Source organism: Bradyrhizobium pachyrhizi (assembly GCF_001189245.1).
GTDB classification, from domain to species: domain Bacteria; phylum Pseudomonadota; class Alphaproteobacteria; order Rhizobiales; family Xanthobacteraceae; genus Bradyrhizobium; species Bradyrhizobium pachyrhizi.
Window position 1 is genome coordinate 273,912 of sequence record NZ_LFIQ01000119.1, and the last position, 48,653, is coordinate 322,564.

Below are 48,653 nucleotides of genomic sequence, written 5' to 3' on the forward strand. Positions count from 1 at the left end.
GATCGACTCGATCCTCTCGGATATCGGCGTCGAGGGCGGCAGTCTCGCCAAGATGCCCGGCCTGATCCGCGAGGCCCGCGACATGCAGGGCATCAAGGATTCCGCACGCAAGAGCGGCAGCGATGCCAAGCCGACGGCGCCCGAGGGCGGCGGCGAGCCGGCGCGACCTGAGCGCACGCCGCGCAAGAAGGACTGAGCTTACGCCATGGCACGGGTTTACGTTTCCACCGTCGTCAACGCCCGCAATGACCGGGTCTGGGCCCGCGTCCGCGATTTCAACGGGCTGCCGAACTGGCATCCCGCGATCGCCGAAAGCCGGATCGAGGGCGGCGAGCCCTCCGACAAGATCGGCTGCGTCAGGGATTTCCGGCTGCGCAACGGCGATCGCATCCGCGAGAAACTGCTCGGGCTGTCCGACTACGACATGTTCTGCACCTATTCGATCCTGGAATCGCCGATGGGCGTCGAGAACTACGTCGCGACCTTGCGGCTCACGCCGGTCACCGACGGCGACCAGACCTTCCTGGAATGGACCGCCGAATTCGACTGCGCGCCGGAACGCGAGGCGGAGCTCGTCAACAATATCGGCGGCGGCGTGTTCCAGGGTGGCTTCGACGCGCTGAAGCGGGCGTTCGGGGGATAGCTGAATGCATAGATCAGATATCTCCGAGCAGACGGTCCACCTCTCCCCTTGTGGGAGAGGTCGGATCGCATCGCAAGATGCGATCCGGGTGAGGGGTTGCGGACCCTCGTGGGACCTGCGCTCCCTCACCCGGCGCAACGCGCCGACCTCTCCCCGCTGGGGAGAGGTGAGGCACGCGGCTCGAGACATCAAAACCGCAGATATTGGATTTTGACCGTGCCGCATATCGTCAAAAGCACGATCCTGGATGCGCCGACCGATGCGGTGTGGGCCGTGCTGCGCGATTTCAACGGCCATGACCGCTGGCATCCGGCGGTCGCAACCAGCGGCATCGAGCGCGCGCAGCCGTCCGACAAGATCGGCTGCGTCAGGCGCTTCAAGCTGAAGGACGGCGCCGAGCTGCGCGAGCAATTGCTGGCGCTGTCCGATCTTGAGCAATCGTTCAGCTACTGCCTGCTCGATACGCCGATCCCGATGTTCAACTACGTGGCGCATGTCCGCCTGCTGCCGGTCACCGACGGCGACCGCACCTTCTGGCACTGGGAGTCGCGCTTCACGACGCGGACCGAAGACAGCGAGCGTATCACGCAGATGGTTTCGGAAGACATCTACCAGGCCGGCTTCGACGCCATCCGCCGGCATCTGAAGGAGGCCGCGTAAGCGGAGAGCACCATCATGCCAGTCACGGTGAAAACCTTCACCAGCACCCATGACGCCGCGGCAGCGCTGTCGTCGGATCGCAGCGCCCGCTATCTCGGCGGCGGCACGCTGGTGATGCGGGCGCTGAACGAGGGCGACATCTCGATCTCGACCATCGTGCGCGCCAGCGACCATGCGATGACACGGATCGACGCGTCAGGCTCGCGCATCACGCTGGGCGCCGGCGTCACCTTCGCGCGCATCCTGACTGAACGCGACCTCGCCTTCCTGCACGCCCCGGCGCGCTCGATCGGCGGACCGGCGGTGCGCAACGTGGGCACCGTCGGCGGCAATCTGTTCGCGCCGGTGCCGTATGGCGACTTCACGGTCGCGATGCTCGCGCTTGATGCCACCGTGTCCGTCCAGGGCGGCCTCGGCGGCCGCGAGATCCCGATCGAAGAGTTCCTGCAATCGCGCGATCGGCAGGCCGGATCGCTAGTGCTGGCGATCTCCTTTGCCAGGCCCGGCAGCACTGAGGCCTTCCGCTACCGCAAGATCGCGCGGATCAAACCCAAGGGCGGCGCGGTGATCACCCTCGCGGCACATCTGACGGTCAACGGCAGCCGGATTGTCGGCGCCCGCGTCGCGCTCGGCTCGATGGCGCCGACGCCGATCCGCGCCCGTGCCGCCGAGCGCGCGCTGGAAGGTCGCACGCTCGACGCCTCCACCATCAACGCGGCCGCCGCGGCGGCCGTCGAAGGAACGTCGCCCGGCGACAATGCGCTCGCCAGCGCCTGGTATCGCCGCGAGATCGTCGGCGTGCATCTCCGCCGCCTGTTGTCCGGTCCGGAATAAACGTGATGGCCAAGACTGCCCTTCAATTCCAGCATAACGGCCGCGACGTCGCGATCTTCGTCGACGGCGGCACCAACCTCCTGGTCGCGCTGCGCGAGCTGATCGGCGACATGACGCCGAAATTCGGCTGCGGCCAGGGCGGCTGCGGCGCCTGCAGCGTGCTGATCGACGGCGAGCTGCATCTCTCCTGCCTGACGCTCGCCGAGACGGTTGCCGGCCGCTCGGTCGAGACGCTCGACGGCATCAAGGACGGCCCCAATTTGCACCCGCTGCAGCGCGCCTTCGCCGACAATTTCGCCGCGCAGTGCGGCTACTGCACGCCGGGCATGCTGATGGCCGCGAAGGCGCTGCTCGACCGCAATCCGCAGCCAAGCCGCGCCGAAGTGGTCGAGGCGATCTCCGGCAATATCTGCCGCTGCACCGGCTACGAGCCGATCATCAACGCCGTGCTATCAGCCGCGTCCGGCGGCCGGGCGCGTGCGTAAGGGAACAGTGCCATGCTGGAACTGCGCAAGGACATCTTCGCCGACGAGCGCGACGACAATCTGAACGAGATCGGCAAAGGCACGCAGCGCCAGGACATGCTCGGCCATGTCACCGGCACCTCGCCCTATTTCGATGACCACAAGCTGCAGGGCATGCTGCATCTGAAGGTGGTCCGCAGCGCCCATGCGCATGCACGGGTGCGCCGCATCGACACCTCGGAGGCCGAGCGGTCGCAGGGCGTGCGACGCGTGATCCGCGCCTCCGACGTGCCGCGCAACCTGAACACGCTGCTCAGCCTGATCAATTTCGGCAAGGATGACGAGCCTTCGCTCGCGGTCGACAAGGTGCGCTACAAGGGCGAGCCCGTCGTCGCTGTTGTCGCCGACAGCCCGCGCGAGGCCTATGAGGCCATCGCAAAGGTCAAGATCGACTATGAGCCGCTGCCGGCGGTGTTCGACGTCGAGGACGCGCTGAAGCCGGGCGCGCCCGTGGTCAACGAGGTCTATCCCAAGAACACCTTCACCTATCACGAGACCTATGATCACCAGCAGCTGCGCTTCGGCGATGCCGACCGCGCGCTCGCCACGGCCGACCATGTGCTGGAACAGCGCTACCAAATGTCGCCGATCGAGCACGCGCCGACCGAAACCAACGGCTCGATCGCAGCTCCCGACACCAACGGCCGTTACATCGTCTACACCTCGACGCAGGCGCTGTTCTTCTCGGTGGACACCTGCGCGAAGATCCTCGACGTGCCTTCCAACACCTTCCACTTCATCGGCGGCACCGTGGGCGGCGGGTTCGGCGGCAAGGTCGATACGCTGACAGAGCCGCTCTGCATCCTCGGCGCGATGCTGACCGGTCGCCCGGTGCGCTATGTGTTCGGGCGCGAGGAGGAGATGCAGTACGGCCCGCCGCGCGGCGCCGAGCGCATCTACATCAAGGACGGCGTGATGCGCGACGGCCGCATCGTCGCCCGCAAGGTGCGCGCCTACTTCGACAGCGGCGCCTATACGCGGCTGTCGAGCTATGCGGCGGTGAAATGCGCCGCCCATCTGCCCGGCCCCTACACGATCCCGAACGTCCATGGCGACGTCTACTGCGTCTTCACCAACCGGACGCCGGCGACCGCGATGCGCGGCTTCGGCGTCACGGCGATGGATTTCGCCATTGAATGCCAGATGGACAAGCTCGCCCATCTCGTCGGCATGGACCCGATGGAGTTCCGGATCCTCAATGCGTATCGCGATGGCGACATGAAGGCGCACCGCCGCGAGGCCAAGAACACCGCGCTGATCGAATGCGTGCAGGTCGCCGCGGAGAAGGCCAAGTGGCCGCTCCGCGAGGACTTCAAGCGGATGTCGTCGCGCAAGGATGGCGGCGGCGCGCGCGCCGCGGTGACGCCGACCCCGCGCGAGACACATGCGCCGCCGGCCGCGCCGTCCCAGCAGCGCACGACGTATGACCGCGCGCCGGCCGCGACCCGCGAGCCGCCGCCACCGCCGCCCTCTTCACCGCCACCGTCACCTCCGCCGCCGCGGCCGAGCGCGCCGTCGCATGGCGCCACCCGCTTCTCTTCCGTCTTCGGCACCAGGAGGCGCTGACCATGACCCGGCATCGCGGACGCGGCATCGCGTCGGTCAACTATCCCATCGGCATGAATCTCGGCGGCGATCCGAGCCAGGCGCTGGTGCATTCCAACCCCAGCGGCAAGTTCACCGTGGCGCTGTCGTCGATCGACCTCGGCCAGGGCATGAAGTCGGTGACGCGGCAGATCTGCGCCGAGACGCTGGGCGTGCCGGTCGAGGACGTCTATGTCGACACCGCGGACTCCGACACCGGCCCGCACTGCATGGGCTCGTTCGCCTCGCGCGGCACGCATCGCGTCGGCAACGCCGTGATGGCGGCGGCGCGCGAGGCGCGCGGTGTGATGATGGAGGCGGCCGCCGAGGAGCTGGAGGTGAATGCCGCCGACCTCGAGACCGACGGCCGCGGCAATATCCACGTCAAGGGTGCTCCGCATCGCTCGATCTCGACCAAGGACGTCGCCATCGCTGCGCAGTTCAAGCAGGGCAAGACCATCTCCGGCCGCGGCATCTTCCTGGTGCCGCTGTCCGACGTCGACCCCGAGACCGGCGAGATGTCGCCTGCGACATGCTACGCGCATGCCTGCCTCGTCGCCGAGGTCGAGGTCGACGACGAGACCGGCGAGGTCGACATGGTCCGGATGGACTCCGCCTATGAGCTCGGCCGCGCGCTCAATCCGCGACTGGTCGAGCAGCAGCTGGTCGGTGGCGCCTGGATGGGCGTCAGCCACGCGCTCTACGAGACGCCGGAGCCCTATTATCCGGAGCCTGTGCACGGCCCGCGCGATTTCGTCGAATATCTGATGCCGGGTCCGGGCGACATCTGCCCGCACGACATCGCGGTACTGGAACGCCCGGCGCCCGACGGTCCGTTCGGCGCCAAGGGACCAGGAGAAATGTGCGCCAATCCGGTGTTGCCTGCGGTCGCCAACGCAATCTTCAACGCGGTCGGGGTGCGGATCGACGATCTGCCGATCACGCCGGAAAAGGTGTTGCGCGCCATCAAGGCGCAAGGCGGCGCGCGGCCGCAGCCACGGCGCTGAGGTTTCTCTATGCCGGTCCGCAGCAACATCGTCGGCATCGACAGCCCCGAGGCGCTGGAGAAGGCGCTGCGCGCGGCCTATTACCTTGCCGACGACAGCATCGCGACCGCCTCCTATCTCTCGCTTGCGCTGGGTAAGCCACTGCTGCTCGAGGGCGCGCCGGGTGTCGGCAAGACCGAGGCCGCCAAAGCGATCGCCGCCGTGCTCGGCCGCAGGCTGATCCGCCTGCAATGCTATGAAGGCATCGACGCCGCCGCGGCTCTCTACGAATGGAACTACCCGCGCCAGATGCTGGCGATCCGGCAGGCCGGTGAGGAGAGCATCGACATCTATGGCGACGCCTTCCTGATCGAGCGGCCGATGCTGGCAGCGCTGCGCGCGCCCGACGCGACGGTGCTGCTGATCGACGAAATCGACCGCGCCGATCAGGAGTTCGAGGCCTTCCTGCTCGAATTCCTCTCCGACTTCCAGATCTCGATCCCCGAGCGCGGCACAGTGCGCGCTGCCGAGCATCCCGTCGTGGTGCTGACGTCGAACCGGACGCGCGATCTGCACGAGGCGCTGCGGCGGCGCTGCGTCTATCACTGGATCGATTATCCGAATGCCGAGCGCGAGGCGCGTATCGTGATGATGCGGGCATCCAGCGTCGCCGAGGCGACCGCCCGCGCCGTGGTTGCCGCCGTCGGCCGGCTGCGCCGCGAGCCGCTGAGCAAGGCGCCCGGGATCGCCGAGGCGGTCGACTGGGCGGAGGCCGCGACCCTGCTCAACAAGGGTGGCGCGCGCTGGCCGGACGCGTTCAAGCGCTCGATCGGCGTCGCGCTGAAGGACGAGGAGGATCTGCATTTCATTTCACCGCGGCTCGATGCGATCATCGCGGAGGCGGCCGCGTGAACGACGACCTGCAGCTGCCGCGCGCCGCGCGAATATTTGTCTCGTTCGTCGCGCTGCTGCGCGCCAACGGCTTTTCGGTTGCGCCGGAGCAGACGACAAGCTTCCTCGCGGCAATCGAGCTGCTCGGTCCGCGCAGCCTCGAGCACATCCGCCAGGCCGGGCTCGCGACGCTGGCGCCGCCGCCCGAGCGCCGCGCGACCTATGACCGGCTGTTCGACATCCACTTCTGCGGCGCTGATGCCATCGAGCAGGCCGATGGCGAGGATGAGGAGACCGTTCGCCTGCAGGAGGAAGGCCGCGGCGAGGACGAGCCACCGCTCGCCGACGAGGCCAATGAGTCCGGCCTCGCCGCGGCGCGGGCCGAGGCACTGGTCGAGCGCCGCTTTGCACAGGCCGCGACCAGCGATCCGCTGCGAAAACTGTCGCGCGAGGCGGCAAGGCGACTGCCGCGACGGCGCGGCCACCGGCGACGCCGCGCGCGCAGCGGCCCGTTCGCCGATCTGCGCCGCACGCTGCGCGACAGCGTCCGCAATGACGGCGAGGTGCTGCGGCTCGGGCGGATGCGCCGCCGCCAGCGCCCGCGCAAGATCCTGTTCCTGATCGACGTCTCCGGCTCGATGAAGGCGCGCACCGAGGAGAACATGAAGCTCGCGCATGTGCTGGTGCAGGCGGCGGGCAATGTCGAGGTCTTCACCTTCGGCACAAGACTGACCCGCGTCACGACGGCGCTGCGGCTGAAGCGCCGCGAGCAGGCGCTGAGCGCGGCGTCCTTCCTGGTCAGCGACTGGGACGGTGGCACAAGGATCGGCGATGCGCTGCAGGCGTTCCTCGCCGTGCCGCGGTTCGGCGGATATGCCCGCGGCGCCGCGGTCGTGATCGTCTCCGATGGCCTCGAGCGCGGCGACCCGGCGGCATTGCGCGATGCGGTGGCAAAGCTGTCGCGGCGGGCCTGGCGCGTCAGCTGGCTGACGCCGCTCGCAACCTCGCCCGGCTTCACGCCGCAAACCGAGGCGCTGATTGCGATCCGGCGCTTCGTCGACGATCTCGTGGACGGCGGATCGAGCGCGGCTGTGGTCGCGCATCTGCTGTCGCTTGGAACAAGGAGAGCTGCGTGACTGGCATTGTCGACGGACATCATCACATCTGGCGGCAGGCCGATCTCGCCTGGCTGTCCGGCCCGATGCAGCCGCGCATCTTCGGCCCCTACGAGCCGATCCGCCGCGACTATCCGATCGAGGAATATCTCGACGACCTCAAGGGCACCGGCGTTACCCGTTCGGTCTATGTCCAGACCAACTGGCCAAACGGCCAGTTCGAAGACGAGGCGGCCTGGGTGCAGCAGACCGCGGACCAGCACGGCTGGCCGCACGCCCTGGTCGCCTATGCCGATTTTTCCGTCGCCGACGTCCGCCCGCAACTCGATCGATTGAGGCGCTATCCGCTGGTGCGCGGCGTGCGCATGCAGCTGCACTGGCACGAGAACCCGCTGTACCGCTTCGCCGCCCGTGCCGATCTCTGCACCGATCCCGTAATCCGGCGCAATGTCGGCCACCTCGCCGACTACCGCTGGAGTTTTGACCTGCAGGTGTTCGCGCCGCAGATGGCCGATGCGGCCGGCCTTGCGGAGGCCTGCCCTGACGTGACGTTCATCCTGCAGCATGCTGGCATGCTGGAGGATCTGTCGCCGCGGGGCCGCGCCGCCTGGCGCAGCGGGATGACGCGACTCGCGCAATATCCCAACGTGGTATCGAAACTGTCGGGGCTCGGCACCTTCATCCATCGCAACGATGCCGCGCATATCGCCGGCATCGTGACCGACAGCGTTGCGATCTTCGGCGCCGACCGCTGCCTGTTCGGCTCCAACTTTCCGATCGAGAAGCTGTGGACCAGCTACCGCGAACTCATCACCGCTTTCAAGACGGCAGCCGAACGGCTCAGCCCCGAGCAGCGCGAAGCGATCTTCAGCACAACGGCGGCGCGGGTCTATCGGCTGGGGCCGTAGGCGCACCGCGGGCTCGAACATAACAACGAACACGAATTGGGAGGGAGACAGATGCCGCTAGAGATCAAGATTCTGGACTATGGCGATATCGAGCTGGAATCGAGCTTCCTCGTGCTCGGGCACAATTGCGGCCGCACCCGCCGCGTGCTGACGCTCGGCTTCCTGATCCTCGGCGGCCCCTACCCCGTGCTGGTCGACACCGGCTATCGCTCCAACCAGATCATGGAGACGCTCGGCATGCGCGGGCTCCAGTTCCACGAGAACATGATCGAGAACCAGCTCGCCCGGCACGGCGTGCGGATGGGCGACGTCCGCTTCGTCTGCCACACCCATCTGCACATCGACCATGCCGGCAAGGACGATCTGTTCCCGATGAACACGACCGTCGTGCTGAACCGCAAGGAGCTGGAATACTCCGTCTCCGGCCTGATGCATCCGCAGTATCCGGCGCCCGACATCAAGCACCTGATTGATCGCCTGCACACCAAGAGCGCGCTGCGCTTTCTCGACCTCGAAATCACCGGCCCGGTCGAGCTGATGCCGGGCGTGTATTGCGACGCCGCCAACGCCCACACCGAAGGCTCGATAAACATCCATGTCCACACCGCCGACGGGATTGCGACGATCTGCGGTGATGTGATCTACGATTTCAACGACCAGATCGTGAATCCCTTTAACGAGATCCACGACGCCGAGCCGCGCACCACGGGCAACCACGGCACCAGCAAGCGCGCCGAGAAGGCCGCGATCAAGAAGCTGCTCTCGAGCTCCCGCTATCTGCTTCCGGTGCATGATCGCCCGGCCAAGATCGAGGGCGGCATGGTGGTCGGCCGCCTGCATGACCAGGTACCCGGGCCTGTCGTGCAGAGCCTGCCGCAGCGCAACTGGTTCCCGGCGTAGAGGATCGAGGCGATGACGCATGTCACGCTGCGCAGCGAGTTCGAAGACCTGATCGATCCCTACGCGCCGGTCGGCCAGGTCGGGACCGGCTTCGATTTCACGGAGGGACCGATCTGGCATCCGGTCGATCACTTCCTGCTGTTCTCCGACATGCCGGGCGATGTGCGCCGGCGCTGGGATGCGCGGCGCGGCGTCGTCGAGGTCAAGCGGCCGTCGAACAAATGCAACGGCATGACCTATGACGCGGACCTCAACCTGATCGTCTGCGAGCACGCAACATCCTCGCTGATCCGCGAGCGACCCGACGGGCGGCGCGAGGTGCTGGCTTCGCATTACGAGAACCAGGAGCTCAACAGTCCGAACGACGTCTGTGTGCATTCCTCCGGCGCGATCTATTTCTCCGATCCCTGGTACGGCCGCATGCCGGTCTATGGCGTCGAACGGCCGCGTCAGCTCGGCTTCCAGGGCATCTATCGCGTGCCGCCCGGCGGCGGCGCGCCGAAATTGCTGGTCGACCGCTATCTGTTCGAGCAGCCGAACGGGCTGTGCTTCTCGCCCGACGAGCGCATCCTCTATGTCAATGACACCGTGCAAGCGCTGATCCGCGCCTTCGACGTCACGGCGGACGGCTCGCTCGGTAATCCGCGCGTGTTCGCCTCCGGCATCCGCTCCGAGCTCGAGCCCGGCGTCCCCGACGGCATGAAGTGCGACCAGCGCGGCAATGTCTGGGTCACCGCGCCTGGCGGCGTCTGGGTCTATTCACCCGCCGGCGGCCTGCTCGGCAAGGTCCGCCTGCCCGAGCTCGTCGCCAACCTCGCATGGGGCGGCGCCGACTTCCGCACACTCTATCTGACCGCGACCCATTCGGTCTATGCGATCCCGACCAAGGTCGGCCCGCGCCACGAGCCCTATGTGAGCGGCAAGCGCGGCGGCGCGGGTGCCGCTTCGTCCACGCCTGCGCCGAATCTCGCCGCCGGCGAGATGCAGCTCGATCCGCAACGCTGCGCGATGATCATCCAGGACATGCAGAACGACGTCATCATGGACGGCGGCGCGTTCGCCGAGTCCGGTGCGCCCGCACACGCCCGCCAGCAGCATGTCGTCGAGAACGTTCGCCGCGTCGCGGAGGCTGCGCGGGCGCGCGGCGTCGCCATCATCCATGTCTGGTTCGTCGTCGAGCCGGGCGCGCCCGGCGTCACCTTGAACGCGCCGCTATTCGAGGGATTGGTCGACAGCAAGGCGATGGTGCGCGGCAGCTGGGGCGCAGCACCAGTCTCGGGACTTGAGCCGCGCCCGGGCGACTTCGTGGTCGAGAAGATGCGGATGAGCGCCTGGGAGGGCACCCGGCTCGAGACCATCCTGAAGGCAACCGGCCGCGACATGATCATCAATACCGGAGCCTGGACCAACATGTCGGTCGAGCACACCGCGCGCACCGGCGCCGACAAGGGCTATTTCATGATCGTGCCGGAGGATTGCTGCTCGACCATGAATGCCGACTGGCACAACGCCGCGATCAATTTCGCGCTCCAGAACGTCTCCGTCGTGACCAACGCCGACGCCGTGATCAAGGCACTCGGCTAGGGAGGCGCGGTGCCGAAGCTGCTGCACCTTAACTGCTCACCGCGCCCCGATTCGGAATCGGCGGCCGGCGCGCGTGCTTTTCTCGATCGCTTCCGTCAGGCGCGGCCGGACTGGGAGATCGACGCGATGAACCTCTGGCGCGAGCCGCTGCCGGAATTCGAGGGATATCTGCTCGAGGCCAAATACGCCCGGATCGACGGCAAGAGCTTCACCAATTCGCAGCACGACGCCTTCGCAATCGCCGAGCGCCTCGCGCTGCGGCTGTCGCTGGCCGATCGCGTGCTGATCTCGACGCCGATGTGGAATTTCGGCATTCCCTACAAGCTCAAGCAATGGCTCGACGTCATCATCCAGCCCGGGCTGGCCTTCCGCTTCGATCCAGCCCAGGGCTATCTGCCGCTGCTCAAGGACCGCCCGACGATCGTGATCCTCGCAAGCGGCAGCGACTTCGTCACCGGCATGAACCGCGGCCGCATCGACATGGCAACGCCCTATCTGCGCGAGGCGCTGCGCTTCATCGGCATCAGCGACGTGAGCTTCGTGCCGATCGGCCCGACCACCGGGCCCGCCGAGCCGATCCGCGCCGCCCGCGAGGCGGCGCACCGGCGGCTGGCGGAGATGGCAAGACGGTTTTGAAAGAGACTCCACTCCGTCGTCGTCCCTGCGAAAGCAGGGACCCATAACCACAGGATTGCGTTGTTAAAGTGAACTGTGGCCCCAGCGGCCCAAGCCAATCAGTAGCGGTGGCTATGGGTCCCTGCTTTCGCAGAGACGACATCGAATGTATGGCTTGGCCGGCGGGCCATTCGCTTTCATTCTCGCGAAACGATTTTGTGGGCCACTCCGCGCTAGCCCTACGTTTCCGCGGCGGGAAAGACCAACCTGCACAACAATCCCGGCGCATTGTCGCGCAACTCGATCCGCGCGCCGTGCAGACTCGCCACGGCCGCAACCAGGCTGAGGCCGAGGCCGTTGCCGGGCGTGTAGCGGCTCTGTTCCAGCCGGTAGAAGCGCTTGAAGACGTGGTCGTGCTGCTCGGCGGGTATGCCGGGGCCGTCATCGGCGATCGAAATCACCGCGCCTCGCTCATCGTTGTCGCAGGTCACCGTCACCCGCCCACCCGGGCGACCATGCTTGATAGCGTTGTCGACGAGATTGGCAATCGCATCGAACAGCAGGTCGCGGTCGCCGGTGACCAGCACCGCCTGATCGCCGGCAAGATCGAGGCGGGTGGTAACCTCCTCAGCCGCGGCATCGTAGAGTTCGACCACCTCGGCGGCGATCTCGACGAGATTGACGGTGCGAAACGCACCCTTGCGGGCTCGCGTCTCGATCTCGGAAATCCGCGTGATCGACGCGAACATCCCGAGCACCGCGTCGAGATCTGCGATGGTGTCGCCGATCAGCGCAGCATCCCCCTCGCCGCTCCGCGGGGCGTGATAGGCCTTCTCGAGCCGGCCGCGCATCCGGGTCAGCGGCGTGCGCAGGTCGTGGGCGATATTTTCGCTGACCTGCTTGACGTCCCCCATCAGGGTCTGGATCCGGTCCAGCATCAGATTGAGATTCTCGGCGACGCGATCCCATTCGTCATGGCTGCCGCGGAGCGGGATGCGCTGGTCGAGGCCGGAGAGCATGATGGCGCGACTGGTCGCATTGATCGACTCGATCCGGCCGACGGTTCGCCGCGTGACGCCGATGCTGGCAGCAGCCGCAAGCCCGATGATCAGCACGACGACGGCAATGCCGGCGGCCCTGATCTGCGCCATGAAGCCGTCAAGATCGCTGATGTCATGGCCGACCAGCAGCCGATCGCCGTTTGACAGGGTTTCCGTCACGCCTCGCAGCAGGGAGGAGCCCGAGGCAAGCTGTGGCAGGGAGGCACGAAATTCAGCCCATCCCTTCTCGGCAGCGCCCGCCGGCCACTGCCTGAGATTTCCCGCCAGCACGGTCGATCCGGGACCGACCAACAAATACACATGATCGGCAAAGCCCTTGTCCGCGACGCGTTGCGCGATCAACGCGGTCAGTCCATCGCGGCCGGACCGCGCGTAGGCATCATCGAGGCTCGCCTGCTCGGTCATGATCGCGCGGTCGGATCTGTCGCGCACATAGGACAACGTCGACCAGTAAACATAGGCGAAGATCGCGGAGACGATCAGGCCAAAGACACCGATGGCGATCAACGCCAGGCGGAACGTCGACGACTTGAGGGTCTTAGCCAGGAGCACGGAGGCAGTACCCGATGCCGCGGATCGTGTGGATCAGCGGATAGGCTTGCTGGTCGTCGACCTTGCGGCGCAAACGCCCGACATAGACGTCGATGATGTTCGTCGAGGGATCGAAGTGCAGATCCCACACGTGCCGCAGCAGCATGGCGCGCGACACCACGCGGCCTTCGTTGCGCGCCAGATATTCGAGCAGCTGGAATTCTTTCGGTAGCAGCGGAATTCTGCGGCCGCGGCGGCTCGCCGTCCGCGAAATCAGATCGATCGCAAGATCGCCGACCCGCAAGATGGTCTCCTTTGCAACGGTCTCGCTGCGGCGGCCAAGCGCCTCCAGCCGCGCCAGCAGTTCGACAAAGGAGAACGGCTTGACAAGATAGTCGTCGCCGCCGGCGCGCAAGCCACGCACCCGGTCATCGATTTCGCCAAGCGCGCTGATGATCAGGAACGGCACTGCAATGCCGCCGTCGCGCATCTGACGCATCACCGTGATGCCGTCGATGTCGGGCAGCATACGATCGATGGTGATCACGGCATAGTCGCGCGCCGCACCCTGGCTCAGCGCCTCGCGGCCGTTCGCCGCCAGATCCACATCATAACCGCTGGTGGTGAGCTCCTCGACGAGCTGATCCGCGGTTTCCGGATCGTCCTCGACGACGAGAATGCGGCGGTGGGCACCGGTCATATTCATGAACTCTCCGAGCTGTCTTGAACTCTCCGAGTTCGCAAACTCTCCGAGCGGCCGCCCCGCGACAATCGCCGCCAGACTATCCCATTCCGGGGCTGGATGGAACGTCTGGCGACGACCGCGACAACGGTGCGGTTGGTTGGGCGATCACCAATAGTCCCCGCACACATTGACCCATTGCAGACCGTAGGCCGTCCATACCCTGCGATAGCAGCCATAGTCATAGCCGGCGTAGAGATAGGGCGCGCCGAAGAATGCGAAGCGATGGAAGCGGTGGTGGCGGAAGCCGCCATGATGGAAGAAGCGCGAACCGCGGAATCCGGCGCCGGCAAACCGCGGGCCGATCGCCGGTGCACCGACGAAGCGGGGACCACCAACGTGCCCGCCGGCGAAATGTCCGCCACCGCCCATGGCGGCGAACGCCGCTCCACCACCACGCATCCCGCCGCCGAAACCACCGCCATGCATGCCGCCGCCAAAGCCGCCACCATGCATGCCGCCACCCATGGCACCCATGGCACCACCAACGCCACCGCCGTGGCCGCCACCGAAGCCACCGCCGCCGCCATGTCCGCCGCCACCACCGCCACCTCTGGCGAGGGCAGCGGGTGCAAGCGCAACGCTGACGGCGAGCGTCGCTGCCGTGAGACACTTAAGAAGCCTGTTCTTCATGAAACCCTCCCTGATTGAGACCGCGGCGAATTCGTATCGCCGCACGCGAGCATGATCAGAAGACGCAAGCCGATGCCCGACTTCAACTGACAAATGCGCCAGATTCTGACACCCGATTTAGAATTGGCGTGCCGGCATGCCGAGCGGCGGATGCCTGGATCCGCCGCCACGATTGCGTTGGCCGGGATCGACGGACATTTGGCTGGAATCAGCGGATAGCGCTCGTTGAATCGATCGGCCGCGGTTCTTAATCCTGCAGCTGTTGGAGAACAACGACGGCGTCGAGGGATCGCAGACCCGCTTCACAATTTGTCGATCACCGGACTTTTCCCCCTCCCCGCCGGCCGTCATCCAACCCGCGATGCAATCGCCTTTCGCCTGGCCTCCCTGCGGGGCGCTGGGACGGCGAGGTGCTGACCTTCAGCAAGGAGCTTTCGATGAGCGACGAGACCAAAAGACCGTTTCTGACCCACGCCTCCGGCGCCCCCGTTGCCGATAATGTGAACATCCTGACGGCGGGGCCGCGCGGACCCGCATTGCTGCAGGATGTCTGGCTGATCGAGAAGCTGGCGCATTTTCACCGCGAGGTGATCCCGGAGCGGCGCATGCATGCCAAGGGCGCCGGCGCGCACGGCACCTTCACCGTCACCCACGACATCACGCGCTACACCAAGGCCAGCATCTTCTCGGAGATCGGTAAGCAGACGCCGATGTTCGCGCGGTTCTCGACGGTCGCCGGCGAGCGCGGCGCAGCCGACGCCGAGCGCGACATCCGCGGTTTCGCGCTGAAATTCTACACCGATGAAGGCAATTGGGACGTGGTCGGCAATAACACGCCGGTGTTCTTCTTCCGCGACCCCTTGCGCTTCATCGACCTCAACCACGCCATCAAGCGGCATCCGCGCACGGGGGTGCGCGACCCCGACATGAACTGGGATTTCTGGACGCTGCTGCCGGAAGCGCTGCACCAGGTCACCATCGTCATGAGCGAGCGCGGCATCCCGAGAAGCTTCCGTCACCAGCACGGTTTCGGCAGCCACACCTACAGCATGATCAATGCCGACAATGAGCGCGTCTGGGTGAAATTTCATTTCCGCACCCGGCAGGGCGTCCAGAACCTGACCGATGCCGATGCCGAGGCGCTGGTCGGCAAGGACCGCGAGAGCCACCAGCGTGACCTGTTCCAGAGCATCGAGCGCGGCGACTTCCCGCGCTGGACGCTGTTCATCCAGGTGATGACGGATGCACAGGCCAAGGCATTCCCGTTCAATCCGTTCGATCTGACCAAGGTGTGGCCGAAGGCGGATAATCCCTTGATCGAGGTCGGGTATTTCGAGCTCAACCGCAATCCGGAGAACTTCTTCGCCGAGGTCGAACAGGCGGCGTTCACGCCGGCGAATGTCGTGCCCGGCATCGGCTATTCACCTGACAAGATGCTGCAGGCCCGCCTGTTCTCCTATGGCGACGCGCAGCGCTACCGGCTCGGTGTCAACCACCACCAGATCCCGGTCAACGCGCCGAAATGCCCATTCCACAGCTATCACCGCGACGGCGCGATGCGCACCGACGGCAATCTGGGCGCCACGCTGACATACTGGCCGAACAGCCATGGCGAGTGGACGGATCAGCCGCAGCTGAACGAGCCGCCACTCGAATTGTCAGGCGCGGCCGCGCATTGGGATCATCGCGTGGATGACGACCACTGGCAGCAGCCGGGCGACCTGTTCCGCAAGATGAATGCCGCGCAAAAGCAGGCTCTGTTCGACAACACCGCCCGTCAGGTCGGCAATGCGTCGAAGCACATCCAGGAACGGCACGTCGCGAATTGCAGCAAGGCCGACCCGGCCTACGGCAAGGGCGTCGCGGATGCGCTGGCGAGGTTTGCGGCGGGCAATTTGTAGCGAACGCCGGAGCGAATTAAGTACCGCATCCCGTCATCCCCGCGCAATGGCGCAGCCATTGTCGCTGGAGGTGCGCGCGCAGCGCGCCTCGAAGGATGAACGGCCACAGCCGGACCGTCGTGCTTCGGGACGGCCGCTCCGCGGCCTCCTCAGCATGACGGGAACGGAATTGTGCCCGCGCGGACTAGGTCGGCTTGCCGCGTCCGTTCTTCTCGGCCGCGCGGCGCAGTGCGTCGGCGAGCGCGCCGCCGCCGGACTGCTCCTGCGGCCGGCGCGGAGCCGACGACGTCATCTTGCCGGAGCCGCGCGAGAAATCGCGCGACAGCGCCGCATTGTCCTTCTTCGGCCCGATCTCGTCGTCAAGCCGCAGCGTCAGCGCGATGCGCTTGCGCGCGACCTCGACGTCCAGCACCTTGACCTTGACGATGTCGCCGGGCTTCACCACCTCGCGCGGGTCCTTGATGAAATTCCGCGACATCGCCGAGATGTGCACCAGCCCATCCTGGTGCACGCCGATATCGACGAAAGCGCCGAATGCAGCGACGTTGGTCACGGTGCCCTCGAGGATCATGCCCTTCTTGAGGTCCTTGACCTCCTCGACGCCTTCCTTGAACACCGCCGCCTTGAACGCCGGACGCGGATCGCGGCCGGGCTTTTCCAGTTCGCGCAGAATGTCGGTGACGGTCGGCAATCCGAACGTATCGTCGACGAAGGATTGCGGCTTGAGACCCCGCACCACGTCGGCATTGCCGATCAGCGCCTTGATGTCGCTCTTGGTCGCCTCGAGGATGCGGCGCACCACCGGGTAGGCTTCCGGATGCACGCCGGATGAATCGAGCGGATCCTCGCCATTGCTGATACGCAGGAAGCCGGCACACTGCTCGAAGGCCTTCGGGCCGAGCCGCGGCACCTCCTTCAGCGCCTTGCGCGACTTGAACGGACCGTTGGCATCGCGGTGCTGCACAATGCTTTGCGCCAGTCCCTGGCCGATGCCCGACACCCGCGCGAGCAGCGGCACCGAGGCGGTATTGGCGTCGACGCCGACCGCGTTCACGCAGTCTTCCACCACGGCATCGAGCGAGCGGGCGAGCTTGGCCTCGCCGAGATCGTGCTGGTATTGGCCGACGCCGATCGCCTTCGGATCGATTTTGACCAGCTCGGCCAGAGGATCCTGCAGGCGCCGTGCGATCGAGACCGCGCCGCGAATGGTGACATCGAGGTCGGGCAGTTCGTTCGAGGCGAAGGCCGAGGCGGAATAGACCGATGCGCCGGCTTCGGAGACCACGATCTTGGTCATCTTGCGCTCGGGCAGCCGCTTCACGAGCTCGGCGGCGAGCTTGTCGGTTTCGCGCGAGGCGGTGCCGTTGCCGATCGCGATCAGCTCGACGCCATGCTCGATCGCGAGCTTGCCGAGAATGGCCAGCGCCTCATCCCAGCGCCGCTGCGGCTCGTGCGGGAAGATCGCCGTATGCGCCACCACCTTGCCGGTCGCATCGATCACTGCGACCTTGACGCCGGTGCGATAGCCGGGATCGAGCCCCATGGTGGCGCGCGCGCCGGCCGGCGCCGCGAGCAAGAGGTCGCGCAGATTCGAGGCGAACACGCGCACCGCCTCGGTCTCGGCCGCGGTCCACAGCCGCAGCCGCAAATCGATGTTGAGGTGGATCTGGATCTTGGTGCGCCAGGCCCAGCGCACCGTCTCGGTCAGCCATTTGTCGCCCTTGCGGCCCTGGTTGGAGATCGCAAAGCGGTTCATGATCTTAAGCTCGTAGAGGCCGGGCTGGCCGACGACCGGCTCCTGCGCCTCCGGCTTGATCGCGAGGTCGAGGATCTCTTCCTTCTCGCCGCGGAACAGCGCCAGGATGCGGTGCGACGGCAGCTTCGGCAGCGGCTCGGAGAAATCGAAATAGTCCTTGAATTTCTCGCCTTCGGTCTTCTTCCCGGTGCGGACGGTCGAGGCCATGATGCCGTTCGACCACATCTCCTCGCGCAGCGCGCCGATCAGGTCGGCATCTTCGGCGAAGCGCTCGACCAGGACCGCGCGCGCGCCGTCGAGCGCCGCGGCGACGTCGGCGACCTGCTTCTCGGCATTGACGAAGGGCGTCGCGGCCTCGTTCGGATCGCTCTCGGGCTGCGTCAGAAGTTGATCGGCGAGCGGCTCGAGGCCGGCCTCCTTGGCGATCTCGGCCTTGGTGCGACGCTTCGGCTTGTAGGGCAGATAGATGTCCTCGAGCCGGCCCTTGCTGTCGGCGGCCATGATCTGGGCCTCGAGCGCGGCGTCGAGCTTGCCCTGCTCACGGATCGAATTGAGCACCGCGGTGCGGCGCTCCTCGAGCTCGCGCAAATACGTCAGCCGCTCCTCCAGCGTGCGCAGCTGGGCGTCATCAAGCGCGCCGGTGAGCTCCTTGCGGTATCGCGCGATGAACGGCACCGTGGCGCCACCGTCGAGCAGCGTCACCGCCGCCTCGACCTGTTCGTCGCGAACCCCCAGCTCCTGCGCAATCTGATGATGAATCTTTGCCACGCCTGTCTCTCTGAAATTCCGTTGCGCCGCCGGATCACTGATGGCGCGGAGGCCGCTTATGAACCATCCCGGATTGATTCATCAAGGCGCGCTGTGGATCAAATTGGGCGCGGGCTGCAATCTATTTCCGGGATGTTGACCGTCCGCGGCTTGACAAATAGATGCGCGCCGCATTGCCGCCGAAAAATCGCGGCCCTCGCGTCACTTGACAAATCAGCCAGCAAGGTCTCCGCCGCCGCGAGCCAGTGCCCATAGCCGCCCGCGAGATTGACGACGGGCCAGTCGCTGCCCCACAGCATCCGCTGCGGCCCGAAACATGCCAGTGCATGATCCACAGCCTCGCTGAGATCGGCGACCTGCCAGTTCGGTGCCGCCTCAGTCGCAAGGCCCGAGAGTTTGCAGACGACGTTGGATCGTGTGGCGAGGCTTGCGATGTCGTCCTTCCAGGCCGCGATGTCGCCGGTCGCAAGGTGCGGCTTGCCGAAATGGTCGAGCACGAATTGCAGGTCCGGATGGCGATCGACCACCTGAATGAGCCGCGGCAAATGGCGCGGCAGCACCAGCGCGTCGAAGACGAGGTCACGCCGCGCCATGGCCTCGAACGGCGCCGCCAGTTCGGCGCGCAGCAGCCAGTCGTCATCGGCGATGTCCTGCATCATCGGCCGCAGCCCGACGAGGAGCTCGCGCCCGGCGATCGCATCGATCCGCGCCGCGGCATCGGCGGCGTCGAAGTCGACCCAGCCGACCACGCCGCGCACCTGCTCGGCGCCTTTTGCGATATCAAGCAAAAATGCGGTCTCCGCTTCGGTCGGCGCGGCCTGCACCAGGATGGTGCCTTCGATCCCGGCCGCGGCGAGATGCGGCGCGAGATCGGCCAGGCCGAAGTCGCGGTAGATCGGCCCGCGCTCGGGCGTCAGCCAGCCGTAATCCGCGCGCGCCAGGGTCCAGACATGGTGATGGGCGTCGATCCGCATCATGCCGGCACCGGCGCATGCTGGTCGAGCAGCCCCTCATTCTTCAGGTCGCGCCACAGCGCGGCAGGCACGGGCGACGACACCGCGGCGACGTTGCGCTCGACCTCCTGCGGCGTCTGCGCGCCGAGCACGAGGCTTGCCACCGCCGGATGGCCGAGCGCGAAATGCAGCGCCGCGGTCGGCAGCGCCACGTTGTGGGCGCGGCAGACCCGATCGATCGCCGCCACCTTCCGCATCACGTCCGGCGGCGCGTCCTTGTAATTGTACTTGGCACCGGCAACCGCGCCGGTCGCCAGGATGCCGGAGTTGAAGACGCCACCGAGCATCATGCCGATGTCCCTTGCTTGCGCCAGCGGCAGGAATTCGGCGAGCGCGGGTTGCTCGAGCAGCGAGTAGCGGCCGGCGAGCAGCATGGTGTCGAACGTTCCGGCCTTGGCGAAGCGCCCGCACATCTCGGCCTCGTTGACGCCGATCCCGATCCCCTTGACCACGCGCTCGGAACGCAGCTTGTCGAGCGCAACATAGGCGCCCTCCATCGCCTCGCGAAACCGCGCCTCGATCGCGTCAGCTCCGTGGGTCCAGACGTCGACGTCGTGGATCAGTAGCAGGTCGATGCGATCGGTGCCGAGCCGCAGCAGCGACTGCTCCACCGAGCGCATGGTGCCGTCATAGGAATAGTCGAACACCGCGCGATGCGGCGCGCCGCCGGCGAAGTTGGAGCCGTCGCCGCGGCCATGGAACGGGTCCATCCAGCGCCCGACCTTGGTGCAGACGACGACGTCGTCGCGCGCCACGCGGCGCAGCGCGGTGCCGCTGCGGTGTTCGGCGAGGCCATGGCCGTAGAGCGGCGAGGAATCCAGCAGGTTGACCCCCAGCGCGAATGCCCGCTCCACCGTCGCAATCGCAGCAGTGTCGTCGAGCCGTGCGAACAGGTCGCCGAGCGGCGCCGTGCCGAAGCCGAGAATGGAGACATCGAGCCCGGTCCGGCCGAGCCTGCGGCGTGGCAGTGCCGGGGAGCCCGGATCGGAGGATTGTTGTTGGGTCATTATGGCCTCCCGCCTGCGTTTCTTGTTAGCCCCTCATCAGACTAGCGTCGTTGACCGGGATCGTGAAGAGACCTTGGCGGCCGACGCCGCGGTGAGGTCTCTCATCGCGCACGCACCACATCGCTAAAATGCAATGCACAGCTTCACGTTGCCTATCGGCGGGAAATAGGCTATGGGAGCTCCGCAACTTCAACGCAGGAGGCGACGATGTTCAGGTCTGCGCGCCTCCCGGGTTCGCCGCGCGATATTTGACGCGCGTCCCGGGATCGTATCCCGGGTGAAATCGCAACACCCACACGCAATCGAATCTGCTGCGAGCCTTCGGCTCCGCGCTTGCGGAACTTTTGTCATGACCTCGACGCTTCCGGTGGCCTCTCGTCGCGAGGCCACACGCTCCGCGCTGCTCGAACGTCAGCTGCAGAGGTATCATCCGAACGTTCAGGGAAAGGTCCGCGCGCTGGCCATGCGGCACACGCGTCTTGCGGACCTTGCCGCGAGCTTTCCTGCGCTGCTGTTCGCGCTGGCGGTCCCGCGAGCCGGGATCGCTTCGGCGCGCGCACGCGCATGCGTCGTCGACGGCCGCTCCCTCGCGGACGCCGCGGCCGCGGCGGGCATTCCGCTGTGGCTGCGCAGATTGCCGCCGGAGGCATTCACCGCTCCGATCACGGGACTGCCCGATGACGAGCTGTTTCGCCGACAGATCGCGAACCACCTGCCGTTATCACCGAAGCTCGCGCCGATCTGGCTGAGATCCGTCGCGGCGGTTGCCGAGCTCGCACATGGACCGGCGGCGGTCTGGATCGCGCGCGAGCTGGTCCGAGCGCCGCCGCGCACCGATCCTGTGCGATTGCGGCTCGTCGGCCTGTGGGCGTGGTTCTCCACGCAGCCGGCGACGCTGGGACATACGCTGATCGACCGGAGGTGGACGCCGAGCATGCAGATCGGCTCGGCGCTCGCGGCCGCCGATGCATGGAGCACGATGATCGCGCTGCATGTCAGCCTCGGCTCGGAGAAGATCGCGGATATGTGGCTGCAGCCGGGCCGCGTTGACGGTTACGACTTCATCCCGCTGAACTCGACCACGGATATCTCGGAGGAGGCGGAAGCGATGCAGAATTGCCTGCGCACCTACGGTCCCAACCTCGCCCACAATCGCTCGCGGCTGTGGAGCATCAGGCGGAATGGGCAACGCGTCGCCACCCTGAGAGTCGCGGCGCGTTTTGAGGGCCCGTTGCCAGGCATCGCCGAGCTCACCGGTATCCGGAACGCCGAGATGCCGCGCGAGGTCTGGTGGGCGGCGCGCCAATGGCTGCATAGCTACGGCCTGTTGCGGATGGAGGTCGAGCAACGCAGATGGGGCACCGCGCCTCTCGACCGCCGACCTGGCGCGCGATCTGGCGGCCGTACTGGCTCGCCAGGCGGCAGATTCCGGAATGGCTGCCGCTCGCTCCGTCGCGCAAGGCGCTCAATGCGCTGTGATGCGCATCCGCCACCGCCGTGTCGTTGCTAATCGTCGGCAACAATCTGCTGGGCAAGGTTGTCGACCACCACAGGACTCTCGAAATAGGTGACGATCGGATCGGCGCCATATTTCTCCCGTGCGCGGGCGCGCCACGCATCGGTGTACAGCGCCTCCGCCTCCACTCTCGAGTTCCAGAAATAGATGCCGCCGGCCGTCATCCCGTCCTCGGACAGCACATAGGTCTTTCGGGACAGCCCCAGAATGCCGCGATAGATCGGCGCGGTACTCAGGAAGATGCTGCGAGCTTCCTCGCGCGTGATCGGCTTCGGCAGCTTGAACGTCGTGACAGCGGTAATCATCCGGATCTCCTGCAGCATCATTCTTGACACGATCGTCAATATTGACATTAATGTCAAGAATGAATCGATGGAGCGAGCCGCATGGTGGGCGTGCGTCAGTTTGACGAAGACGAGATGATCGCAACCGCGCTCGACGTGTTCTGGCGCAAGGGCCTGCACGATGCGACCATGCAGGACCTCGCGGCCGCAACCGGCGTCCAGCGCGGCAGCCTCTACAACGCCTATGGCGACAAGGAAGCGATCTTCCTGCGCGCCTTCGATCAGTATGCCGCGCAATTCCTGGACGCGGCCAGCAGCGCGCTGGCGCAGGGCGATACCTCAGCGAGACTGAGGGACTTCTTTGACATGATCATCGTCAACATGACCGACGGCACGCCGCAGCGGGGCTGCCTGACCACGCGCACCGCGCTCGACGCGGCCATTTCGAGCCCGGATGTACGCCAGCGCGTGCAGGACGTGCTCACCCGGCTCGAGCAGCTGGTCGGCAAGGCCATCAGCGCGACGCCGAACAGGCGCAGCACGGCCGATGCAAACCGGCTGGCGCGCGTCATCGTGACGTTCACGCGCGGGCTCGCCGTGATGGAGCGCGCCGGATACAGCCGCAAGCAGTTGAGGGAATCCGCCACCACATTCATCGATGCCGTGATTGGCGACGCCTGAGGCGGCGTCCCTGTCCCGGCGACGGCGTCATCGTAAGGGAGAAACCAGCATGCAGGAACGGAACGGCGGCTGCCTGTGCGGCGCGGTGCGTTACACGTCAAGAGCGAACCGCGGAGCATCGCGATATGTCATTGCACACATTGCCAGCGGCAAAGCGGCAGCCTGTTTTCGTTCAACCTCGTGATCCGCGAAGCCGACTACCAGCAGTCGGGCGAGACGGTGGTGTTCGTCGACAAGGGCGACAGCGGCCATCCGGTCCATCGTCATTTCTGCGGGCGCTGCGGGTCCCCTCTGCTTGCGAAGACTGCATTGATGCCCGGCAAGGTCGTGGTGAAAGCCGGCACGCTCGACAGCATGGAGGGATTGCAGCCGCAAGCCGAGATCTATACCGATCGCGCCGTCGCATGGCTCGCGCCGATCCCCGGCGCTGCGCGCTTTGCCCGGAACGTGTGACCGGATGCGCCGGTCACGGACGCAGCGGGAAACGATTCAGCCTGGCCAGGGTTGCCTCCGTTCCGATTGCATCGGAACGGAGCTCTCGACTTTGCTTTGACGCGTTTTCTTCACGCGAACCGGTACTTCGCTCGAAAACGCTCCGGCGATCATTGACCGGCCGGCAATTCGGCGTAGTTGCCGTCCTTGTCACGGCGGTACACGACGTAGTCGATCAGGGTGATGTCACCCTTCGGCGTGTAGCTGATCTTGCCGAGCACGGTATCCCAGCTTCCGGCCTTGATGGCCGCCGCGACCTTCTTGGCGTCGGTGGTCTGGGCACGGGCCGCCGCCTGGCTCCAGATCTGGAACGCGGCATAGCTGTAGAGCGTGTAGCCGTCGGGATCGATGCCCTTGTCCTTGAACTTCTTCAAGGTCGCGGCCGCGGTCGCCTTCTTGCGCGGGTCGGGCGAGAAGGTGAACAGCGAGCCTTCGGCAAGCGGACCTGCGATCGCGGCGAACTGCTTGTCGACCAGGGCGTCGCCGCCCATCAGTACAGCATTGACGCCCTGCTCGCGCATCTGGCGCAGGATCAACGCAGCCTCGGCATAATAGCCGCCGACATAGACGAAATCGATCGACTCCTTCTTGAAGCGGGATACCAGAGCAGCAAAATCCTTGTCGCCCTTGGTATAGGCCTCATAAAGCTTTTCCTTCACCCCCGCGGCGTTGATGGCCTTCTTCGTTTCGTCGGCAAGGCCTTTGCCGTAGGTCGTCTTGTCGTGGATGATCGCGACGTTCTTGGTCTTGTAGTTCTTGATAATGTAGGCGGCCGCAACCGTACCCTGCTGGTCATCCCGGCCGCAGACACGGAACGTGTTCCACAGCCCGCGCTCGGTGAATTGCGGATTGGTCGAGCCCGGCGTGATCTGCAGCACATTGCCCTCGGCATAGGCGTCCGACGCAGGGATCGAGGTCGATGAGCAGAAATGCCCAACGACGAACGGAATCCTCGCGCCTGCCATCTTCTCGGCAACCGACACCGCCTGCTTCGGATCGCAGGCATCGTCGCCGACCTCCAGCTTCAGCTTCTTGCCAAGCACGCCGCCCGCCGCATTGATGTCGGCAATCGCGAGATCAGCACCGTTCTTGAACTGCTGGCCAAAGCTCGCCTCGGAGCCGGTCATCGGTCCGACCACGGCAACACTGATATCCTGCGCCATGGCGGCGCCGGACAAGGCTAGGCTCGCGCCGAGCGCAAGAAAATATCCTCGAAGTGCAAACTTCATCACATTCTCCTCGATGGTCTCAAGTCGCCTCAATGCATCGCAGTCGACGAATCCGCCGATTGCGACGATCACCGGGGGGCTGCCTTTTAAGCGCGAGACGATTGGCAGGCTCGGACTGGGGCGACGGGGATTGGACATATGCGACATCGGGCAACAATGTGAAACACGTTGTCGTGCATTGGCGTCTGGAATCGCCCGCAGCGGACGTGATTGGGCGGCGATGTTGTGTGCGCGACAGCACACAGGCTGGCGGAGAACGCTGTTTGCGACGTCGCCCCGAGATCGACCAAATGCCGGACGACGGCGCCGCGCAGCTCGGGCGTCGCGAGCTGGTAGCTGTCGTCAAGCTCCCTGATGTAGAGCGCCAGCAGACGCATCGCCTCGGTGTTCGAAGGCAACGGCCGGATCAGCATGTCCTCGGGATCGCGGACCAGCACCAGCGCCTTGCGCGGCAGCCTGAGACCGACGAAACGGCTCGGCGAGACCGGGACCACCATATTGCCGGCCTCCGTGCTCGACCGCAGCATGGCCTGCCCCGGGCCGAGCTCGACGTCGCGGCCGCGCGATCTTGAGGTTGCTGCACGCCCAGGATCCGATCCCGAGCCCAGGCAACTCGCGCACATTGGCTTCGGCATAGAACGCGCCGACGCTCAGCGGCTCCCGGATCGAGCTTCACGATCATCGGCCCGATCTGCTCGCGAAAGATCGGCAAGCGGTCGCGCTCGCCGAAATCCGCGGTCGAGAACCGAAACCCGGCGATATCCGGCGACTGCATCGTCATCGGCTGGTCCTCATCGCGGCGCTGATATGCGGCCGATTTGTGGCAGCATGACACCGCTCGAGCGCACGGGACCGTGCTTACACGTCGGCACTTTTGTTGCAGACAGGCGATGCTCGCCGGATCATCCTGACGTTCTTGCCGGGTCTGAAATCGCAACCAAGACCGAAATCGTGCTCGCTCGATATTGCCCGGCGTCGTCATCCAAGCCGTTACGCGGATTATAACGGTCAATAGTAATCCAAGCGCAGGTCACGTAACCTTCGGCCGCCAGAAGCCGCAATGGGAGGTCATCATGGTCAGCGATTTGGTGTTGACCGATATCCGCGCCGGATATCGCGTCGTGACGCTCAACGCCTTTCTCGAAAAGCGCGCGACGCGCTTTGTCGGACGAGCCAAAGCTTGAACGTTCGGATTGAACGTTCCACCGTCAAGGCGAGACGCATCATTGATCACAAGTCAGAAGGTCCAATTGCGATGACACAGCCTCAATCCAGTGGTGCACGGACGGCGGGCAACGTCATGAAGCTCGACAGCTTCGTGCGCGGAAAATGGTCCGGCCCGGGCGAACCGGCAGCCGAGATTCACAGTGCCGTCACCGGCGATGTGGTGGCGGTCACGACCAGGAGCGATCTCGACATGCGCGAGATCCTCGCCTATGGCCGCGCAATCGGCGGCAAACATCTCAGAAAACTGACGTTCCACCAGCGCGCGGGCCTACTGAAGGCGCTGGCCGACTATCTGACCCAGCACAAGGACCGGCTCTACAAACTGTCATTCCATGCAGGCGCAACCCGAACCGATGCAATGATCGACGTCGACGGCGGCATCGGCACGTTGTTCAACTATGCCGGCAAGGGCCGCCGTGAGCTTCCGAACAGCAAATTCCTGCTCGACGGCAATGTCGAGGGGCTCTCCAAGGGTGGCGCATTCGCCGGTCAGCATATCGTGACGCCGCTGCACGGTGTCGCCGTGCACATCAACGCATTCAACTTCCCGTGCTGGGGCATGCTGGAGAAGCTGGCGCCGGCGCTGCTGGCCGGCGTGCCCGTCGTGACCAAGCCCGCGACGGTCACCTCCTATGTCGCCCACGAGCTGGTCCGGATCATCACCGAATCCGGCGCGCTGCCCGAAGGCGTGCTGCAATTCATCATCGGATCGACCGGCGACTTGTTCGACCATCTGACCTGCCAGGACGTGGTGTCCTTCACAGGCTCGGCCGACACGTCGCAAAAACTGCAGCGGCATCCGGTCATCGCGCGCGAAGCGGTCAGGTTCATCGCCGAACGGGATTCGCTGAACGCCGCAATCCTCGCTCCGGACGCCGTACCGGGCAGTCCGGAGTTCAACCTCTTCGTCAAGGAAGTGGCGAAGGAGATGACGGTCAAGGCGGGGCAGAAATGCACCGCGATTCGCCGCGCGCTGGTGCCGTCAGCGCAGCTCGACGCCGTGATCACGGCGCTGCGCGACCGCCTGGCCAAGGTCACGATCGGCAATCCCGAAAACGACAAGGTCAGGATGGGGCCGCTGGTCGGGCTCGGCCAGCGGAGCGATGTGCTTGCCCATGTCGCGAAGCTTCGCACCGAAGCCGAACTGGTGGCCGGCGATCCCGGCGACTTCGCGCTGCTCGATGCCGACGCGACGCGCGGCGCTTTCATTCCGCCGCTGCTGCTGCATTGCGCCAAGCCGCTCGCCGCATCCGCGGTCCACGAGATCGAGGCGTTCGGGCCTGTCAGCACCGTGATGGGTTACGACGACCTGGAGCAGGCGATCGCGCTGACCAATCGCGGCGGCGGCAGCCTCGTCGCATCCATCTACACGCACGACATCCCGGCCGCGACCGAACTGGCATTTGGCATCGGCAGTTTTCACGGCCGTGTCGCGATCATCGACCGCGACTGCGCGAGCGAGCACACCGGACACGGTTCGCCGATGCCGCAGATGGTTCACGGCGGCCCCGGCCGGGCCGGCGGCGGCGAGGAACTGGGCGGCGTCCGCAGCCTCCAGCACTACATGCAGCGCACCGCCTTGCAGGGCTCGCCGACGATGCTGAGCGGCGTCACCGGCCGCTGGTTCAAGGGCAGCCCGATGCTCGAAGGCGACCTGCACCCGTTCCGCTATCACTATGACGATCTCGAGATCGGCCGCACGCTGGTCTCGAAGGCACGGCAGATCACGCTCGACGACATCGAGCACTTCGCGCATTTCACGGGCGACACCTTCTACGCCCATATGGACGAGGAAGCGACCAAGGGGCATCCGTTCTTCCCGGGCCGCGTCGCGCATGGCTACCTGCTGCTGTCGTTTGCGGCCGGCCTGTTCGTCGATCCCGACTATGGGCCGGTGCTGGCGAATTACGGCCTCGACTCGCTGCGCTTCGTCAAACCCGTCCAGCCTGGCGAACAGATCCAGGTGCGGCTGACCGCGAAGGAGAAGATGCCGCGCAACAAGCAATATGGCGAGGTACGCTGGGACGTCGAGATCACGACCGGCACCGGCGAAACCGCGGCGACCTACGAGCTGCTGACCATGAACGCGATGCGGGGTTAAGAGGCGCGTCAAAGCAACTCGGCCTGCCGGCTGCGGCCGGCCGATTTCGCCTTGCCGCGCGGCCGGGTGGCGGCGGCCGCGGCATCGTCGGCGCCGGCCAGCACGAGCTGCGCGACGAAACCGGCATATTCGGCGCGGGTCATCGGCCCGCCCTCGCGGAACCACATGTAATGCCAGTTCAGCATGCCGAAGACGCTCATCGTCAGCGGCTTGAGCACGCGCTTCTGCTTCGCCGCCGGCACGGCGGCAGCGAGTGCATCCGACATGATCCCGACCAGGATCCGCTCGCTTGCGAGCAGCGGCTGCTGCTTATCCTTCGGCAACAGCTTGAGACTTGAGATCTGGACCTGATGTTCGGCGTCGGCATGCCGGTAGAGCTCGAGTAGGGTCGCAACGATCGTCCTGAAGCGTGCGGCCGGATCGCCGGCCTGTGCGCTCGCCTTGCGGAGTGCCGCCACCAGTTTCGCGAGATGCGACGACAGGATATCGAACAGGATCGCTTCCTTGTCGGGATAATAATGATAGAGCAGAGCCTTCGAAACACCGCAGGCATCGGCGATGGTGTTCATCGACGTGCCGACATATCCCGATGCGGCAAACAGCTCGGCCGAGCGATGCAGCATCGAGAGGCGCTTGTCGTCATAGTCCTTGGCGCGCGATCGGGCCATGTCTTGTCCGTTCCACCAGGCGGCCGTTCGGCCATCGTCCAGAGATGTCAGTCAATAGTCGCAAGGTTCCGGGACCACAGCCCCGGCGCCTCCGAACTGCTATTTATTGACCATCCGGTCGGACAATTCCATAAGCCCGGCGATCGGGCAACATTGCCCGGAATGAATTTTCCTGGCGCAGCGTCGCGAGAGCATCTCTCTGCTGCAAATCGCCTCGTCATGCGCGTCTGATTGCAAAGTTCGCGGCGCCGCCGAGTTTCGCGCGCGTCCCGAACAGGAGCGTGTTATCGTTCATCGAACGGCTCGGAATGCGAAGGAGGCTCTGGGTGCGGACATCCTCTTGGCTCCACGTCCTTCGTCGCGCGGCCCGTCGGCTGAAGAGATGGCAGCGGCGATTAGCGCGCGCTGCCAACCCCGACGGCAAGGACATGCACGAACTCTTTCTGTTTGGTCCTCACGGCTGATCGCTCGTTGCCGCGACGCATGCCCAATCGAGACCGCGGCAGATGTGATCCATCGCCACGCTGACGTCAGTCTGCCTACGCCGCACATGTCGAGCGGCAGGATCACGCACAGAGCGATAGCATGACAGCTCCTCGAGCGCGTCACGTCATCATCGTCGGCGGCGGCGCGAGCGGCGTCCTGCTGGCACATCAGTTGCTGCGTCAATCGGCGGACGATGTCCGGGTCAGCCTGATCGAGCAGGGCCCCGATATCGGGCGCGGCATCGCCTATCATACCGGCAATCCGGATCATCTGCTCAATGTACGGGTCGCCAATATGAGCGCGCTGCCCGATCAGCCGGATCATTTCTGGCACTGGCTGATCTCGCGCGGGGCGGACGCGACGCTCTGCCCTGATCCCTATTGCTTCGTGCCGCGGCGCATCTTTGGCGACTACATTGCCAGTCTGCTCGAGCAATAGGCGTCCGATCAGGCCGACATCCAACGCCTGTCGATCGCGCACGCCAGATGCATCGCGATCCGCGAACGGCGGGGCAACGTCGCCACCAGCCTCGACGACGGCCGGCAGCTGATCGGCGACATCGTCGTTCTCGCAACCGGGCACGATCCACGCGCGAACAGTCCGGGACATGCCGGTCCCTGGGCGGTACCGTCTGTCGCTGCGATCGCCGACGACGCGACCGTCCTGATCCTCGGCACGGGGCCGACGATGGTCGATTACGTGCTGTCGTTGCTCCGCGACGGGCATCGCGGGCCGATCGTTGCGATGTCGCGCCGGGGCCTTCTCGCGAAACCGCACCGCCGGGTCGACGCCGTGCGCATCGAGGAGGCGGAGGTCCCCTTCGGCTCCGGAATCGGCAGCCTGCTTCGCTGGCTTCGCGGCCGCATCGACCGGCACATCGCTGCGGGCGGCGACTGGCGCAGCGTGATCGAGGGCTTCGCCCCCCACACCCAGCGGCTGTGGCGTGAGCTCCCGCTTTCGTCCAAGCGCCGGTTCCTCGAACACGCACGTGCCTGGTGGGACGTACCGGCACCGGATGGCGCCGCAAGTGGAGGTCCGGATCACTGAAGCAATCTATGGAGGCCGGCTCACCCCCGATAGCCGCAAAGCTGATCTCGGCCGAGCCCGACCGGACAGGCGCGATCGTCAGTTACCGGCGGCGCGGCGAGAGCAGGCTCCGTCGCATGCACGTCGGCGCCATCGTCGACTGCACCGGCATCGTCAAGGATCCACGCGCAACCGCCAATCCCGCGGTGCGCAGCCTGCTCGAGCGTGGCCTGGCGCGCGTCGATCCGCTCCGCATCGGCATCGAAACCGATCGCAATTGCGCGATCATCGGTCACGACGGCGTGCCGTCACGCCGCCTGTATGCCGTCGGCCCGCTCACGCGCGCCGCGTTCTGGGAGATCAGCGCAATTCCCGTCATCCGCAACCAATGCGCCGAGCTCGCCACTCTGCTGGTCCGCTCCGACGAAGAGCGGCGGCTCGCATCCCTCGCGCGCGTCTAGAAGCTTCGGCTCTGATCAATCAGAACCGAAACTGCAGCCTCTTGTTTTGACGCGCTTTCTTCACGCGAACCGGTGTCGACTTCAACGCCCTAGCTGCCGAAGCCGGCCGGAATGAACGCCGGCAGCTTCTCCTCGATGAAGTGCTTGACCTCGGGCGAGTTGAAGACCTGGATGAAGGCCTTCAGGCGCGGATCGTCCTTCTTGTCCGGCCGCGCGGTAAAGCGCAGCACGAGACCATCATCGACCGTGCGGTCGATCACCAGCGCCGATTTCGGATCACCGCCGGCCGGTATCAGATAGGTGATATTAACGAGCGCAAGCGAGACGTCGTCGAGCGACCGGTAGGTCTGCGCCGGATCGAGCTCGACGATCTTCAGGTTCTTGGGATTTTCGATGATATCAAACCGGCTCACCGAAAAACCCTTGCCCGGCGCCAGCTTGATCAGTCCGGCGCGTTCGAGCAGGATCAAGCCACGCGCGCCGTTGAGCGGCTCGTTCGGGATCGCAACGCTGTCGCCGGACTTGATCTCGTCGAGCGACTTGATCTTCTTCGAGAACAGCCCGACGGGCGCGATCACGCCGACCTTGTCGACCTGGATCAGGTTGAAACCGCGCTGCTTGTTCTGGATCGCGAGATAGGTGGCGTGCTGGAACAGGTTAGCGTCGACATCGCCGCTATTTACCACCTCGTTCAACGCGACCCAGTCCGACAGCTCGACGATCTTGACGTCCTGCCCCTTGTCCTTGGCGAGCTTGGCGGCAAAGGCAGCCAGCTGACCGACCGGGCCGGCGCTGGTCGCGATCTTGAGAGGTTCGTCCGCAACGGCGGCCGCAGTCATGGCAAGCAGCACGCCAGCTGCCTGCGCCAGGCGCAACAATGTCTTCATGGTCTCGGTTTCAACTCCGTCTTCAGGGATCGATCAGGCCGCCTTGCGGCCGCGGCTTCCCGCTTCAGCCTCGGCCAATGCCTGGGTGAGGTCGGCGAGGATGTCGTCCGGATGCTCGATGCCGACCGAAAGCCTGATGTAGCCGGGCGTCACGCCTGCCGCGAGTTGCTCCGCGGCGCTCAGCTGCTGATGGGTGGTCGACGCCGGATGGATCGCCAGCGAGCGCGCATCGCCGATATTGGCGACGTGATAGAACAGTTTCAGCGCATCGATGAAACGACGGCCGACCTCGACGCCCCCTTTCAGCTCGAAGCCGACCAGCCCGCCATAGCCGCCCTTCAGATAGAGATCGGCGCGGCGCCGGTCCTCCCCGCTCTGCAGTCCGGGAAAGATCACATGCGAAACGGCGGGATGCCGTGCCAGGAAATTCGCGACCTTGATCGCGTTCTCGTTGTGCTGACGCAGCCGCAACGGCAAGGTCTCGAGTCCCTGGATGAACTGAAATGCGTTCTGGGGAGCGACCGAGGCGCCGAGATCGCGCAGCAGCTTCACGCGTGCGCGCAGGATGTAGGCGATCGGGCCAAGCGGCTTGGCTGCCTCGGTCCAGATCGCGCCGTGATAGGCATCGTCCGGCTGCGTCAGCAACGGGAAGCGCTCGGCGTGCGCCGCCCAGTCGAAATTGCCGCCGTCGATGATCGCTCCGCCGATCGATGTGCCGTGGCCGCCGATATACTTTGTCGCGGAATAAACGACGATCGCCGCGCCGTGCTCGAACGGGCGCGCAATGAGCGGGACGGCGGTGTTGTCGAGAATCAGCGGCACGCCGAGCGAACGGCCGATATCCGCGACTTCCCTGATCGGGAACACGTTGAGCTTGGGGTTCGGCAGCGTCTCGGCGAAGTAGGCCCGGGTCTTCGCATCGGTCGCCCGGCGGAAGTTTTCCGGATCGGCCGGATCGACGAAGCGAACCTCGATGCCGAACTGCTTCAGCGTCTGCGACAGCAGCGTCAACGTGCCGCCGTACAGATCGGTCGATGAGACGATATTGTCGCCGGCTTGCGCGATGTTGAAGATCGCGTAAGCCGTCGCCGACTGGCCCGACGCTACGGCCAGAGCGCCAACGCCGCCTTCCAGCGCGGCCAGGCGCTCCTCGAACACGTCAGCCGTCGGGTTCTTGATCCTGGTGTAGATCTGTCCGATCGCCTCCAGGGCGAACAGCCGCGATGCGTGATCGGTATTCTCGAATTGAAAGGACGTCGTTTGGTAGATCGGAACAGCCACGGCGCCGGTCGCCGGGTCGGATCGGTACGATCCGCCATGCAAGGCGAGCGTCTCGACATTCTTGGTTTCGATCGGCATTTCGAAATCTCCTGAAATCCATGGACCCAGCATCAAAAGGCAGAGAATGATGCGCAGCAGCGTCCGCGACTGTCGAGACGTCGGCGAAAATAGCGATGAGCGTGCTGACCGCACGTCTGATGGCGTCGCTAATTTTTCAGCCGCTGCTCCCATCGCGTAACATTTGTTTCACTGCGCCGCCGTGTTGAACGGATCAGCGGAGTTGATGAGCCATCAGCTGATCGAGCCTGCAAATCAATGCGCCATGTCGCGCATGCCGTCATTTCGAACAGCACCACGACGTTGAACAAACGAATCTCTGCTGCGCCGGATCGAAGATGGAGCACGATTTTGATCCTGTCTTTGCGAATAGAAAATAAAGCCGCGCAGCGGTCGTGATAAATCACCTCTCAGTCCTCAATTGGCGGAATCGCGCGATGACCAGACCGAAGGAACTTCGTTTCAACGCGTTCAACATGATGGCGCCGAGCCACAACTGGGCCGGCCTCTGGTCGCATCCGCGCGACACTTCACTTAACTACAACTCGCTGGACTATTGGGTTGACTACGCCAGAACAGCCGAACGCGGCCTGCTCGACGGCATCTTCCTCGCCGACGTCTTTGGCATCTATGACGTCTACGGCGGCAGTCCTGAGACGGCGCTGCGTCACGCCGTTCAATTGCCGAACGCCGAGCCGACCCTGCTCGTCTCCGCCATGGCTTATGCAACGAAGCATCTCGGCTTTGGCATCACGTCCAACCTCACCTACGAGCATCCCTACCAGTTCGCCCGCCGCTTCTCGACGCTCGACCACCTCACCGGCGGGCGGATCGGCTGGAACATCGTCACCGGCTATCTCGACAGCGGCGCCCGCGGAATGGGTCTTGAGGCCAACCGCGCGCATGATGAACGCTACGAGGCGGCCGAGGAATTCCTCACCGCGGCCTACAAGTTGTGGGAAGGCAGCTGGGAGGACAGCGCGGTCCGCCGTGACCGGACAGCGCGCGTGTTCACTGATCCGGCAAGGATCCACAATGTGCGGCACCAGGGACTTCATTACCGGGTCGACGGCATCCACCTCGCCGAACCCTCGCCACAGCGCACGCCCCTGCTCTATCAGGCGGGCACCTCGAAGCGCGGCCGCGCCTTCGCGGCGAGGCACGCGGAGGCGATCTTCCTCAACGGCCAGACCAAGCCCATTCTAGCCCGCGCCGTACGCGAGATCAGGGAGGCGGCCAAGGCGTTCGGACGCGATCCCTATGATATCCGCCTGTTCGCCGGCGCGACCGTGATCGTTGCCCCGACGCGCGCGGAGGCCAACGATCTGCTCGAGGAGTACGCAGGGTATGTCGATCAAGCCGGCCAGCTGGCTCTGCTCTCGGGCTGGACCGGCATCGATTTCTCGAACTATCGCCCCGACCAGGCGGTGCAATATGTCGAGAGCAACGCGATCCAGTCGATGGTCGAGAATTTCACGTTGCGGAGCGACCGGCCGGTCAAGGTCGGCGATCTCGCGACGCTGAGCCGGGTCGGCGCACGCTCGCCATTCGTGGTCGGCTCACCCCAGGACGTGGCGGACGAGCTGATCGCCTGGGTCGACGAAACCGACGTCGACGGCTTCAACCTGTTCCGCCTCGTCGCGCCGGAATCGCTGACGTCATTCGTCGACCTCGTCGTGCCGGAATTGCAGTCACGCGGGGTCTACAAGACAGCCTATCGCGAAGGCACGCTTCGCGAGAAGCTGTTCCCCGGACGCGGACCCTATCTTGACGCCACGCATCCCGGCGCCGGCTTCCGCCGCGCCTCGCCGGCAGCGCGCACCGAGGCCGCCGAATAGATCAGCCTGGAAACCTCCTGGCGATGGGCGATGAACGCCCGTCACCAGGTTGCGATGTAGGTGCCCTTGAAGCGCTTCTCGAGGAACGCCTTGACCTCTTCGGAATGGTAGGCGTCGATCAACTGCTTGACCCAGGGCTTGTCCTTGTCCGCTTCGCGCACGGCAACGATGTTGACCCACGGGCCATCGGCCGCCTCGCGAGCAATGGCATCGGTGGCGGGATTGAGCCCGGCCTGAACCGCATAATTGTTGTTGATCGAGACCAGGTCGACATCTTGCAGTGAACGCGGCAGTTGCGCGGCATCAAGCTCGACGAAGCGCAGATGCTTCGGATTGTCGGTGATGTCGGCAATAGTCGACGCGACGTTGTTGGGATCCTTGAGCTTGATCACGCCGTGCAGCGCAAGGATGATCAGGCCGCGCGCGCCATTGGAAGGATCGTTGGCGATCGCCACCCGTCCGCCATCCGGAAGATCGGCCAGCTTCTTGTATTTCAGCGAGTAGACACCCTGTGGCGACGCAATCGTGTTGGCGACCTTGACGATTTTCCAACCGGTCTTCGATATCTGGTTCTTCAAATAGGGCTCGTGCTGGAATGAATTGGCCTCGAGATCCCCGAGCGCGAGCGCCTGGTTCGGGATCACGTAGTCCGTGAATTCGACCACCTTGATGTCGAACCCATGGCCCGCAGCCACCTTCCTGACGACCTCCAGGATCTCGGCATGTGGTCCGGCCGTGACGCCGACCCGGATCGTCTCGGCCCTCGCGGTGCCGACCAAGAGTGCTACCGCGGCAACCCCCATCATCAGGATACGCATCATCTTCCCTCGACAATTGGATCGGTAACTACCAGCTCGGTAGCACCGCGCCCTTGAACTTGGTCTGGACGAATTCCTTGATCTCGGGCGTGTGGTAGCTATCGACCAGGATCTTGACCCACGGCTTGTCCTTGTCAGCGGCGCGAACCGCAATCAAATTGACGTATGGCCCCTTCGGATCCTCGCGCAGGATCGGATCCTTGACCGGATCGAGACCGGCCTGCGTCGCATAGTTGGTGTTGATGACTGCCGCATCGACATCGTCGAGCGCGCGGGGCGCCTGAGCTGCGTCGACCTCGACGAATTTCAGCTTCCTGGGATTATCGGTGATGTCGATGACGGTCGGCTTGAAACCGACGTCGCTCTTCAGCTTGATCGTGCCCTTGTCGCGCAGCAGCAGCAGGGCCCGGCCGCCATTGGTCGGATCATTGGGAATTGAGACCTTGGCTCCGTCAGGAACGTCGGCCCAGCTCTTGTGCTTGCGCGAATAGACGCCGATCGGAAAATTGACCGTCAGTCCCACCTGCTCGATCTTGTAGCCGCGATCGGCTTTCTGGTTGTCCAGATAAGGCTGGTTCTGAAACGAGTTGGCCTGGATGTCGCCGGCGTCGAGCGCGGCGTTCGGAACGACATAGTCGGAGAACTCGATGAGCTGAAGCTCGAGCCCGCTCTTCGCTGCGATCGGTTTCACGGCCTCGAGGATTTGTGCATGCGGCCCGGGCGTCACGCCGATCTTGATCGTTTCTGCCGCGGCGGCGGTCGACCAGATCGCAACAACGCCTGCAAGAGCGAAAATCGATCGAAGCAACATCTTGGTCTCCATGGAACTGAACTCGCTATGAAGCTCATCGCCCGCGCCGGGGACGAAATCAATGAAATGAGAATCCAAATTTTTCCCCATGACGAGTCGCCGCTGCTGTGGGCGCGATGAAAAGAGAATGGAGCCGGCCGGGCATCTTGGCGCAGCGAGCGACTTATCTGCTGATGCCGGCTGCAACGCGCAGGCCAAAAATACTTTTCTCGCGGACTTCGCTTGCAGAGAAAATTGCACTCGTTCGGACGACTTCTCCGCGATTGCCTCCGGCGCACCGATTGCACACAAATGGCAAAAGATCGAACCGGCTCAGGACAACTTGCCATGCCCATCTTTGCCCGCCCCATCCCGCAAGCGCAGGCCGCATCATCGGCGACTGCGATGTCGCGCCGTCTTGCTGTCGCCGCCATCGGGCTGCTTGCGATGACCTCGCTGGTTCGGCCTGCGGCCGCCGAGGAAATCCGGATCGGCTACCAGAAATCGTCGACGCTGACCGCGATCCTGAAGACCAACGGCGCGCTGGAGAAGGCGTTGGCGCAGCTCGGCATCACCGTGTCGTGGCACGAGTTCACCAGCGGCCTGCCGCTGCTCGAGGCCATCAATGTCGGCAGCATCGATTTCGGAGCCGACGTCGCCGACACCGTGCCGATCTTCGCCCAGGCCGCCGGCGCCAAGCTCGCTTACGTCGCCGAGGAAACCGCTTCTCCATCGGCGCAGGCGATCCTGGTGCCGAAGGATTCCGCGATCAAAGCGCTGGCCGATCTCAAGGGCAAGAAGGTCGCGGTGACAAAGGGCGCGGGCAGCCACTTCCTGCTGCTGGCGGTGCTCGCCAAGGCCGGACTGTCCTTCAAGGACATCACGCCGGCCTATCTGACGCCGGCCGATGGCCGCGCGGCATTCGTCAGCGGCAATGTCGACGCCTGGGTCGCCTGGGATCCGTTCCTCAGCAGCGCGCAACGCCGGTCCGGCGCGCGCATCCTGACCGACGGCAGCGGCGGGCTCGCAAGCTACAAGCGCTACTATCTCGCGTCGGCCGCGTTCGCCGAAAAGCGGACCGATGCACTGAATGTGATCTTTGCCAGGCTGGTCGAAACCGGCACCTGGGTCAAAGCCAATCCGAACGTGGCCGCGGCGCTGCTCGCCGGCCTGTGGGGCATCGACGCCGCCACGGTGGAGGAGGCCAACAGCCATCGCTCCTACAAGGTCGGCGTGGTCACCGCGGCCGGCCTTTCCGAGCAGCAGAAGATCGCCGATACCTTCACAGCGGAAGGTCTACTGCCACGCAAGGTCGATACCGGCGACGTCAAGATCTGGGCACCGAAGGGATCGTGACGCCGCCGAACCTTTAGCGATGGCGCAGGCGGCGGTTGACCCGGCGCGCCAGATAGTCGCCGGCGGTCTGCACGGTCTGAACCAGCGCGATCAAAACGACGACGACCGCCAGCATCATTTCGGGCATGAAGCGCTGATAGCCATAGCGAATGCCGAGGTCGCCGAGGCCGCCGCCTCCGACGGCCCCAACCATTGCGGAGTAGCCGAGCAGGCTGACCACCGCGAGTGTCAAGGCCAGCACCAGGCCCGGCAAGGCCTCCGGGATCAGGACCTTGAACACGATCTGCAGCGGGCTCGCGCCAAACGAGGATGCTGTCTCGATCAGACCAGCATCGACCTCGCGGATCGCCGCCTCGACCAGACGGGCAATGAACGGCGTCGCCGCGATGGTGAGCGGCACGATTGCCGCGCCCGATCCGATCGAGGTGCCGGCAATCAGCCGCGTGAAAGGAATGATCGCAACCACCAGGATGATGAACGGCGTCGAGCGGGCCGCATTGACGATCACGCCGAGCAGGCCATTGGCTGACGGCGCGGCGAACAGCTCGCCTTTCCGGCTGGTCGCCAGGAAGACACCAAGCGGAAGGCCCAGCGCGGTCGCAACCAGCGCGGCCACCGAGACCATGAAAAGGCTCTCGCCCGTGGCCTGAACGATCAGGTTGATGAGTTCACGCGACATGGCCGAGACGCTCCACCAGAATGTCATGCTGAGAAAGATAGGCTAGGGCCTGCCTGGCCGCGGCTTCACCGCCGGGAATGCTGAGGATCAGCGAGCCCACGTGCTGGCCGCCGATCTCATCGATGCGGGCCGACAGCAGCGCCACGTCATGGGAAAGTTCGCGCGAAAGCCGCGCCACCACGGTGTCGCCGGCCTCGGTGCCGCGCACCTGCACGCGAAGGACCGCCTGCCCGCCGGCAACCGGCTGTGGCGAAAGGCGGCTCGCCAGCGAGACCGGAACACTGTCCCCGATCACCTCGGAAAGGAACGCCTGCGTGACCGGATGCCGGGGATGCGTGAAGATTTCCGCGACATGGCCGCGTTCGACGACCTGGCCGCCGTCGATCACCGCGACTTCCTTGGCGAGCTGGCGGACCACCGACATCTCGTGGGTGATCAGCACGATCGTGACCCCGAGCTCGCGATTGATGTTGGCCAGCAGGTCCAGAATCGCGCGCGTGGTCTGCGGATCGAGCGCCGACGTCGCCTCGTCGGACAACAGCACATTCGGCCGCGTCGCAAGAGCGCGCGCGATGCCGATGCGCTGCTTCTGGCCGCCGGACAATTCCGAGGGATAGCGATCGTACTTGTCGGCAATGCCGACGAGCTCGAGCAGTTCGGCCACACGGACGGCGATGTCTGCCCTGGACCAGCCCGCGATCTCGAGCGGCAAGGCGATATTGTCCGCCGCCGTCCGCGACGACAGCAGGTTGAAGTGCTGGAAGATCATGCCGATCGAGCGCTGCGCCAGGCGCAGCTCGCGGCCGGCAAGCGCCGAGATCTCGCTGTTATCGATGACGACGCGGCCGCTCGACGGCTTCTCAAGCCCGTTGATGAGGCGGACGAGGCTCGATTTGCCGGCGCCGGAGCGGCCGATCACGCCGGTGATCGAGCCGCGCGGGATCGCGAAGTCGATCGCCTGCAGGGCATGCACGCTCGGCTTGTCGCGATAGGCCGGATAGACCTTCGAGACGGCCTCGAAACGGATCATGGCATCGCTCGCGCCTGATGCGAGCGGGATGGGCGGCAGCGGCGCAACAGCCTGCGCCGTCGTCAGGGATTGATGTACATTCATTCAGTCGGTCCAATTAGGAAATGGCTTCGGTCGCCGGGAGCAGCCGGGCTCAATGACCAAAGAGCAGATAGCTGCGATCGATGCCGCGGAGATCGCGCGTCTCGTCGGTCCAGCCGACCGCGCGGCGGTAGCTGCCCAACGCGGCAGTCTGCCGCAACGCGACCACGTCGGTCGGGCGAGGCTCCTCCGCATAAGGCGACACGTAAAGCGCGTCCTCGGGACAATACAATTCGCAGAGGAAACAGGTCTGGCAATCGCCCTGACGGGCGATCACCGGGATCCCCTCCGTCTTGTCGAAGACATTGGTGGGGCAGACGTTCACGCAAATGTCGCAGGACGTGCAGCGCTCGGCGTCGATCACCTCGATCATTCCGCGGCCTCTGAGTAGCTGGCATCGGCATGCGGCCGCACCGTGGTCCAGACCTCGTCCAAGCCGCCGCTCGTCACGTAATGGCGTTGGCGGTCGTCTTGATAGGGATAGTCGTCGCGGCGATGCATGCCGCGGCTTTCGTTCCGCGCCAGCGCGCTGCGGTACATCCAGCGCGACGTCGCCAGCATGGCCGCGCTCTCGCGGGCACGCAGCAGATCGTCCTTGCTCGCCGCATCGGCCGATGATGCATCGACCCACGCCGCATCCAGCCGCTCGAGGGCGCTTTCGAGACGCGAGGCGTGCCGGAAGTAGTTCAGCTCATACGGGTAGACCTCGTCCTGGACCGCTTTTGTCAGCGTGGCGGGCTCAAACGCGCGACCCGCCTTGCTTCGGAACGCGACGGTGCCGGCGGACGCCAGTCGTCGCTGACGTGCTGGGCCCAGCTGCCTTGCATAGCCGGCAGCGCCCCATCCGGCCCAGGTCCCCGATGACATCGCCCAGGCGGCGTTGTGGCTGCCGCCGCCGGTGAAGCCGCCGCAGATCAATTCGCGCGTCGCTGCGTCACCGGCGGCATAGAGTCCCGGCACGCTGGTGGCGCAGCTGTCGTCGACAATGCGAAGGCCGCCGGTGCCGCGCACGGTGCCTTCGAGCCGCAAGGTGACGGAAAAACGCTCCCTGAAGGGGTCGATGCCGGTGCGATCGAACGGCAGGAAGAAATTCGGCTGCGACGCGCGCATGTGACGCTGCACGTCGTCGTCGGCCTTGTCGAGCCGCGCATAGACCGGCCCCTGAAGCAACGCGCGCGCAATCGCCGATCGCCCGCCCTTGGATGCCGCACCGGGAACGACGCTGCCGTCCTCGTAGCTGAAGGTCGCCCAGCCATAAAACAGCGTCTTGGTCACGGAGCCGAACGCCGGCGAGATCGCATAAGGATTCGAGAATTCCATGCTGCTGAACTCGGCCCCGACCTCCGCGGCCATCAGATAGCCGTCTCCGGTCAGCACATTCGATCCCAGCGTCTTGCTCAGGAACGCGCAGCCACCGGTCGCGATGACGACGGCCTTGGCGCGCACGATCCAGCGATCGTGCTTCTGGCGGCGCACGCCGCTGGCTCCCGCAACCGAGCCGTCGTCATCCACCAGCAGTTCGAGCGCCGGACTGTGATCAAGAATGGTGACGCCGGCCTGCTTGGTGCGCTTGCGCATCAAGCGCATGTATTCCGGCCCCTGCAGCGAGTTGCGCTGCGACGTGCCGGTGTCGTCGACCGGGTAAGGGTAACCCCAGGCGGCCAGACGATTGCTGTCCTCGTAGGTCTGGTCGAGCACGCGCGCCATCCAGCGGCGATCCTGCAGGTGCCCGCCCATCTTTTCGCGATTGGCCATCGCGGCCTCGCGCAGCGCCGGCTTGGGATCGACATACCAGACGCCGGTGCCGGCAGCCGCGGTGGCACCCGACGTGCCGCAAAATCCCTTGTCGGCGAGCACGACGCGAGCGCCGCGCTCGGCGGCGCTCACCGCGGCCCACGTGCCCGCCGGTCCGCCGCCGATCACCAGCACATCAGCGTCGAATTCGACCGAGCCGCCTGGCGCGGTTCGCTGTTCGGCGCGTCGCTCGTGGACTGTCATGGTTCAGTGCTCCGGGCGGCACCGATTGCTTGCAACGCGCCGCAACAGCATCGTTACGCGCGCAGGCCGCTCTGGCAATTTCAGATATTTGCGCAGACTTGGACGAAGCTTCCCCTGCCGCGGCACGTGGCAGAATATTCATGCGGCGGCGGAGAGGACGTTCCGTTCATTGCAGAAGATCGACACCGGATTTGTCCGCAGATCACGCAGCGGAGACGGATATTTCTTTTTGCATGCACGCGCCGGTCGTTCGTTTTCATGTGGCCTGACAGGCGATACTTCGTGAGTTGTCTCACCTCACTGCGTGGCAGCCATGTCCGATCGTCAGCTTCACCTCAATGTCAACCTGCTGCACTCCGGCGTCTATGCGTCGGCGTGGCGGCTGCCCGAAAGCGATCCTCGCGCCTGCTTCGACGTCGGCCATTATGTGCGCGTGGCTGAGATCGCCGAACGCGGCAAGCTCGATGCGATCTTCCTTGCCGACACACCGGCGATCACCGACCGCATCGACTACCGCTCCTTCATGTCGATGGAACCGACGATCGTGCTAGCGTCGGTGGCCGCGGCGACCAGCCATGTCGGGCTGATCGCGACCGCCTCGACCACCTACAACGAGCCCTACAACATCGCGCGCCGCTTCGCGACCCTGGATCTCGCGAGCGGCGGCCGCGCCGGCTGGAATGCGGTGACCACTGCCGACACGTCGGCCAGCCGAAATTTCGGCCTCAGCAACGTGCTGGAGCACAAGGCCCGCTACGAGCGCGCCAAGGAGTTCGCCGAGGTCGTCCATGCACTGTGGGACAGTTGGGAGGACGACGCCTTTGTCGGCGACAAGTCCTCGGCGCGATTTGTCGATACGTCGAAGGTTCATCCGATCGCGCATCGCGGCGCCCATTACGCCGTGGCCGGTCCACTCAACGTGCCACGTTCGCCCCAGGGCCGTCCGGTGACCGTGCAGGCCGGCGGCTCGAGCGACGGGCGTGACCTCGCTGCCGCGCAGGCCGAAGCCGTGTTCACGCTGGCGCAGACGATCGAGGAAGGCGTCGCCTATGCGCGCGATCTGCGCGCCCGCGCCGCGACCTACGGCCGCGCCGGCGACTCCATCGTCATCCTGCCGGGCCTTGCCACAGTGATCGGCAGCACCGAAGCCGAGGCGAAACGGCGGCAGGATGAGCTGTGGGAGCTGGTTCCGATCGAGTACAGCCTGGCGCGTCTCGCGGGCACATTGCAGGTCGATCCTGCGATCCTTGAGCTCGACAAGCCGCTACCCGATCCGCTGCCGCTGCCGGCCAACGCCAACCACACCATGTTCCAGGGCACGGTGAACCTTGCCCGCCGCGGCAACCTCACCGTCCGGCAGTTGTTGCGCGCGCTCGGCGGCGGGGTCGGACACCGCATCATCGTCGGTACGCCCGAGCAGATCGCCGACGACATCGAGGCCTGGTTCAAGGCTGGCGCGGCCGACGGATTCAATCTGATGCCGGACGTGCTGCCGACGGGACTCGAGGTCTTCGTCGACAGCGTGGTGCCTATCCTGCAGCGCCGCGGTCTATTCCGAACCGATTATGCCGGCACCACCTTGCGTGAGCATTTTGGCTTGCCTCGGCCGATCAGCCGCTTTGCACGTCGGACGGAAGCCGCCGCAACCGCGTGACGCAGTTACCGCGAGCTCGCCAGCAGTGCTGGGGTGTCATTCGCAACAGATGACGCTTCGCGGACGCGCGGGATGATCTCCTTCGCAAAGCGCTCCATCTCGGCCTCGAAAGGCTGGAATTGCAGCATGAATAACTCGATGCCTGCGGCATGGAACGCCCCGATCCTGGCGGCCACGTCATCATAGCTGCCGACCAGACCGGCAGCGGTGCCGCCGTTGCTGCCGACCCGCTCCGACTTCTGCATGGTCTGCATCATCACGACCTTCGGGTCGGTGTTCTGTCGCTGGATCGCCTTCATCGAGGCGTCCTTCCGCGACAGCTCAAGCAGCCGCTCATAGGCGGCCTGGGCCTCGGCCTGCGTCTGGCGCGCGATGACGAAGGCGGACAGCCCGAAGCGAAGCGGCGCCGACGTCCGCGGCCGCGCCGCCACGTCGGCAATGAGGCCCGCAACATCCTCGAGCGGCTGACCGTTGATGAACCAGACGTCGCCGCGGTCGGCGACCAAAGCGCGCGCCGGCTCGGACTCGCCGCCGACATAGATCAATGGTCGCGGTCGGTAGAGGCTCGACGGCCGCAACAGATAATCGCGGACATCGAAATGCTCGCCCTTGTAGGTCAACCGCTCGCCCTGCATCAGGCGCGAGACAATCGTGATCCACTCGCGGCCATAGGCGTAACGGGCATCATGCTCGGCAAAGCCGATACCGGCCTTGTCGAGTTCGGGCCGGTTCCAGGCATTGACCAGGTTGATCGCGAAGCGTCCGCGGCTGATGTTCTCGATCCCGAGCGCGAGCTTGGCGAGAACCACCGGATGATAGAGATAGGGCTTGATGGCCGCGATGATCTCGATCCGGCTGGTCAATGCCGCAACGGCCGCCGCCGCGCTCCAGGCCTCGAGCTGATCGAAATCCTCCTGATGCGGATTGATGGTGTGCTGCGCGATCAGCGTGGAATCGTAGCCCAATGCCTCGGCGGCAAGCACGAGGTCGCGATTGCGCTCCCACGATGCGTCATACGGCTCTTCTGGATCCTGATAGGCCGCGCGCGAACCATGGACCAGCGCCCAGATGCCAAAGCGAAGCGGTCGTGTCGACATGCCGTCTCTCCGATTTCCCTGACGTTACGTCGGTGTGTTTTCAAAGAAGCACGGCGACAGATCAAGCAGCGGCGCATCAAAAGATTTTCCTTGCCGCGCCGCGCGCGCCGATAAACCAGAAAACTCCGGACGTAGCGACAATTGGAATACGGCTCTATTTCTGTTCGAGAAAATTCGTGGGACAGTTTGCGTCGCATGAGCCGCGCGCGCTTTCGAACGGACGAACCGTCGATCGAGAGAATGGCGGACCATGCCGCGCGCGATCAATGATGCTCGCGCGCAATGTTAGACGAGGACAGAACAGACTTGAGCAACCTCGAACAGGCTGCGTCATCGATCGCGTTTGAGTCAACGCCGCGCAGCGATCAAACGGCATCGCCGTCCCGGAAGGCACGAGTAGAGATCGACCGGCGCGGCATGCTGCTGCTGTCGTGGCTCGCCCCGGTCGTGCTTCTGATCGTCTGGGAGTTGCTGGCGCAAGCCGGCTGGCTCTCGCCGCAGGTGCTGCCGGCACCGAGCAAGGTCGTCCGGACGGCATTCAAGCTGGCGACGTCCGGAAGCCTGCTGAACGATCTCGGCGCCAGCCTGCTGCGCGCAACGGCCGGTTTTGCGATCGGCGGCAGCGTCGGATTCGCGCTCGGCATCCTCGTGGGCTTCTCGCGAATCGCGGAGGCTGCGATCGACCGCAGCATCCAGATGATCCGCGCGATCCCGTTTCTCGCCGCGCTGCCGCTGGTGATCGTCTGGCTCGGCGTCGGCGAAGCCCAGAAGATCTTCCTGGTCGCGCTCGGCGTCGCCTTCCCGATCTACATCAACACCACGCTGGGCATCCGGCAGGTCGACCCGAAGCTGCTCGAGCTCGGACGCGTCCAGGGCCTCGGGACACTCGAGCTGATCCGGCGCGTCATCCTGCCCGGCGCCCTGCCCTCGATCCTGACCGGTGTGCGCTATGCGCTGGCGACCGCGTGGCTGGCGCTGGTGGTCGCGGAGACCATCGGCGCCCAGTCCGGCATCGGCTTTCTCGCCATGGATGCGCGCGAGTTCCTGCGCACCGACGTGATCGTGCTGACGATCGCGATCTATGCGCTGATCGGCGTCGCCGCCGACGGCATCGCGCGCACCCTGGAGCGACGGCTATTGGCCTGGCATCCGAATTATGGAAGCGCGCGATGACACTGCACGCCGTGCCCTCACCGGCCGCGATTGCGCCGGCCGTCGCGGTGACGGGACTGCATCGCGCCTATGGCAGTCGCGTGGTGATCGAGAACCTCAACCTGCGCATCGAGCGCGGCGAGTTCGTCGTCCTGCTCGGCGAAAGCGGCTGCGGCAAGACCACGCTGCTGCGGGCGCTGGCCGGCCTCGATGCGATCGACGGCGGGCGCATCACGGCACCACGGCGCCCCGCCGTCGTTTTCCAGGAGCACCGGCTGCTGCCCTGGGACAGTCTGTGGCGCAACGTCTCGCTCGGCCTCAATGCGACCGACGCCCGCCAGCGCGCCGCCACCGCGCTCACCGAGGTCGGACTCGGCGGCCGTCTCGATGACTGGCCGCGCAACCTCTCGGGCGGACAGGCGCAGCGCGTGGCGCTGGCGCGCGCGCTGGTGCAGGAGCCCGAGCTGCTCTTGCTCGACGAGCCGTTCGCAGCGCTCGATGCGCTGACCCGCATTCGGATGCACGATCTGGTGCGCGAGCTGGTCGCCGTCCATCGACCCGGCGTCCTCCTGGTCACTCACGACGTCGACGAGGCGATCGCGCTCGCCGACCGCATCCTGGTGATGCGCGAGGGCCGGATCGCGTTCGAGCATCGCATGAAACGTAACGGCGCAGCGCCTATCGCCCGCACCGACCTGCTGGCGGAGCTCGGCGTCGGCACCTCTCACCCCATTCCTGCCTGAGGACCACTCAATGTCTATCCCCCGGTTCACCAACCCCACCCGTCGCAGCTTCCTTGGCGGCGCCGCCTTCGGCATCGGCGCGCTTGCCGGCTTTGACCTGTCCGAGCCGGCGCATGCGGCGACCGGCCGCGTCACCGACACGGTGCGTCTGACCTGGGGTTTGAGCGGCCTCAATCTGATCGCCAAGGAGCGCGGCGAGTTCGAGAAGCTGCTGGCCAGGGACGGCATCAAGGTCGAGTGGCTCGGGCCGTTCCCCAATCATGCACCGACGCTGCAGGCTGTGACCGGCGGCAGTGCCGATTTCAGCTTCGGCGGCAGCACGACGCCGGCACTCGCCGCGATTATCGCCGGCTCGCCGCTGGTGTTCACCCAATTCGTGGTCTACGAGCCGCGCACCACGGCGATCATCGCGCGGGATGACTCTGGCATAAACAAGGTCGAGGATCTCGTCGGCAAGTCGGTGGCGGTGAACCGCTCGGGTCTCGGCGAATTCCTGCTGGTTGCGGCGCTCGAGAAGCACAAGGTCGACCGCTCTAAGGTGACGTTCGTCTATCTCAACCCGCCGGACGCAGCGCCGGCGCTGGCCTCCGGGAAGGTCGACGCCTGGTCGATGTGGAGCCCGGGCGTCGATATCGCGCGGCTCGAATACAAGGCGCACGACATCTTCCTGGAAGGTCGCGATCTCGAGTTCCAGATCGATTACACGTCCTACCTGACCACCCGAAAATTCGCGACCGACAATCCTGCGCTGGTCCGGGCCGTCAACGATGCCTTCCGCGCCGAAGGCAAGTGGATCTCAGCGAACAGCAAGGATGCCGAATACATCGCGCAGAAGGCCGGCAAGTACAGCGACCAGGTCCGCGACCAGTTCATCGCGCTGAACCGGCAGTATCGCTACTTCGCCGCCAACGACGAAAACTTCCTCGCCGAGCTGCAAAGGGCCGCCGACTGGCTGGTCGCGCGCAAGGTGCTCCCGGAGCCGATCAAAGTCACCGACCACCTGGCCCAGCTCTGATCAGCAGCCGTCATATCAATCAACGCCATTCGGGTGATACCAATGAACAAGCCTCTGTCCGCCACCTCGCTGGAGCCTTCCGACCGCCTGCCCAACCGCGCACCCGATATCGACGCGCTGCTCGGCCGCATCGCGGAAGGCGCCGCCGACCGCGAACGCGAGCGCGTCCTGCCGTTCGCGCAAGTCGATCTCATTCGCAAGGCCCGCCTCGGCGCGTTGCGGCTTCCGATCGAATCCGGCGGCGCCGGCCTGTCGATTCGCGCATTGTTCGAGATCGTCATTGGTCTCGGCGAGGCCGACGCCAATGTCGCGCATATCCTGCGCAACCATTTCAGCGTCGTCGAACGCCTGGTGCGCCGGCCGAAGGACGATCAGCACAGGCAGTGGCAGAAGGCAGTTGCCGACGGCGCGATCATCGGGCTCGCGGCGACCGAGCTCGACACGCCGAAGATCGGCAATGTCACGCCGAACACGACACTCACTGCCGACGGCGACGACTACCTGCTCAACGGCACGAAATACTACAGCACCGGCACACTGTATTCGGACTACGTCCTCGTTCGCACCGCCGACACTTCCGCCACCAATGCTGCCGTGCTAATTCCGGTCAACCGCGAGGGCATTGAGCTCATCGACGACTGGGACGGCCTCGGGCAGCGGCTGACGGCGACCGGCACCACCCACTTCCGCAACGTGCGCGTCAAGCGCCAGGAAGCCGTGTTCGACGCACCGGATACCGGCTACGGCATTCCCTACTCCAACACATTTGCCCAGCTGTTCCTGACTGCGATCAATGCCGGCATCGCGCGCGCCGTGCTGCGCGACGCCAGCGCCCTGGTGCGGACCCGCAAGCGGACGTTCTATTACGCGCCCAGCGAGCTTCCGGCGGACGACCCGCTGCTGCAACAGACCGTCGGCCAGATCGCCAGCGGCGCATTCGCGGCGGAGACCGTGGTGCTTGCGGCCGCGGAGGCGCTCGATATCGCCACCAATGCTTTCGATGCAGGCGACGAAAAGGCCGTCGATGCGGCGCACAGGGCCGCGCTGCTGTCGGCCAAGGCCAAGATCGTTGCGGACGAGTTCGCGATCCGGAGCGGCAGCCTGCTGTTCGACGTCGGCGGCGCATCGGCCACCAAGAAGGCGACTAATTTCGACCGCCACTGGCGCAACGCGCGCACCCTGGCGTCGCACAATCCAAACACCTTCAAAGCGCGCTCGATCGGACAATACGAGATCAGCGGCACGCCGCTACCCGCCAAGGGCTTCTTCTAGAGTTCCGTTCCGATCGAGTCGGAACGGAGCCTAGATTCCTGTTTTGATGCGTTTCTTCACGCGAACCGGTATCCACTT

At 65.3% G+C, this 48,653-nt stretch carries 48 protein-coding genes and 1 pseudogene; 29 read left to right on the plus strand and 20 right to left on the minus strand.

Annotated features, from left to right (window positions below; genetic code table 11):
- The 13 genes from AKL29_RS46095 to AKL29_RS36300 form a co-directional block, all read left to right on the plus strand.
- On the plus strand, positions 1 to 196 hold a 196-nt coding region (locus AKL29_RS46095), incomplete at its 5' end, for a hypothetical protein (RefSeq protein WP_244482615.1).
- A gap of 9 nt (positions 197 to 205) precedes the next feature.
- Positions 206 to 643 (plus strand): SRPBCC family protein, encoded by a 438-nt coding sequence (locus AKL29_RS36245; RefSeq protein ID WP_016847814.1) that lies wholly within the window; start codon positions 206 to 208, stop codon positions 641 to 643.
- A gap of 216 nt (positions 644 to 859) precedes the next feature.
- Positions 860 to 1,303, plus strand: a complete 444-nt coding sequence (locus AKL29_RS36250) for an SRPBCC family protein (protein ID WP_050387585.1) — start codon at positions 860 to 862, stop codon at positions 1,301 to 1,303.
- 15 nt (positions 1,304 to 1,318) lie between these two features.
- On the plus strand, positions 1,319 to 2,137 hold the full coding sequence (locus AKL29_RS36255) for an FAD binding domain-containing protein (RefSeq protein WP_050387455.1): 819 nt from the start codon (positions 1,319 to 1,321) through the stop codon (positions 2,135 to 2,137).
- Positions 2,138 to 2,142: 5 nt separating this feature from the next.
- The gene (locus AKL29_RS36260) at positions 2,143 to 2,622 is read left to right on the plus strand and encodes a (2Fe-2S)-binding protein (protein ID WP_050387456.1); all 480 of its coding nucleotides are present in this window, start codon (positions 2,143 to 2,145) and stop codon (positions 2,620 to 2,622) included.
- A gap of 12 nt (positions 2,623 to 2,634) precedes the next feature.
- Entirely contained in the window at positions 2,635 to 4,227 is a 1,593-nt protein-coding gene (locus tag AKL29_RS36265; protein WP_050387457.1) for a xanthine dehydrogenase family protein molybdopterin-binding subunit, read from the plus strand.
- 2 nt (positions 4,228 to 4,229) lie between these two features.
- Entirely contained in the window at positions 4,230 to 5,252 is a 1,023-nt protein-coding gene (locus AKL29_RS36270; RefSeq protein ID WP_028333322.1) for a xanthine dehydrogenase family protein molybdopterin-binding subunit, read from the plus strand.
- Between the two features lie 9 nt (positions 5,253 to 5,261).
- Positions 5,262 to 6,143, plus strand: coding sequence for an AAA family ATPase (locus AKL29_RS36275; protein WP_028333323.1), 882 nt, complete (start codon positions 5,262 to 5,264; stop codon positions 6,141 to 6,143).
- On the plus strand, positions 6,140 to 7,258 hold the full coding sequence (locus tag AKL29_RS36280; RefSeq protein ID WP_050387458.1) for a vWA domain-containing protein: 1,119 nt from the start codon (positions 6,140 to 6,142) through the stop codon (positions 7,256 to 7,258). Before AKL29_RS36275 ends, AKL29_RS36280 begins: the two co-directional genes overlap by 4 nt.
- Positions 7,255 to 8,145, plus strand: a complete 891-nt coding sequence (locus AKL29_RS36285) for an amidohydrolase family protein (RefSeq protein WP_028333325.1) — start codon at positions 7,255 to 7,257, stop codon at positions 8,143 to 8,145. The genes AKL29_RS36280 and AKL29_RS36285 overlap by 4 nt, the downstream gene beginning before the upstream one ends.
- A 51-nt stretch (positions 8,146 to 8,196) precedes the next feature.
- A complete protein-coding gene (locus AKL29_RS36290; RefSeq protein WP_050387459.1) occupies positions 8,197 to 9,045 on the plus strand; it encodes an MBL fold metallo-hydrolase in 849 nt (282 codons plus the stop codon).
- Positions 9,046 to 9,057: 12 nt separating this feature from the next.
- Complete coding sequence (locus AKL29_RS36295; protein ID WP_050387460.1) at positions 9,058 to 10,629, plus strand: isochorismatase family protein; 1,572 nt, start codon at positions 9,058 to 9,060, stop codon at positions 10,627 to 10,629.
- Positions 10,630 to 10,638: 9 nt separating this feature from the next.
- Complete coding sequence (locus tag AKL29_RS36300; protein ID WP_028333327.1) at positions 10,639 to 11,265, plus strand: FMN-dependent NADH-azoreductase; 627 nt, start codon at positions 10,639 to 10,641, stop codon at positions 11,263 to 11,265.
- Positions 11,266 to 11,483: 218 nt separating this feature from the next.
- Here the strand turns inward: AKL29_RS36300 and AKL29_RS36305 are convergent.
- From AKL29_RS36305 to AKL29_RS43545, 3 genes and pseudogenes are all read right to left on the minus strand, one after another.
- A pseudogene (locus AKL29_RS36305) lies at positions 11,484 to 12,419 on the minus strand (sensor histidine kinase); the annotation flags it as partial.
- 424 nt (positions 12,420 to 12,843) lie between these two features.
- Complete coding sequence (locus AKL29_RS36310; RefSeq protein ID WP_028333329.1) at positions 12,844 to 13,536, minus strand: response regulator transcription factor; 693 nt, start codon at positions 13,534 to 13,536, stop codon at positions 12,844 to 12,846.
- Between the two features lie 150 nt (positions 13,537 to 13,686).
- Positions 13,687 to 14,211 (minus strand): hypothetical protein, encoded by a 525-nt coding sequence (locus AKL29_RS43545; protein WP_080667014.1) that lies wholly within the window; start codon positions 14,209 to 14,211, stop codon positions 13,687 to 13,689.
- Positions 14,212 to 14,648: 437 nt separating this feature from the next.
- Here AKL29_RS43545 and AKL29_RS36320 point away from each other — a divergent pair, with 437 nt between their 5' ends.
- The gene (locus AKL29_RS36320; protein WP_028333330.1) at positions 14,649 to 16,112 is read left to right on the plus strand and encodes a catalase; all 1,464 of its coding nucleotides are present in this window, start codon (positions 14,649 to 14,651) and stop codon (positions 16,110 to 16,112) included.
- A 184-nt stretch (positions 16,113 to 16,296) separates the two neighbouring features.
- Here AKL29_RS36320 and AKL29_RS36325 read toward each other — a convergent pair whose 3' ends face one another.
- From AKL29_RS36325 to AKL29_RS36335, 3 genes are all read right to left on the minus strand, one after another.
- Positions 16,297 to 18,636, minus strand: a complete 2,340-nt coding sequence (locus AKL29_RS36325; protein WP_028333331.1) for a Tex family protein — start codon at positions 18,634 to 18,636, stop codon at positions 16,297 to 16,299.
- A 98-nt stretch (positions 18,637 to 18,734) separates the two neighbouring features.
- Positions 18,735 to 19,613 (minus strand): amidohydrolase family protein, encoded by an 879-nt coding sequence (locus AKL29_RS36330; protein WP_244482616.1) that lies wholly within the window; start codon positions 19,611 to 19,613, stop codon positions 18,735 to 18,737.
- Positions 19,610 to 20,656, minus strand: a complete 1,047-nt coding sequence (locus tag AKL29_RS36335) for an aldo/keto reductase (protein ID WP_050387461.1) — start codon at positions 20,654 to 20,656, stop codon at positions 19,610 to 19,612. Before AKL29_RS36335 ends, AKL29_RS36330 begins: the two co-directional genes overlap by 4 nt.
- 349 nt (positions 20,657 to 21,005) lie before the next feature.
- On the opposite strand from AKL29_RS36335, the gene AKL29_RS36340 reads away from it, so the two are divergent.
- Positions 21,006 to 22,166 carry a hypothetical protein gene (locus AKL29_RS36340; protein ID WP_244482617.1) on the plus strand — a complete coding sequence of 387 codons (1,161 nt, stop codon included), beginning with the start codon at positions 21,006 to 21,008 and terminating at the stop codon, positions 22,164 to 22,166.
- Here the strand turns inward: AKL29_RS36340 and AKL29_RS36345 are convergent.
- Complete coding sequence (locus tag AKL29_RS36345) at positions 22,163 to 22,477, minus strand: hypothetical protein (RefSeq protein ID WP_050387586.1); 315 nt, start codon at positions 22,475 to 22,477, stop codon at positions 22,163 to 22,165. The genes AKL29_RS36340 and AKL29_RS36345 overlap by 4 nt on opposite strands.
- 81 nt (positions 22,478 to 22,558) lie before the next feature.
- Between AKL29_RS36345 and AKL29_RS36350 the strand changes: the two genes are divergently transcribed.
- Together AKL29_RS36350 and AKL29_RS36355 are read left to right on the plus strand one after the other, a co-directional pair.
- A complete protein-coding gene (locus AKL29_RS36350) occupies positions 22,559 to 23,137 on the plus strand; it encodes a TetR/AcrR family transcriptional regulator (protein ID WP_050387462.1) in 579 nt (192 codons plus the stop codon).
- A 75-nt stretch (positions 23,138 to 23,212) separates the two neighbouring features.
- A complete protein-coding gene (locus tag AKL29_RS36355; RefSeq protein ID WP_488230434.1) occupies positions 23,213 to 23,590 on the plus strand; it encodes a GFA family protein in 378 nt (125 codons plus the stop codon).
- A gap of 149 nt (positions 23,591 to 23,739) precedes the next feature.
- Here the strand turns inward: AKL29_RS36355 and AKL29_RS36360 are convergent, their stop codons facing one another.
- On the minus strand, positions 23,740 to 24,858 hold the full coding sequence (locus AKL29_RS36360) for a branched-chain amino acid ABC transporter substrate-binding protein (RefSeq protein WP_050387587.1): 1,119 nt from the start codon (positions 24,856 to 24,858) through the stop codon (positions 23,740 to 23,742).
- Between the two features lie 86 nt (positions 24,859 to 24,944).
- Positions 24,945 to 25,493 carry an AraC-like ligand-binding domain-containing protein gene (locus AKL29_RS36365; RefSeq protein ID WP_152977911.1) on the minus strand — a complete coding sequence of 183 codons (549 nt, stop codon included), beginning with the start codon at positions 25,491 to 25,493 and terminating at the stop codon, positions 24,945 to 24,947.
- Positions 25,494 to 25,823: 330 nt separating this feature from the next.
- Between AKL29_RS36365 and AKL29_RS42475 the strand changes: the two genes are divergently transcribed.
- Both AKL29_RS42475 and paaZ read left to right on the plus strand, forming a co-directional pair.
- Positions 25,824 to 26,042 carry a hypothetical protein gene (locus AKL29_RS42475; protein ID WP_152977912.1) on the plus strand — a complete coding sequence of 73 codons (219 nt, stop codon included), beginning with the start codon at positions 25,824 to 25,826 and terminating at the stop codon, positions 26,040 to 26,042.
- A gap of 116 nt (positions 26,043 to 26,158) precedes the next feature.
- Positions 26,159 to 28,186 (plus strand): phenylacetic acid degradation bifunctional protein PaaZ, encoded by a 2,028-nt coding sequence (gene paaZ / locus AKL29_RS36370; protein ID WP_050387464.1) that lies wholly within the window; start codon positions 26,159 to 26,161, stop codon positions 28,184 to 28,186.
- Between the two features lie 8 nt (positions 28,187 to 28,194).
- On the opposite strand, the gene AKL29_RS36375 is transcribed toward paaZ, so the two are convergent.
- Positions 28,195 to 28,854: a TetR/AcrR family transcriptional regulator gene (locus AKL29_RS36375; protein ID WP_050387465.1), complete on the minus strand. Its 660-nt coding sequence runs from the start codon at positions 28,852 to 28,854 to the stop codon at positions 28,195 to 28,197.
- A 585-nt stretch (positions 28,855 to 29,439) separates the two neighbouring features.
- Here AKL29_RS36375 and AKL29_RS46495 point away from each other — a divergent pair.
- The 3 genes from AKL29_RS46495 to AKL29_RS46505 all read left to right on the plus strand — a co-directional run bounded on the left by AKL29_RS46495 (position 29,440) and on the right by AKL29_RS46505 (position 30,827).
- A complete protein-coding gene (locus AKL29_RS46495; protein ID WP_317250134.1) occupies positions 29,440 to 29,778 on the plus strand; it encodes an FAD/NAD(P)-binding protein in 339 nt (112 codons plus the stop codon).
- A 249-nt stretch (positions 29,779 to 30,027) separates the two neighbouring features.
- Complete coding sequence (locus AKL29_RS46500) at positions 30,028 to 30,387, plus strand: FAD/NAD(P)-binding protein (protein WP_317250133.1); 360 nt, start codon at positions 30,028 to 30,030, stop codon at positions 30,385 to 30,387.
- Positions 30,388 to 30,395: 8 nt separating this feature from the next.
- Entirely contained in the window at positions 30,396 to 30,827 is a 432-nt protein-coding gene (locus AKL29_RS46505; protein ID WP_317250132.1) for an FAD/NAD(P)-binding protein, read from the plus strand.
- A gap of 89 nt (positions 30,828 to 30,916) precedes the next feature.
- On the opposite strand, the gene AKL29_RS36385 is transcribed toward AKL29_RS46505, so the two are convergent.
- The 3 genes from AKL29_RS36385 to AKL29_RS42480 form a co-directional block, all read right to left on the minus strand.
- Entirely contained in the window at positions 30,917 to 31,714 is a 798-nt protein-coding gene (locus tag AKL29_RS36385) for a MetQ/NlpA family ABC transporter substrate-binding protein (RefSeq protein WP_028333343.1), read from the minus strand.
- Positions 31,715 to 31,747: 33 nt separating this feature from the next.
- A complete protein-coding gene (locus AKL29_RS36390; protein WP_050387466.1) occupies positions 31,748 to 33,073 on the minus strand; it encodes an O-acetylhomoserine aminocarboxypropyltransferase/cysteine synthase family protein in 1,326 nt (441 codons plus the stop codon).
- A gap of 128 nt (positions 33,074 to 33,201) precedes the next feature.
- On the minus strand, positions 33,202 to 33,459 hold the full coding sequence (locus tag AKL29_RS42480; protein ID WP_152977913.1) for a hypothetical protein: 258 nt from the start codon (positions 33,457 to 33,459) through the stop codon (positions 33,202 to 33,204).
- A 30-nt stretch (positions 33,460 to 33,489) separates the two neighbouring features.
- Here AKL29_RS42480 and AKL29_RS36395 point away from each other — a divergent pair, with 30 nt between their 5' ends.
- Positions 33,490 to 34,890, plus strand: a complete 1,401-nt coding sequence (locus AKL29_RS36395) for an LLM class flavin-dependent oxidoreductase (protein ID WP_050387467.1) — start codon at positions 33,490 to 33,492, stop codon at positions 34,888 to 34,890.
- Between the two features lie 41 nt (positions 34,891 to 34,931).
- On the opposite strand, the gene AKL29_RS36400 is transcribed toward AKL29_RS36395, so the two are convergent.
- Complete coding sequence (locus AKL29_RS36400; protein ID WP_430648907.1) at positions 34,932 to 35,711, minus strand: MetQ/NlpA family ABC transporter substrate-binding protein; 780 nt, start codon at positions 35,709 to 35,711, stop codon at positions 34,932 to 34,934.
- Between the two features lie 25 nt (positions 35,712 to 35,736).
- Positions 35,737 to 36,531 carry a MetQ/NlpA family ABC transporter substrate-binding protein gene (locus AKL29_RS36405; RefSeq protein ID WP_050387589.1) on the minus strand — a complete coding sequence of 265 codons (795 nt, stop codon included), beginning with the start codon at positions 36,529 to 36,531 and terminating at the stop codon, positions 35,737 to 35,739.
- Positions 36,532 to 36,846: 315 nt separating this feature from the next.
- Between AKL29_RS36405 and AKL29_RS36410 the strand changes: the two genes are divergently transcribed.
- Positions 36,847 to 37,854 carry an aliphatic sulfonate ABC transporter substrate-binding protein gene (locus tag AKL29_RS36410; protein ID WP_050387468.1) on the plus strand — a complete coding sequence of 336 codons (1,008 nt, stop codon included), beginning with the start codon at positions 36,847 to 36,849 and terminating at the stop codon, positions 37,852 to 37,854.
- Between the two features lie 13 nt (positions 37,855 to 37,867).
- Here the strand turns inward: AKL29_RS36410 and AKL29_RS36415 are convergent, their stop codons facing one another.
- Genes AKL29_RS36415 through AKL29_RS36430 form a run of 4 tightly spaced genes read right to left on the minus strand, consistent with a single transcriptional unit; the run spans position 37,868 to position 41,642 of the window.
- Positions 37,868 to 38,533, minus strand: coding sequence for a methionine ABC transporter permease (locus tag AKL29_RS36415; RefSeq protein ID WP_050387469.1), 666 nt, complete (start codon positions 38,531 to 38,533; stop codon positions 37,868 to 37,870).
- Complete coding sequence (locus AKL29_RS36420; protein ID WP_050387470.1) at positions 38,523 to 39,647, minus strand: methionine ABC transporter ATP-binding protein; 1,125 nt, start codon at positions 39,645 to 39,647, stop codon at positions 38,523 to 38,525. Before AKL29_RS36420 ends, AKL29_RS36415 begins: the two co-directional genes overlap by 11 nt.
- A gap of 49 nt (positions 39,648 to 39,696) precedes the next feature.
- Positions 39,697 to 40,017, minus strand: a complete 321-nt coding sequence (locus AKL29_RS36425; RefSeq protein ID WP_016840109.1) for a 4Fe-4S dicluster domain-containing protein — start codon at positions 40,015 to 40,017, stop codon at positions 39,697 to 39,699.
- Entirely contained in the window at positions 40,014 to 41,642 is a 1,629-nt protein-coding gene (locus AKL29_RS36430; RefSeq protein ID WP_050387471.1) for an FAD-dependent oxidoreductase, read from the minus strand. The genes AKL29_RS36425 and AKL29_RS36430 overlap by 4 nt, the downstream gene beginning before the upstream one ends.
- 313 nt (positions 41,643 to 41,955) lie before the next feature.
- On the opposite strand from AKL29_RS36430, the gene AKL29_RS36435 reads away from it, so the two are divergent.
- On the plus strand, positions 41,956 to 43,296 hold the full coding sequence (locus AKL29_RS36435; RefSeq protein WP_028333353.1) for an LLM class flavin-dependent oxidoreductase: 1,341 nt from the start codon (positions 41,956 to 41,958) through the stop codon (positions 43,294 to 43,296).
- 5 nt (positions 43,297 to 43,301) lie between these two features.
- Here AKL29_RS36435 and AKL29_RS36440 read toward each other — a convergent pair whose 3' ends face one another.
- Entirely contained in the window at positions 43,302 to 44,393 is a 1,092-nt protein-coding gene (locus AKL29_RS36440) for an LLM class flavin-dependent oxidoreductase (protein WP_028333354.1), read from the minus strand.
- A gap of 417 nt (positions 44,394 to 44,810) precedes the next feature.
- On the opposite strand from AKL29_RS36440, the gene AKL29_RS36445 reads away from it, so the two are divergent.
- Genes AKL29_RS36445 through AKL29_RS36460 form a run of 4 tightly spaced genes read left to right on the plus strand, consistent with a single transcriptional unit; the run spans position 44,811 to position 48,575 of the window.
- Complete coding sequence (locus AKL29_RS36445; RefSeq protein WP_152977927.1) at positions 44,811 to 45,566, plus strand: ABC transporter permease subunit; 756 nt, start codon at positions 44,811 to 44,813, stop codon at positions 45,564 to 45,566.
- Positions 45,563 to 46,288: an ABC transporter ATP-binding protein gene (locus AKL29_RS36450; RefSeq protein ID WP_050387473.1), complete on the plus strand. Its 726-nt coding sequence runs from the start codon at positions 45,563 to 45,565 to the stop codon at positions 46,286 to 46,288. The genes AKL29_RS36445 and AKL29_RS36450 overlap by 4 nt, the downstream gene beginning before the upstream one ends.
- Before the next feature lie 10 nt (positions 46,289 to 46,298).
- Positions 46,299 to 47,303, plus strand: a complete 1,005-nt coding sequence (locus tag AKL29_RS36455) for an NrtA/SsuA/CpmA family ABC transporter substrate-binding protein (protein ID WP_050387474.1) — start codon at positions 46,299 to 46,301, stop codon at positions 47,301 to 47,303.
- A gap of 42 nt (positions 47,304 to 47,345) precedes the next feature.
- Positions 47,346 to 48,575 (plus strand): acyl-CoA dehydrogenase family protein, encoded by a 1,230-nt coding sequence (locus AKL29_RS36460; protein WP_050387475.1) that lies wholly within the window; start codon positions 47,346 to 47,348, stop codon positions 48,573 to 48,575.
- Positions 48,576 to 48,653 lie beyond the last annotated feature (78 nt).

Bases quoted from the DNA above. Each gene is read 5' to 3' on its own strand.
- AKL29_RS36345 (WP_050387586.1), bottom strand. From the start codon at position 22,477: ATGATTACCGCTGTCACGACGTTCAAGCTGCCGAAGCCGATCACGCGC.
- AKL29_RS46505 (WP_317250132.1), top strand. From the start codon at position 30,396: ATGGAGGCCGGCTCACCCCCGATAGCCGCAAAGCTGATCTCGGCCGAG.
- AKL29_RS36410 (WP_050387468.1), top strand. From the start codon at position 36,847: ATGCCCATCTTTGCCCGCCCCATCCCGCAAGCGCAGGCCGCATCATCG.
- AKL29_RS46495 (WP_317250134.1), top strand. From the start codon at position 29,440: ATGACAGCTCCTCGAGCGCGTCACGTCATCATCGTCGGCGGCGGCGCG.
- AKL29_RS36455 (WP_050387474.1), top strand. From the start codon at position 46,299: ATGTCTATCCCCCGGTTCACCAACCCCACCCGTCGCAGCTTCCTTGGC.
- AKL29_RS36350 (WP_050387462.1), top strand. From the start codon at position 22,559: ATGGTGGGCGTGCGTCAGTTTGACGAAGACGAGATGATCGCAACCGCG.
- AKL29_RS36330 (WP_244482616.1), bottom strand. From the start codon at position 19,613: ATGATGCGGATCGACGCCCATCACCATGTCTGGACCCTGGCGCGCGCG.
- paaZ (WP_050387464.1), top strand. From the start codon at position 26,159: ATGAAGCTCGACAGCTTCGTGCGCGGAAAATGGTCCGGCCCGGGCGAA.
- AKL29_RS36255 (WP_050387455.1), top strand. From the start codon at position 1,319: ATGCCAGTCACGGTGAAAACCTTCACCAGCACCCATGACGCCGCGGCA.
- AKL29_RS36360 (WP_050387587.1), bottom strand. From the start codon at position 24,858: ATGAAGTTTGCACTTCGAGGATATTTTCTTGCGCTCGGCGCGAGCCTA.
- AKL29_RS36375 (WP_050387465.1), bottom strand. From the start codon at position 28,854: ATGGCCCGATCGCGCGCCAAGGACTATGACGACAAGCGCCTCTCGATG.
- AKL29_RS36450 (WP_050387473.1), top strand. From the start codon at position 45,563: ATGACACTGCACGCCGTGCCCTCACCGGCCGCGATTGCGCCGGCCGTC.
- AKL29_RS46500 (WP_317250133.1), top strand. From the start codon at position 30,028: ATGGTCGATTACGTGCTGTCGTTGCTCCGCGACGGGCATCGCGGGCCG.
- AKL29_RS36400 (WP_430648907.1), bottom strand. From the start codon at position 35,711: ATGATGCGTATCCTGATGATGGGGGTTGCCGCGGTAGCACTCTTGGTC.
- AKL29_RS36385 (WP_028333343.1), bottom strand. From the start codon at position 31,714: ATGAAGACATTGTTGCGCCTGGCGCAGGCAGCTGGCGTGCTGCTTGCC.
- AKL29_RS36270 (WP_028333322.1), top strand. From the start codon at position 4,230: ATGACCCGGCATCGCGGACGCGGCATCGCGTCGGTCAACTATCCCATC.
- AKL29_RS36405 (WP_050387589.1), bottom strand. From the start codon at position 36,531: ATGGAGACCAAGATGTTGCTTCGATCGATTTTCGCTCTTGCAGGCGTT.
- AKL29_RS43545 (WP_080667014.1), bottom strand. From the start codon at position 14,211: ATGAAGAACAGGCTTCTTAAGTGTCTCACGGCAGCGACGCTCGCCGTC.
- AKL29_RS36440 (WP_028333354.1), bottom strand. From the start codon at position 44,393: ATGTCGACACGACCGCTTCGCTTTGGCATCTGGGCGCTGGTCCATGGT.
- AKL29_RS36275 (WP_028333323.1), top strand. From the start codon at position 5,262: ATGCCGGTCCGCAGCAACATCGTCGGCATCGACAGCCCCGAGGCGCTG.
- AKL29_RS36290 (WP_050387459.1), top strand. From the start codon at position 8,197: ATGCCGCTAGAGATCAAGATTCTGGACTATGGCGATATCGAGCTGGAA.
- AKL29_RS36395 (WP_050387467.1), top strand. From the start codon at position 33,490: ATGACCAGACCGAAGGAACTTCGTTTCAACGCGTTCAACATGATGGCG.
- AKL29_RS36365 (WP_152977911.1), bottom strand. From the start codon at position 25,493: ATGCCGAAGCCAATGTGCGCGAGTTGCCTGGGCTCGGGATCGGATCCT.
- AKL29_RS36340 (WP_244482617.1), top strand. From the start codon at position 21,006: ATGACCTCGACGCTTCCGGTGGCCTCTCGTCGCGAGGCCACACGCTCC.
- AKL29_RS36265 (WP_050387457.1), top strand. From the start codon at position 2,635: ATGCTGGAACTGCGCAAGGACATCTTCGCCGACGAGCGCGACGACAAT.
- AKL29_RS36320 (WP_028333330.1), top strand. From the start codon at position 14,649: ATGAGCGACGAGACCAAAAGACCGTTTCTGACCCACGCCTCCGGCGCC.
- AKL29_RS36295 (WP_050387460.1), top strand. From the start codon at position 9,058: ATGACGCATGTCACGCTGCGCAGCGAGTTCGAAGACCTGATCGATCCC.
- AKL29_RS36415 (WP_050387469.1), bottom strand. From the start codon at position 38,533: ATGTCGCGTGAACTCATCAACCTGATCGTTCAGGCCACGGGCGAGAGC.
- AKL29_RS36390 (WP_050387466.1), bottom strand. From the start codon at position 33,073: ATGCCGATCGAAACCAAGAATGTCGAGACGCTCGCCTTGCATGGCGGA.
- AKL29_RS36435 (WP_028333353.1), top strand. From the start codon at position 41,956: ATGTCCGATCGTCAGCTTCACCTCAATGTCAACCTGCTGCACTCCGGC.
- AKL29_RS36420 (WP_050387470.1), bottom strand. From the start codon at position 39,647: ATGAATGTACATCAATCCCTGACGACGGCGCAGGCTGTTGCGCCGCTG.
- AKL29_RS36430 (WP_050387471.1), bottom strand. From the start codon at position 41,642: ATGACAGTCCACGAGCGACGCGCCGAACAGCGAACCGCGCCAGGCGGC.
- AKL29_RS36425 (WP_016840109.1), bottom strand. From the start codon at position 40,017: ATGATCGAGGTGATCGACGCCGAGCGCTGCACGTCCTGCGACATTTGC.
- AKL29_RS36310 (WP_028333329.1), bottom strand. From the start codon at position 13,536: ATGACCGGTGCCCACCGCCGCATTCTCGTCGTCGAGGACGATCCGGAA.
- AKL29_RS36245 (WP_016847814.1), top strand. From the start codon at position 206: ATGGCACGGGTTTACGTTTCCACCGTCGTCAACGCCCGCAATGACCGG.
- AKL29_RS36445 (WP_152977927.1), top strand. From the start codon at position 44,811: ATGCTGCTGCTGTCGTGGCTCGCCCCGGTCGTGCTTCTGATCGTCTGG.
- AKL29_RS36260 (WP_050387456.1), top strand. From the start codon at position 2,143: ATGGCCAAGACTGCCCTTCAATTCCAGCATAACGGCCGCGACGTCGCG.
- AKL29_RS36335 (WP_050387461.1), bottom strand. From the start codon at position 20,656: ATGACCCAACAACAATCCTCCGATCCGGGCTCCCCGGCACTGCCACGC.
- AKL29_RS36460 (WP_050387475.1), top strand. From the start codon at position 47,346: ATGAACAAGCCTCTGTCCGCCACCTCGCTGGAGCCTTCCGACCGCCTG.